Source organism: Streptomyces sp. NPDC053474 (genome assembly GCF_044544845.1).
Classification (GTDB): Bacteria; Actinomycetota; Actinomycetes; order Streptomycetales; family Streptomycetaceae; genus Streptomyces.
In genome coordinates, this window is record NZ_JBITXV010000018.1 from 1 (window position 1) to 57671 (window position 57671).

The window sequence follows — 57671 nt, forward strand, 5'->3', positions numbered from 1 at the left end:
AGGGCTTCGGCGAACACCGGGTACTGGTCCACCAGTTCGCGGCCCATGCCCAGGCGCTGCGCGCCCTGGCCGGAGAACAGGAAGCCCACCCGGCCGGGCTCATCCGCCACACCCGAGACCACACCACCGGACACCCGGCCCTCGGCCAGCGCCTCAAGCGCGGCCAGCAGTTCGTTCCGCTCGGCGCCGACCACCACCGCACGGTGCTCCAACACCGCACGCGACGACACCAGCGAGTGCCCCACATCCGCCAAGGACAGACCCGAGGACGCCGCCACGAAGTCGCGGAGCAGCGCGGCCTGCGCGCGGAGCGCCTCCGCGCTCCGGGCCGAGAGGATCCACGGGACCAGGCCGCCGTCGTGGGCGGGCTCCGAGGCGGTCCCCTGCGCCGCCTCGGGGGCCTGCTCCACGACGACGTGGGCGTTCGTGCCACTCACGCCGAACGAGGACACACCGGCGCGCCACGGCTGCTCCGTCTCCGGCCACGGCCGGGGCTCCGTCAGGAGCCGCACCGCACCGGCGGACCAGTTCACGTGCGAGGAGGGCTCGTCCACGTGCAGGGTGCGCGGCAGGACGCCGTGGCGCATCGCCATGACCATCTTGATGACACCGGCGACACCGGCGGCGGCCTGGGTGTGGCCGATGTTCGACTTGATCGAGCCGAGCCACAGGGGGCGGTCCGCGGGGCGGCCCTGGCCGTAGGTGGCGAGGAGGGCCTGGGCCTCGATCGGGTCGCCGAGCCTCGTGCCCGTGCCGTGCGCCTCGACCGCGTCCACCTGGGCCGCGGAGAGCCGCGCGCTGGCGAGCGCCTGGCGGATGACGCGCTGCTGCGAGGGGCCGTTGGGCGCGGTCAGGCCGTTGGACGCGCCGTCCTGGTTGACGGCCGAGCCGCGGATCACGGCGAGCACCTGGTGGCCGTTGCGCCGGGCGTCCGAGAGGCGCTCCAGGAGCAGCAGGCCGACGCCCTCGCCCCAGCCGGTGCCGTCCGCGCCGTCGGCGAACGCCTTGACGCGGCCGTCCGCGGCCAGGCCCCGCTGGCGGCTGAAGTCGATGAAGACGCCCGGCGTCGACATCACGGTGACGCCGCCCGCGAGGGCGAGGGGGCACTCGCCGTGCCGCAGGGCGTGCACCGCGAGGTGCAGGGCGACCAGGGACGACGAGCAGGCGGTGTCGATGGTCAGCGCGGGGCCTTCGAAGCCGAAGCTGTAGGCGACGCGGCCCGACAGGACGCTCGCCGCGTTGCCCGTGCCGAGGTAGCCCTCGTAGCCCTCCGGGGCGCCGGTCGCCATGCGGGCCAGATAGTCCTGGCCGTTGGTGCCGACGAACACGCCCGAGCGGCTGCCCCGCAGCGCGTTCGGGTCGATCCCGGCCCGCTCGAAGGCCTCCCAGGAGGTTTCGAGGAGGAGGCGCTGCTGCGGGTCCATCGCGGCGGCCTCGCGCGGCGATATGCCGAAGAAGCCGGGGTCGAAGTCCGCCGCGTCGTGGAGGAACGCGCCCTGGCGGGTGTAGCAGGTCCCCTGCCGGTCGGGGTCGTCGTCGAAGAGGGACTCCAGGTCCCAGCCGCGGTCGGTGGGGAACGCGGAGACGGCGTCGCGGCCGTCGACGAGGAGGCGCCACAGGTCCTCCGGCGACCGCACGCCGCCGGGGAACCGGCAGCTCATGCCGACGATCGCGATCGGCTCGACCTCGCGCTCCTCGGCCTCGCGCAGCTTGCCGCGCACCTCCTGGAGGTCCACGGAGGCCCGCCGGAGGTAGTCGAGGTACTTCTCCTCGTTGGACATGTGTTCGGACCCTTCAGGTGTGTTCATCAGCTCAGGACCTACCGAGTTGTTCGTCGAGCAGCGAGAGCAGCTCGTCCGCCGTGGCCGTGCGCGCGTCCGTGGCGGACTCGGCGGGTTCCGTGCGGGTGTGCGCCTCGTCCCACCTGGACAGCAGCGCACGGAGGCGGGCGCCGACGGCGGCGTTCTGCTCGTCGTCCGGCGTCAGGAGGGACAGTGCGGACTCCAGGCGGTCCAGTTCGGCGTCGATGGTCGGCGCCCCGCCGCCCGGCAGTTCGTCGAGGACGTGCGCGGCGAGCGCGGACGGCGTGGGGTGGTCGAAGATGAGCGTCGCGGGCAGGCTCAGGCCGGTGTGGGAGTTGAGGAGGTTGCGGAACTCGACCGCGGTGAGCGAGTCGAAGCCCAGCTCCTGGAAGGCCCGCCCCGGCTCCACCAGCTTGGTGCCGTCGTGGCCGAGGACGGCGGCGGCCTGCTCCCGCACCAGGTCGAGGACGGCGCGCTCGCGCTCGGGGCCGGACAGGGCGGTGAGCCGGGCCGCGGTGTCGACGGGCGTGGCCGTCTCGGCTGCGGCCTGGGCGCGCTGCCCGCCGGACAGTTCCTGAAGGAGCGGGCTCGGCCGCACCGATGTGAAGCCCGCGGCGAAGACGTCCCAGTCGATGTCCGCCACCATCGCCGTCGGGTCGCCCTGGCGGACGGCCCGGTCGAGGGCGGCGATCGCCTGCTCGGGCTCCATCGGGGGCATGCCGCGGCGGCGCAGCTGGTCGCCGAGCGGCCCTTCGGCCATGCCGCCGCCGCCCCACGGCCCCCACGCGACGGCGGTGGCGGGCAGGCCCGCCGCCGCGCGCCGGTCCGCGAGGGCCTCCAGGAAGGTGTTGGCGGCCGCGTAGTTGGCCTGTCCAGGACCTCCGAGGGCCCCGGACGTCGAGGAGAACATGACGAACGTCGACAGCTCGTGCGCCCTGGTCAGTTCGTCCAGGTTGACGGCGGCGTCGACCTTCGGCCGCAGTACGGCGTGCAGGCGGTCCTCGGTGAGTGCGGACAGGACGCCGTCGTCCAGGACGCCCGCCGCGTGCACGACCCCGGTGAGGGGGAACTCGGCGGGCACCGAGGCCAGCAGGTCCGCGAGCGCGTCCCGGTCGGCCACGTCGCACGCGGCGATCGTGACGCGGGCGCCCAGCGCGGTCAGCTCCGCGCGCAGCTCCTCGGCGCCGTCGGCCTTCGGCCCGCGCCTGCTCGTCAGGAGCAGGTGCTCGGCGCCCCGCGCGATCAGCCACTTGGCGATGTGCGCGCCGAGGGCGCCGGTGCCGCCGGTGACCAGGACGGTGCCGGTGGGCGCCCAGTCCTTGGCGCGCCCTGCGGAGGCCCGCACGATCCTCCGGGCCACCACTCCGCCGCCGCGCAGCGCGACTTGGTCCTCGCCGGTCTCGCCGGACAGGACGCCCGCGAGGCGGGCCCCGGCGCGCTCGTCGAGGGTGTCGGGCAGGTCGACCAGGCCGCCCCAGCGCTCGGGGTGTTCCAGGCCGACGACCCGGCCGAGCCCCCACACCATCGCCTGGTCGGGGTGGACGGACGTGTCGGAGCCACCGGTCGCGGCCCCGCCCCGCGTCACGCACCACAGGGGCGCGGCGAGGCCGCAGTCGCCGAGGGCCTGCACCAGGGCGAGGGTCGCTGCGAGGCCGCCGGAGGGCAGGGCGGGGTCGAGCGCGAACAGCGACAGGACGCCCGCGACGGGCTCGCCGGTCGCCGTCCGGGCCGCGAGGGAGTCCCGGTCCACGGCCTCGCCGGTCCTGACCGGCAGGACCGTCGCGCCGTACCTGCTCAGCGCGGCGGCGATGGGTTCCTCACCGGCGCCGTCGCGGCTGACCAGGAGCCAGGTGCCGGTGAGCGCCGCGGTGGGCTCGCTCACCGGCCGCCAGGCGACGCGGTAGCGCATCCGGTCGACCGCGGAGTTCTCGGCCTGCTCGCGCCGCCACGACGAGAGCCGGGGCAGCACGTCCCCGATCGGGTCGTCGGGGGAGACGGCCAGCTCGTCCGCGAGCTCACCGAGGTCTCCGTCCGCGACGGCGGCCCAGAACCGCGCGTCGGCGGAACCGGTGACGTCACCCGTCGGGGCGGCGGCCGGCGCGGGCCAGTACCGCTGGCGCCGGAAGGCGTAGGTGGGCAGGTCGACGTGCGTGCCGTCGGCGGTCAGTTCGGCCCAGTCGACGGCGATGCCGAGCACGTGCAGCCTGCCCGCCGCCGTCACGAGTTCGGCCGCCTCGGGCCGGTCGCTCCGCAGCGCGGGCACGAACACGGCGTCGGCCGCGGTCTCCTGGCCGAGGGCGGTGAGCACCCCGCCGGGGCCGATCTCCAGGAACACGTCCGCGCCCTGCGCCCGCAGCGTGCCGACGGCGTCGGCGAACCGCACGGATTCCCGTACGTGCCGCACCCAGTACTCCACGGATCCCAGTTCCGCCGCGGAGGCCTGGCCGCCCGTCAGCGTGGACACGATCGGCACCGTCGGCGCCTGGAAGTCCACGTTCTCCAGTACGCGCCGGAAGTCGTCGAGCATCGGCTCCATGAGCGGCGAGTGGAACGCGTGGCTGACCTTGAGCCGGGTCACCTTGCGCCCCGCCGCACGCCACCGCTCGCCCACCGCCTCCGCGTCGGCGGCGACGCCGGAAATCACCACCGCCGTCGGTCCGTTCACCGCGGCGATGCCCACGGTCTTGGGCAGGTCCGCGGCGACTTCGGCCTCGGTCGCCTGGACGGCGATCATCGCGCCGCCCGCGGGCAGCGCCTGCATCAGACGGCCCCGGGCGGTCACCACCGCGGCGGCGTCCGCCAGCGACCACACGCCTGCCACGTGGGCGGCGGCCAGCTCGCCGATCGAGTGTCCCGCGAGGAGGTCGGGGCGCACCCCCCAGGACTCCAGGAGGCGGAACAGCGCCACTTCGACCGCGAACAGCGCGGGCTGCGTCACCCCGGTCTCGTTCAGTGCCTCGGCGTCGTCGCCGAACAGCACGTCCAGGAGCGGCCGTTCGGCGTGGGCGTCGAGGTGGCGGCGGGCTTCGTCGAGCGCGTCGGCGAACACCGGGAAGCGGTCGTACAGTTCGCGCCCCATGCCCAGGCGCTGCGCGCCCTGTCCGGCGAACAGGAACGCCAGCCGGTGCCCCGCCGCGACGCCGGAGACCAAGCCGTTCGCGGCCCGCCCGGCGGCGAGCGCCTTGAGGGCCGTGAGCAGGCCTTCGCGGTCCTGCCCGACGACGACCGCCCGGTGGTCCAGGGCGGCCCGGGACCCGGCGAGCGTGGTGGCGACGTCGGGCAGGTCCAGCTCCGGGTGCGCCACGAGGTGGGCGCGCAGCCGGTCGGCCTGCGCCCGCAGCGCGTCGTCGCCCCGCCCCGAGAGGAGCACCGGCAGCGCGGAGGTGTCCCGCGCGGGCCCGCCCGTCGCTGTGCCGGGCGCGGCGGCCTCCGTTGTGCCGGGCGTGACGGCCTCCGTGACCGGCGCCTGCTCGATCACGGCGTGCGCGTTGGTGCCGCTGAAACCGAAGGAGGATACGCCGAACCGGCGCGGCCGCGCGGCGTCCGGCCAGGGCCGGGCCTCGGTGAGGAGCCGCACGTCACCGGTCGACCAGTCGACCTGCGGGGTCGGCTCGGCGACGTGCAGCGTCTTCGGCAGGACGCCGTGGCGCATCGCCATGACCATTTTGATGATGCCGCCGACACCGGCCGCGGCCTGGGTGTGGCCGATGTTCGACTTCAGCGAGCCCAGCCACAGCGGCCGGTCGTCGGGCCGGTCCTGGCCGTAGGTGGCGAGGATCGCCTGCGCCTCGATCGGGTCGCCCAGCATCGTGCCGGTGCCGTGGGCCTCCATGGCGTCCACGTCGGACGGGTTCAGGCCCGCGCTCGCCAGGGCCTGCCGGATCACTCGCTGCTGCGAGGGGCCGTTCGGCGCGGTCAGGCCGTTCGACGCGCCGTCCTGGTTCACCGCGGAGCCGCGTACCACCGCCAGTACGTGGTGGCCGTTGCGGCGGGCGTCGGACAGCCGCTCCAGGACGAGCATGCCGACGCCCTCGCCCCAACCGGTGCCGTCCGCGTCCGACGAGAACGGCTTGCACCGGCCGTCGGCGGACAGGCCGCGCTGGCGGCTGAAGTCCAGGAACGCGCCGGGCGTCGACATCACCGCCACGCCGCCCGCGAGCGCCATCGTGCACTCTCCCTGGCGCAGCGCCTGCGCGGCCAGGTGCAGGGCCACGAGCGACGACGAGCACGCGGTGTCCACCGTCACCGCGGGGCCCTCCAGGCCGAAGGTGTAGGACAGTCGCCCGGCCATGACGCTCGCCGCGTTGCCCGTGCCGACGTACCCCTCGACGCTCTCCCCGCTCGCCACCAGGGCCGTGACGTAGTCCTGGATGCTGGTGCCCGCGAAGACGCCGATGTCGCGTCCCCGCACTGAGTTCGGGTCGATACCGGCCCGCTCGAAGGCCTCCCACGAGGCTTCGAGGAGGAGGCGCTGCTGCGGGTCCATGGCGAGGGCCTCGCGCGGCGAGATCCCGAAGAACGCCGAGTCGAACTGGTCGACGTCGTGCAGGAAGCCGCCCTCGCGGGTGTACGTGGTGCCCAGGTGGTCGGGGTCCGGGTCGTACAGCGCGTCCAGGTCCCAGCCGCGGTTGCCGGGGAACTCGCTGATGGCGTCGGTGCCGTCCAGGACGAGCCGCCACAGGTCCTCGGGCGAGTCGACCCCGCCGGGGTAGCGGCAGCTCATGCCGACGATGGCGATCGGCTCGTCCGTCACGTCCGCGACCGCGTGGGCGGACACCGCCGCGACGGGCGCGCCCGCCAGCTCGGCACCGATGAACGCCACGAGCGCGTCGGGCGTCGGGTAGTCGAAGACGAGCGTGGCGGGCAGCCGCAGCTCGGTGGCCGCGTTGAGCCGGTCCCGGAACTCGACGGCGGTCAGCGAGTCGAAGCCAAGCTCCTTGAACGCCCGCTCGGGCGCGACGACTTGGGCGGAGCCGTGGCCGAGCACGGCGGCGACGTGGCCGAGCACCAGGTCGAGGAGCGCCTTCTCCCGCTCGGCTTCGGTCAGCCCTGCGAGGGACTTGGCGAGCGCGGAGCGGGCGGCCTCGGGTGCGGCGGTCCTGCGTGCGGTGCCGCGTACGAGGCCGCGCAGGAGGTGCGGCACGGGCTGGGTGCGCGCCTGCCGACGCAGGGCCGGGAGGTCCAGTGGCATCGGCGCCACCGTGGCCCGTCCCGTGGAACCCGCCGCGTCGAACAACGCCAGACCCTCGGTCGGGCCGATCGGGAGGGCGCCGCTGGCCGTCGCTCGTACGTCGGTGTCGTCGGGGCTCTCGCCCGTGCCGTCCTGGGCGGCCCAGGGGCCCCAGGCCAGCGAGGTCGCGGGCAGGCCCTGGGCACGCCGGTGCTGGGCGAGCGCGTCGAGGAAGGTGCTGGCCGCCGCGTGGTCGCCCTGGCCGGGGGTCCCGAAGACGCCCGAGGCCGAGGAGAAGAGGACGAACGCGGAGAGGTCCAGCTCGGCGGTCACCTCGTGCAGGTGCCAGGCCGCGTCGACCTTCGGCCGGAAGACGGTGTCGATCCGCTCCGAAGTGAGCGCGCCGACCGTGCCGTTGTCCAGCACGCCCGCCGTGTGCACCACGGCGGTCACGGGGTGCTCGGCCAGCAGGGCCGCCACCGCGTCCCGGTCGGCCAAGTCACAGGCGGTGAGTACGACTTCAGCGCCCTGTGCGGTGAGTTCGCCGCGCAGCTCCTCCGCGCCCGTGCCGTGTCCACTCGCCAGGAGCAGGCTTCGTACGCCGCGTTCGGCGACGAGGTGGCGGGCGACCAAGCCTCCCAGCGTGTCCGTCGCGCCGGTGACCAGGACCGTGCCCGCGCCGAAGCCGGGGTCGTCCACGACGGGCTGTGCGACCCGGGCCAGGCGGGGTATTCGGACCTCGCCGGAACGCACCGCGAGCTGCGGCTCCCCCGTGGCCAGCGCGGACGGCAGCACCTCCAGAGAAGCCGCCTCATCGTCCAGGTCGACCAGCACGACCCGGTCCGGATTCTCCGACTGAGCCGACCGCACCAGACCCCACACCACGGCCTGCGCCAGATCCCGCACACCCTCATCAGGCGTGGCACTCGCAGCTCCCCTGGTCACGAGGACCAGACGCGACGCGGCAAACCGCTCATCCGCAAGCCAACTCTGCACCGCGTTCAACGTCCAGTATGCGGCCTCATGCGCACCCACCACCGGGCCGGACGCGGAGTCCACCGGGCAGGACAGCACGACGAAGTCCGACAGTTCGCCTTCTGGCGGCTGAGCCAGCGCCTCCAGATCGGACCACCGAGTCGTCGGAACATCGCCGTCGGGCAGGGCAACCGACACCCAGTCGACGCCGAACAGCGCGTCGCTCGGCTCGTTGCCCATGGCCTGGTCGGGTGCGGCCGGGCGCAGGACCAGCGAGTCGACCGTGGCCACGGGAGCGCCCGCCCCATCAGCGACCGCCAGCGACACCGCGTCCGCGCCGGTGGGCGCCAAGCGCACCCGAAGGACCGTCGCCCCGGCAGCGTGCAGCCGCACACCCGACCACGAGAACGGCAGCCTGCCCGTCCCGTCGGCCTCACCCATCAGCCCCATGGCGTGCAGCGCAGCATCAAGGAGGGCCGGGTGCAGGCCGTAACCCTCCGTCTGCACGCCCTCCTCCGGTAGCGCGACCTCGGCGAACACCTCATCGCCCGCGCGCCACGCGGCCCGCAGCCCCTGGAACACCGGCCCGTAGCCGAAACCGCCGTCGGCCATGCGGTCGTAGAACCCGTCCAGGTCCACGGCCTCCGCCCCGGCGGGCGGCCACGCGGTCAGGGAGACCCCACCGGCAGGCTGACCCTCACGCAGCACACCGCTGGCATGCCGGGTCCACGCGCGTGCCTCGTCCACCTCGCCGGTGCTGGAGTAGAGGGTCAACTCGCGCCTGCCCGAGGCGTCCTGGGCACCGACCCACACCTGCACCCGCACCGAGCCGTCCCCGGGCAGTACGAGCGGCGCCTCCAGGGTCAGCTCCTCCACCAGGTCACACCCGACCTGGTCCCCCGCCCGCACCGCCAGCTCCACAAACGCCGAGCCCGGCAACACCACCGCGCCCTGAACCACGTACTCGCCCAGCCACGGGTGACTCTGCACCGACAACCGGCCCGTCAGGAGCACACCATCCGTCCCGGCAAGCGTCACGCTCGCGCCCAGCAGCGGATGCTCCGCAGCACCCAACCCCGCCGCCGACACATCACCCGCCGACGGCAGCACGTCCAGCCAGAACCGCTCCCGCTCAAACGCATACGTCGGCAGGTCCACCCGCCGACCACCACGACCGGCGAAGAACACCTCCCAATCCACCCGTACGCCCCGCGCACACAGCTGCGCCACGGCCGACACCAGCGCGGACTCCTCAGGACGATCGCCACGCAGCACCGGTACGAAGGCGGCTTCCGGCGCCGACTCCCGCCCCAGGGCCGACAGCGTCCCACCCGGGCCGACCTCCACGAACGTACCTACTCCGTCGTCCACCAGCGTGCTGACGGCGTCGGCGAACCGTACGGACTCGCGTACGTGCCGGACCCAGTACTCCGGCGAGGCCAACTCCTCGGCACTCGCCCGCGCGCCAGTCAGCGTCGACACGATCGGGATCGCGGGCGCCGCGTACGAGACGTCTTCCAGGACCGTACGGAAGTCGTCGAGCATCGGGTCCATCAGCGGCGAGTGGAACGCGTGGCTGACCTTGAGCCGGGTCACCTTGCGGCCCGCCTCGCGCCACCGCTCGCCCACGGCCTCCGCGTCGGCGGAGACACCCGAAATCACCACTGACGTGGGCCCGTTGACCGCCGCGATACCCACCGTGTCCGGCAGATCCGAAGCAACCTCTTCCTCGGAAGCCTGGATCGCGACCATCGCACCACCCGACGGCAGCGCCTGCATCAACCCCGCACGCGCCGACACCACCCTCACCGCATCCGCCAGCGACCACACACCCGACACATGCGCGGCAGCCAACTCACCAATGGAGTGACCCGCCAACGCGTCCGGACGCACGCCCCACGACTCAAGAAGACGGAACAGCGCGACTTCGACCGCGAACAACGCGGGCTGCGTCACCCCCGTCTCGTTCAACGCCTCGACATCATCCCCGAACAACACCTCACGGACCTGCGGACCGAACTCCGCAAGCACCTGTTCCAAGGCCTCAGCGAACACCGGGAACCGGGACGCCAGTTCGCGGCCCATGCCCAGACGCTGCGAGCCCTGGCCCGAGAACAAGAAGCCCACCCGGCCGGGCTCGTCGCCCACGCCCGCGACCGCAGCACCGGTCGTCTGCCCCTCGGCGACGGCCTCCAGCGCGGCCAGGAACTCCGGCCGGTCCGCAGCGACCACCACCGCACGGTGCTCCAGCAGGGCCCGCGAGAACACCAGCGCGCGGCCCACGTCCGCCGCCGACAGGTCCGACGAGCCCTCCACGAAGGACCTCAGCCGCGCGGCCTGCTCCCGCAGGGCTACCGGGCTCTTGGCCGACAGTACCCACGGCACCACCGCGCCGTCGGGAAGCGACTCCGGGGCCTCCTCCTGCTCGGCGACGGGGGCCTGCTCGATGACGGCGTGTGCGTTGGTCCCGCTGAACCCGAAGGACGACACACCAGCCCGCCACGGCCGGTCCACCACAGGCCACGCACGCTCACCCGTCAGCAACTCCACCGCACCCGTGGACCAGTCCACATGCGAGGACGGCTCATCCACGTGCAGGGTGCGCGGCAGCACACCGTGCCGCATCGCCATGACCATCTTGATGACACCCGCCACGCCAGCGGCAGCTTGCGTGTGACCGATGTTCGACTTCACCGAACCCAGCCACAGCGGCCGGTCAGCAGGCCTGTCCTGGCCATAGGTGGCAAGCAGCGCCTGAGCCTCAATCGGGTCACCCAGCTTCGTACCCGTACCATGCGCCTCCACCGCGTCCACATCGGACGGCGACAGACCCGCACTCGCCAGCGCCTGACGAATCACCCGCTGCTGCGACGGACCATTCGGAGCCGTCAGACCATTCGACGCGCCATCCTGATTCACCGCCGAGCCACGGACAATAGCCAGGACCTCATGGCCGTTGCGCTGAGCATCCGACAGACGCTCCACGACCAGCATGCCCACGCCCTCACCCCAGCCAGTGCCATCGGCACCGTCGGAGAACGCCTTGCACCGGCCATCCACCGAAAGACCCCGCTGACGGCTGAACTCAATGAACGCACCGGGTGTCGACATCACCGTCACACCACCCGCGAGCGCCAGCTCGCACTCACCCGACCGCAGCGCCTGCACCGCCAGATGCAGGGCCACCAGCGACGACGAGCACGCCGTGTCCACCGTGACGGCAGGACCCTCGAAACCGAACGTGTACGACAGGCGGCCGGAGATCACACTCGCCGAGATGCCCGTACCGGCGTACCCCTCGACGGTCTCCCGCGCGGCCATCAGCAGCGCCGCGTAGTCCTGACCGTTCGTACCGACGAACACACCCGAGCGGCTGCCCCGCAGTGCGTCCGGGTCGATCCCGGCTCGCTCGAAGGCCTCCCACGACGTCTCCAAGAGCAGTCGCTGTTGGGGGTCCATCGCCAGGGCCTCACGCGGCGAGATCCCGAAGAACGCCGGGTCGAAGTCCGCGACGCGGTCGAGGAAGGCACCCATGCGGGAGTACGACGTACCCGTGCCGTCGGGGTCGGGGTCGTAGAGCGCCTCCAGGTCCCAGCCACGGTCGGCCGGGAACTCCGACACCGCGTCGCCGCCCTCGGCGATCAGGCGCCACAAGTCCTCGGGGGACTCGACCCCGCCGGGGAACCGGCAGCTCATCGCGACGATCGCGATCGGTTCGTCGGTCGCGCCCGGTGCCTCGGGTCCGCCGGGCACGACGTCGACCACTCCGCCCAGCAGCTCGGCACCCAGGTGCGCCGCGAGGGCGGCGGGAGTCGGGTAGTCGAAGACCAGGGTGGCGGGCAGGGCCAGCTCGGTCGCCGCGCCGAGGCGGTTGCGCAGTTCGACGGAGCTGAGGGAGTCGAAGCCGAGCTCCTTGAAGGCACGTTCGGGCGCGATGGACTGGGCGGAGCTGTGGCCGAGCACCATGGCCACGTGCCCGCTGACGAGGTCCAGGAGCGCCTTCTCCCGCTCAGCGGCGCTCAGGCCCGCCAGGGACTGCGCGAGCGCGGACCGGGCTGCGGCGGGCGCGGCGGTCCTGCGTGCGGTGCCGCGTACGAGGCCGCGCAGGAGGTGCGGCACCGGCTGGGTACGGGCCTGGCGGCGCAGCACCGGCAGGTCCAGTGGCACCGGCGCGACCAGGGCCCGTCCGGTGGAGCCCGCCGCGTCGAACAGCGCCAGGCCCTCGGGCACGCCGAGCGGAAGCACTCCGCCCCTGGCCATGCGGCGCACGTCGGCGTCGTCGAGGCTGCCCGCCATGCCGTCGGCCGTCTCCCACAGGCCCCAGGCCAGGGAGGTCGCGGGCAGGCCCTGGGCGCGGCGGTGCTGGGCGAGCGCGTCCAGGAAGGCGTTGGCGGCCGCGTAGTTGCCCTGCCCGGGACCACCGAACACACCGGCTGCGGAGGAGAAGAGGACGAACGCGGAGAGGTCCAGGTCGGCGGTCAGCTCGTGCAGGTGCCAGGCCGCGTCGACCTTCGGCCGGAAGACGGTGTCGATCCGCTCGGGTGTCAGCGAAGCGATCGTGCCGTCGTCCAGCACCCCCGCCGTGTGCACCACGGCGGTCACGGGGTGCTCGGCCAGCAGGGCCGCCACCGCGTCCCGCTCAGCCATGTCGCAGGCGGCGAGTACGACTTCGGCGCCCTGCGCGGTGAGTGCGTCGCGCAGCTCCTCCGCGCCCTCGGCCGCCGCGCCACGACGGCTCACCAGGAGCAGGCTTCGTACGCCGCGTTCGGCGACCAGGTGGCGGGCGACCAAGCCTCCCAGGGTCCCCGTCGCGCCGGTGACCAGGACCGTGCCCGCGCCGAAGCCGGGGTCGTCCACGACGGGCTGTGCCGCCCTGGTCAGGCGGGGTGCACGGGCCTCGCCGGAACGCACGGCGAGCTGCGGCTCCCCCGTGGCCAGCGCGGACGGCAATGCCTCCCGGGAAGCCGCCTCATCGTCCAGGTCGACCAGCACGATCCGGTCCGGGTTCTCCGACTGAGCCGACCGCACCAGACCCCACACCGCGGCCTGCGCCAGATCCCGCACACCTTCATCGGGCGTGGCGCTCACAGCTCCCCTCGTCGCGAGAACCAGACGCGCCGCAGCGAACCGGTCGTCCGCGAGCCACGTCCGCACCGCGTTCAGCGCCCAGTACGCCGTCTCGCGCGCGCCCACCACCGGGCCGGACGCGGAGTCCACCGGGCACGACAGCACGACGAAGTCCGACAGTTCGCCGTCCCGCGACCCCGCCAGCTCCTCCAGATCGGCCCACTCAGTCGTCGGAACATCACCACCGGGCAGGGCAACCGACACCCAGTCGACGCCGAACAGCGCATCCCGGTCCTGCGGCGTCAGCGTCTCCGACACCGGGCCAAGGGCCAGCGATTCGGCTCCGGCGACCGGAGCACCCGCCCCGTCGGCGACCGTCAGCGACAGCGCGTCCGCCCCGGTGGGCGCCAAGCGCACCCGAAGGACCGTCGCCCCCGCAGCGTGCAGCCGTACACCCGACCACGACACCGGCAGCCGAGCCGCGTCGCCGTCCCTCACCTCCACCGCGTGCAGTGCGGCGTCGAGGAGTGCCGGATGCAGACCGTAGCCCTCGGCCTTCGCGCCCTCCGGCAGGACAACCTCGGCGAACACTTCGTCGCCCGCGCGCCACGCGGCCCGCAGCCCCTGGAACACCGGCCCGTAGGTCACACCGCGACCGGCCATGCGGTCGTAGAGCCCGTCCAGGTCCACGGCCTCGGCCCCGGCGGGCGGCCACGCGACCAGGGAATCCCCGGCGGAGCGCCCGGCCTCGCTCAGCACGCCCACGGCGTGCCGGGTCCACGAACGCCCCTCGTCCGCCTCACCCGCGCTGGAGTGGAGAGTGAGCTCGCGCCTGCCCGAGGCGTCCTGCGCGCCGACCCACACCTGTACCCGTACCGCGTCGCTCTCGGGCAGTACGAGCGGCGCCTCCAGGGTCAGCTCCTCCACCAGGTCACACCCGACCTGGTCCCCCGCCCGCACCGCCAGCTCCACAAACGCCGAACCCGGCAACACCACCGCGCCCTGAACCACGTACTCGCCCAGCCACGGGTGACTCTGCACCGACAACCGGCCCGTCAGGAGCACACCATCCGTCCCGGCAAGCGCGACACTCGCGCCCAACAGCGGATGCTCCGCAGCACCCAACCCCGCCGCCGACACATCACCCGCCGACGGCAGCACGTCCAGCCAGAACCGCTCCCGCTGGAAGGCGTACGTCGGCAGATCGACGCGCCGCGCACCCTGACCTGCGAAGAAGGCGTCCCAGTCGAGCCGTACGCCCCGCGTGTACAGCTGTGCCACGGCCGACACCAGCGCGAGCTCCTCGGCCCGGTCGGCCCGCAGCGCCGGTACGAACCCGGCCTCCGGCGCCGACTCCTGTCCCAGGGCCGACAGCGTCCCACCCGGGCCGACCTCCACGAACGTGCCCACACCGTCGCCCGCGAGCGTGCTGACGGCATCGGCGAACCGTACGGACTCCCGCACATGCCGAACCCAGTACTCCGGCGAGGCAAGGTCCTCGCTGCTCGCCACCCTGCCCGTGAGGGTCGACACGATCGGGATCTCCGGAGCCGCGTACGACACGCCCTCCAGCACCCGGCGGAAGTCGTCCAGCATCGGGTCCATCAACGGCGAGTGGAACGCATGGCTCACCCGCAGCTTGGTGACCTTACGGCCCGCCTCACGCCAGCGCTCGCCCACCGCCTCCGCATCGGCGGTGGCACCCGAAATCACCACTGAGGACGGGCTGTTGACCGCAGCGATACCCACCGTGTCCGGCAGCTCGGAAGCAACCTCTTGCTCGGAAGCCTGGATCGCGACCATCGCGCCACCCTCGGGCAGCGCCTGCATCAACCCCGCACGCGCCGACACCACCTTCACCGCATCCGCCAGCGACCACACACCCGACACATGCGCGGCAGCCAACTCACCAATGGAGTGACCCGCCAACGCGTCCGGACGTACACCCCACGACTCAAGAAGACGGAACAACGCGACCTCAACCGCGAACAACGCGGGCTGCGTCACCCCCGTCTCGTTCAACGCCTCCGCGTCCTCGCCGAACAGCACCTCACGTACGGACGGATCGAACGCCGCGAGCACCTGATCCAAGGACTCGGCGAACACCGGGAACCGCGCGGCCAACTCCCGCCCCATGCCCAGGCGTTGCGAGCCCTGGCCCGAGAACAGGAAGCCCAACAGGCCCGGGGCGACGGTGCCCGTGAGGGCTCCCGCTGTCGGTGTGCCCTCGGCCAGGGCGGTCAGAGCGGTCAGCCGGGTTTCCGGGTCGTCCGCGAGGACGACCGCGCGGTGGTCGAAGGACGCGCGCGTCGTGGCGAGGGAGAAACCGACGTCCACGGGGTTCAGACCGGCCGCACCCGAGCGGAGCCGCTCGGCCTGCTCCCGCAACGCCTCGGCGCTCCGGGCCGAGAGGACCCACGGCACCACGCCGTCCGCCGGAACGGGCGCAGCGTCGGGCACGGACTCCTCGGCCTCGGGGGCCTGCTCAAGGATGGTGTGCGCGTTCGTGCCGCTCACGCCGAACGACGACACGCCCGCGCGCCGCGGACGGCCGGTCTCCGGCCACGCCTTGGCCTCCGTCAGGAGCTCCACGGCGCCCGCGGACCAGTCCACGTGCGAGGAGGGCTCACTCACGTGCAGGGTGCGCGGCAGCACGCCGTGCCGCATCGCCAAGACCATCTTGATGACACCGGCGACACCGGCGGCGGCCTGGGTGTGGCCGAGGTTCGACTTGATCGAGCCGAGCCACAGCGGGTGTTCGGTCCGGTCCTGGCCGTAGGTGGCGAGGAGCGCCTGGGCCTCGATCGGGTCGCCGAGGGTGGTGCCGGTGCCGTGGGCCTCGACCGCGTCCACATCGGTGGCGGTCAGGCCTCCGCTCGCCAGGGCCTGGCGGATCACGCGCTGCTGGGATGGGCCGTTGGGCGCGGTCAGGCCGTTGGAGGCGCCGTCCTGGTTCACCGCTGAACCGCGTACGACGGCGAGGACCTGGTGGCCGTTGCGCTGTGCGTCCGACAGGCGCTCGACCAGGAGCATGCCGACGCCCTCGCCCCAGCCGGTGCCGTCGGCGCTGTCGGAGAACGCCTTGCAGCGGCCGTCGGGGGCGAGGCCGCGCTGGCGGCTGAACTCGATGAAGGCACCGGGCGTCGACATCACGGTCACGCCACCCGCGAGCGCCAGCTCGCACTCGCCCGAGCGCAGGGCCTGCACCGCGAGGTGGAGCGCGACCAGGGAGGACGAGCACGCCGTGTCCACCGTGACGGCGGGGCCCTCGAAACCGAAGGTGTACGACAGGCGGCCGGAGATCACACTCGCCGAGATGCCCGTACCGGCGTAGCCCTCGACGGTCTCCTGGGCGGCCATCAGCAGCGCCGCGTAGTCCTGACCGTTCGTACCGACGAACACGCCCGAGCGGCTGCCCCGTAACGCGGTCGGGTCGATGCCCGCCCGCTCGAAGACCTCCCAGGAGGTTTCGAGGAGGAGGCGCTGCTGCGGGTCCATGGCGAGGGCCTCGCGCGGCGAGATGCCGAAGAAGCCCGCGTCGAACCGCATCGCCTCGTGCAGGAATCCACCCTCACGCGCATAGGTGGTGCCCGAGTGGTCGGGGTCGGCGTCGTACAGCGACTGCACGTCCCAGCCCCGGTCGGCGGGGAACCCGGACACGGCGTCCGCACCGGACTCGACCAGGCGCCACAGGTCGTCAGGGGACTCGACCCCGCCGGGGAAGCGGCAGCTCATGCCGACGATCGCGATCGGCTCGCTGTCCTTCTCCTCGACCTCGCGGAGCCGTTGCTTGGTCTGCCTCAGGTCCGCTGTCAGGCGCTTCAGGTAGTCGAGGACTTTGTCGTCGGTCGACATGTGCTTGCTGCCCCTTTGGGTGAGAGTCCGTACCCGTGCTGATGAGGGTCCGTGCCGCATGGTCTTGCTGACAGTCCGAGAACCGGCTGGTCAGGCCTTTCCGAGTTCCTCGTCGATGATGTCGAAGACGTCGTCGAGGGTCGCCGAGGTCAGATCGTCCGCCTCGGCCTCGGGCTCCTTGTCGTCCCAGGTGGACAGGAGCGACCGGAGCCGGAGCCGGATGTCTCCGGCGAGTTCGTCGTCCGGGTCGAGCTTGGAGATGGTGACCGACAGTTTGTTGAGTTCGCTGAGGACTCCGGCGGCGGCCGTGCCGCCGTCGGCGAGCACCGTCGTCCGCAGGTGGGCGGCGAGCGCCGCCGGGTTCGGGTGGTCGAACACCAGGGTGGCGGGCAGCCGCGCGTCGACCTCGGCGTCGAGCCTGTTGCGCAGCTCCACTCCGGTCAGCGAGTCGAAGCCGAGCTCCTTGAACGCCCGGTCCGCCTCGACGGCGTCCGGCCCCGCGAAGCCGAGGACGGCCGCGGTGTGGGTGCGGACGAGGTGCACGAGCGCCCGGTCCTGCTCTGCCTCGGTGAGCCCGGCGAGGCGTTGGGCGAGCGGCACCGCGCCGGAGCCGGAGCCGGACCGCGCGGCCCGGCGCGCGGGGGTGGGCACCAGCGCGCGCAGCATCGGCCGCACCTGTTCCGGGTGGGCCCGCAGCGCGGCCAGGTCGATCGCGGCGGGCACCGCGGTCGCGGCGCCGCTCGCGCGTGCCGCGTCGAACAGGGCCATGCCGTCCTCGGAGGACAGCGGGACCATGCCGCCCCTCGCCATCCGCTGGACGTCGGCGTCGTCGAGGTGCCCGGTGATGCCGCTGGCCTCGGCCCACAGGCCCCAGGCCAACGAGGTCGCGGGCAGTCCGGCGGCCCGGCGGTGCTGGGCGAGCGCGTCGAGGTACGCGTTGGCGGCCGCGTAGTTGCCCTGCCCGGGCCCGCCGAACACGCCGGCGACGGCGGAGAACAGGACGAACGCCGTGAGGTCCGTTCCGAGCGTCAGCTCGTGCAGGTGGTGCGCGGCGTCGGCCTTGGGGCGCAGCACCGTGTCGATGTGCTCCGGGGTCAGGGACTCGATCACGCCGTCGTCCAGTACGCCCGCGGTGTGCACGACGGCGGTCACGGGGTGCTCGGCGAGGAGCGCGGCGACCGCGGCGCGGTCGCTCACGTCGCACGCCACGACCGTGACCCTGGCGCCGAGTTCCGCCAGTTCCCGGCAGAGTTCCGGGGCGCCCGGCGTGGCCGCGCCGCGCCTGCCGGTGAGGACCAGGTCGCGGACGCCGTGGCGGGCCACGAGGTGCCGTGCGGTGACGCCGCCGAGCACGCCGAGTCCACCGGTGATCAGCACCGTGCCGTCGGCGGCGAACGCCACCGGCTCGGGCGCGTCGGCGGGCACGGCGAGCCGGGCGAGCCTGGCCACCGTGGCGGTGCCGTTCCTGACGGCGACCTGGGGTTCCCCGGTCGCCACGGCGACGGGCAGCCTGGACAGCGACTTCTCGTGTCCGTCGACGTCGACGAGCACGAAGCGCGAGGGGTGTTCGGACTGTGCCGCCCGCACCAGGCCCCACACGGGGGCGCGCACCAGGTCCGGGACGTCCTCGTCCGGCCCGGCCGCGACCGCGCCGCTGGTCAGCAGTACGAGCCGGGACTCGGCGAACCGGTCGTCGGCGAGCCACTCCTGGAGCAGGCCGAGGGTGCGGCTCGTCGCCTCGCGCGGGGTCGTCGCGCCCTCGCCGGGAGTCACGGCCACGTACCGGGGCACGGGCACACCGGCGTCGACCGCGGCGATGAGCTCGGCCAGGTCGCCGTACTCGTCGACGGGTTCACCGGCCGCGGTGAGCGCGTGGGCGGGCCGTGCGGTGTCGCCGCCGAGCACCGCCCAGGTGCCGCTCTCGGGAGCGGCGTCCGGCATGGGCACCCACGTGACCTCGAACAGCGAGTCGCGGTGGGCGGACCGGGCGAGGTTGAGCTGGTCGGCCGAGAGGGGCCGCAGGGTCAGCTCGTCGACGGCGGCGACCGGTTCGCCGGTGCCGTCGGTGACCAGCACCGCCACGGCGTCCACGCCGACCGGCGTCAGGCGGACCCGCAGCGTCGTCGCCCCGGTCGCGAGGAGTCGTGCTCCGGCCCACGAGAACGGCAGGCCGTGCGCGCTCACCCCGAGGCCGACGGCGTGCAGCGCGCCGTCGAGGAGGGCCGGGTGCAGGCCGTAGCCGTCGGCGGCGACGCCGTCGGGCAGCGCCACCTCGGCGAACACCTCGTCGCCCTTGCGCCAGGCCGCGCGCAGGCCCTGGAAGGCGGGGCCGTGGTCGACGCCGGACGCGGCCGCGACGGTGGCGTGGTGGTCGTCGACGTCGACCGGTTCGGCCTCGCTCGGCGGCCAGGCGACGAGGTCGTCGGTGACGGGCTCCGCCCCGGCCGTGAGGGCTCCGGTGGCGTGGCGGGTCCAGTCCCCGCCCCCGTCCCCGCGGGCGTCCACGGTGAACGCCCGCCTGCCCGAGGCGTCAGGGCCTTCGAGGCTGAGCCGCACCTGGACGCCGTCCCGCTCGGGCAGCACCAGGGGCGTTTCGAGGACCAGGTCGTCCAGGGACGCGCAGCCGACGTGGTCTCCGGCGCGCAGCGCGAGGTCCACGTAGGCCGCGCCGGGCAGCAGCGCGGCACCCAGGACGCGGTAGTCGGCGAGCCACGGGTGGGTGCGCAGGGACAGCCTGCCGCTGAAGACGAGGCCTTCGGAGTCGGCGAGTTCGGTGACGGCCACGAGGACGGGGTGGTCCACGCGCCCGAGGCCCGCCGAGGTCACGTCACCGGACGTGGCGTGGGTGGCGGTGGGCCAGAAGCGCTCGCGCTGGAACGGGTACGTGGGCAGGTCGACGCGCCGCCCACCGGGCAGTTCCCAGTCGACCCGGCCGCCGCGGACGAACAGGCCGCTCGCCGAGGCCAGCAGCCGGGCAGGGCCTCCGTCGCCGCGCCGCAGCGATCCGACCACCACGCCGTCGGGTCCGGCCAGTTCGCCCAGGCCCGCCGCGAGCACCGGGTGCGGGCTGGCCTCGACGAAGGTCGTGAAGCCCTCCGCCACCAGGGCGGAGACGGAGTCCGCGAACTCCACGGTCTGCCGCAGGCTCCGGTACCAGTACGCGGCGTCCAGGTCCCGGGTGTCGAACCATCCGCCGGTGAGCGGGGAGAAGTACGGCACGTCACCGGAGCGCGGCGCCACGTCGGCGAGCCCTGCGAGGAGTTCCGCCTCGACCCGCTCGACGTGGTGGGAGTGCGGGGCGTAGTCCGCGAGGACCCGCCGCGCCCACACGCCGTTGTCGGCGCAGACCCGCACGAGTTCGTCGAGGGCGTCGACGTCGCCGGACACGACCACCGAGGCGGGTCCGTTCACGACGCCCACGGCGAGCCGCCCCTCCCAGGGTTCCAGGAGTTCCCGCACGGCGTCGACGCCGAGGGCGACCGACACCATGCCGCCGTGCCCGGCGAGGACGGTCAGCGCCTTGCTCCGCACGACGGCGAGGCGCGCCGCGTCCTCAAGGGACAGGGCGCCCGCGACGCACGCCGCCGCGATCTCGCCCTGCGAGTGCCCGAGGACGGCGCTCGGTTCGACGCCCCACGACCGCCAGATGGCCGCCAGGGACACCATGACCGCGAAGAGGGCGGGCTGGACGACGTCCAGGCGTTCCATCAGCTCGGGGTCCCGGATCGCGGCGAGCAGCGACCAGTCGACGTGCTCGTCCAGCGCCCGCGCGCATTCCTCCATCCGCGCGCGGAACACCGGCGAGGACTCAAGGAGCTCCAGTGTCATGCCGACCCACTGCGAGCCGTGGCCGGGGAACACGAACACCACGCCGGAACCGCGGTCTTCGGCCACGCCGGTCACGACGTTCGGTGCCTCGCGGCCGTCGGCCAGAGCGCTGAGGCCGGAGAGGAACTCCTCCCGGTCGTGGCCCACCAGGACGGCCCGGTGGTCGAACGTGGACCGGGCGCGCAGCGAGTGCGCGACGTCGGCGACCGAGACGGCCGTCGCCTGGTCGAGCCACTCCCGGAGCCGGTTGGCCTGCTCCCGCAGCGCCTCGCCGGACCGCGCCGAAAGCACCCACGGCACGACACCGTGCTCCACCGGCCCGGCGTCGACGGACGTCACCTCGGGGGCCTGCTCGATGACGGCGTGTGCGTTGGTCCCGCTGAACCCGAAGGACGACACCCCAGCCCGCCACGGCCGGTCCACCACAGGCCACGCACGCTCACCCGTCAGCAACTCCACCGCACCCGTGGACCAATCCACATGCGAGGACGGCTCGTCCACGTGCAGGGTGCGCGGCAGCACGCCGTGCCGCATCGCCATGACCATCTTGATGACACCCGCCACACCAGCGGCAGCTTGCGTGTGACCGATGTTCGACTTCACCGAACCCAGCCACAGCGGCCGCTCAGCAGGACGATCCTGACCGTACGTCGCAAGCAGCGCCTGAGCCTCAATCGGGTCACCCAGCTTCGTACCCGTACCATGCGCCTCCACCGCGTCCACATCGGCGGCCGTGAGGCCCGCGCTCGCCAGCGCCTGACGAATCACCCGCTGCTGCGACGGACCATTCGGAGCCGTCAGACCATTCGACGCACCATCCTGATTCACCGCCGAACCACGGACCACGGCCAGGACCTCATGGCCGTTGCGCTGAGCATCCGAAAGACGCTCCACAACCAACATGCCCACGCCCTCGCCCCAGCCAGTGCCATCGGCACCGTCGGAGAACGCCTTGCACCGGCCATCCACCGAAAGCCCCCGCTGACGGCTGAACTCGATGAACGCACCGGGCGTCGACATCACCGTCACACCACCCGCGAGCGCCAGCTCGCACTCACCCGACCGCAGCGCCTGCACCGCCAGATGCAGGGCCACCAGCGACGACGAGCACGCCGTGTCCACCGTGACGGCAGGACCCTCGAAACCGAACGTGTACGACAGGCGGCCGGACATGACGCTCGCCGCGCTGCCCGTCGCCACGTGTCCGCCCACGTCCTCGGCGGCCCCGTCGAGGACCATCCCGTAGTCCTGCACGTTCGAGCCGACGAACACGCCCACGCGCTCGCCACGGATGATGTTCGGGTCGATGCCCGCCCGCTCGATCACCTCCCAGGAGGTTTCGAGGAGGAGCCGCTGCTGCGGGTCCATGGCGAGGGCCTCGCGCGGAGAGATCCCGAAGAAGCCCGCGTCGAACTCCGCCACGCGGTCGAGGAAGGCACCCCTGCGCGAGTACGTCGTGCCCACGCCCTCGGGGTCGGGGTCGTACAGCGCCTCCAGGTCCCAGCCGCGGTCGGCCGGGAACTCCGACACGGCGTCCCCGCCCGCCAGGAGTACGTCCCACAGGTCCTCCGGGCTGCTCACGCCACCGGGGAACCGGCACGCCATCCCGACGATCGCGATCGGCTCGTCGGACACGCCCGTCACCACGGCGTCCCGCACCGGGTGCGGGACGCCGTGCGGTGCCACGACCTCCGTCAGGAGGTGCTCGGCCAGCGCCGCGGGGCTGGGGTAGTCGAAGACCACGGTCGCGGGCAGGGTCAGGCCGGACGCGGCCGTCAGGCGGTTGCGCAGCTCCACGGCGGTCAGCGAGTCGAAGCCCAGCTCGCGGAAGGCCCGGTCGGGTTCGACCGCGCCTGCCGAGGCGTGCCCCAGGACGGCGGCGGCCTGCGCCACCACGAGGGCGCGCACCGCCTCCCGCTGCTTGGCCGCGTCCAGGCCGGTGAGGCGGCGGCGCAGCTCAGCGCCCTCCTCGTCCTGGTCCTGGGACCCGGCGGGCCGGTCCTCCGCGACCGCGGCGCGCGCCTCGGCCACGTCGTCGAGCAGCGGGCTGGGCCTGCCGATCGTGAACGCGGGGGCGAACCGCTCCCAGTCGACGTTCGCCACGACCGTGCTCGCCGTGCCGCCGCCGACCGCGTCGGCGATGGCACCCACCGCGAGCTCGGGCGGCAGCGCCTGGAGTCCGCGCCGGGACAGCTGCCGCTGCGCCTCGCCGTCGGCCATGCCGCCTCCGGCCCAGGGGCCCCAGGCCACCGCGGTGCCCGGCAGGCCGTGCGCGGTGCGGTGCTCGGCGAGCGCGTCGAGGTAGGCGTTCGCGGCGCTGTAGGCCACCTGGCCTCCGCTGCCCCACGTACCGGCGATCGAGGAGTAGGACAGGAACGCGTCGAGGGGCGTGTCGGCGAGGAGTTCGTGCAGGTGCGCGGCGCCCGCCACCTTGGCGGTGAGCACGTCCGCGAAGCCCGCGAGGTCGGTCTCCGCGGCGGGGACGCTGTCGTTGAGACCGGCGGTGTGTACGACGGCGCGGACCGGGTCACCGGCGGCCGCCAGGCCGTCGAGCAGGGCGGCGAGCCCGTCCCGGTCGGCGATGTCGACGGCCGCGACGGTGACGCGCGCGCCCAGCTCGACGAGCTCGGCCCGCACCTCCTCCGCGCCTTCGGCCGCTTGGCCCCGGCGGCTCGCCAGGACGACGTGCTCGGCACCGTTCGCCGCCAGCCAGCGGGCGGCCCGGGCGCCCAGGGCACCGAGCCCGCCGGTCACCAGGACCGTGCCGCCCGGCGTCCAGCCGGAGCCCGCGGCGGCCCGTTCGGCCCGCCGGAGCCTGCGCGCGAACACTCCGGTCTCGCGCACGGCGACCTGGTCCTCCGCTCCGCCCAGCAGACCGCACAGCCGTGCGGCCGCCCGGTCGTCCACGGTCTCCGGCAGGTCGACGAGGCCGCCCCAGCGGCCGGGGTGCTCCAGCGCCACGGTCCTGCCGAGGCCCCACACCATCGACTGCCCGAGGCCCGCGACCGTGTCGTCGGCGACGGCCGACACCGCGCCCGAGGTCACGCACCACAGGGGCGCGGACACGTCCGCGTCCCCGAGCGCCTGGACCAGCGCGAGGGTGGCCGCGACACCGTTCGGTACGGCGGGGTGGTCGGGGTGCGCCGACTCGTCGAACGCCAGCAGCGACAGGACTCCCCTGACGTCTCCTCGCGGGAGGGCGGCGCGCAGCGCGTCGGCCAGCTCCGCGCGGTCCGTCGCACCGGTCTCGACCGTGACGAGCTCCAGGCCACAGGCCTCAAGGAGCTCGCCGAGCACGGCGGCACGCTCGTCACCCCGGGGCGCCACGACCAGCCACGTGCCCGACGGGGGTGTCGTCGCCGGGTGGCCGAGGGCCTTCCAGCCGACGGTGTAACGCCACTTGTCCACAGCGGACTTCTCGCGCCTCTGGCGCCGCCACGACGACAGGAGCGGCAGCACGGCGCGGAGCGAATCGCTCACCCCGTCGTCGGTGATGCCCAGGGACGACGCGAGTGCGGTCGCCTCCTCACTGTCCACCGCGGCCCAGAACCGCGCCTCGTCCTCGTCCAGGACGACCGCGCCCGCGCTGGGCCGGGCGTCCAGCCAGTAGCGCTGGTGCTGGAAGGCGTACGTCGGCAGGTCCACGCGCCGCGCGCCGCTGCCCGCGAAGAAGGCACTCCAGTCGACCGCCACGCCCCGCGCGTGCAGCGCGCCGACCGTGGTGACGAGGGCGGCCTCCTCCGGCCGGTCGCCGCGCAGCACCGGCACGAAGGCCGCGTCCGGCGCGGACTCCTGCCCGAGCGCCGACAGCGTCCCACCTGGCCCGACCTCCACGAACGTGCCTACGCCGTCGCCCGCGAGCGTGCTGACGGCGTCGGCGAACCGTACGGACTCGCGCACATGCCGGACCCAGTACTCCGGCGAGGCCAACTCCTCGGCACTCGCCCGCGCACCCGTGAGCGTCGACACGATCGGTATCTCGGGCGCCGCGTACGACACACCTTCCAGGACCGTACGGAAGTCATCGAGCATCGGGTCCATCAGCGGCGAGTGGAACGCATGGCTGACCTTGAGCCGGGTCACCTTGCGGCCCGCCTCGCGCCAGCGCTCGCCCACGGCCTCCGCCTCAGCGGAGACACCCGAAATCACCACCGAGGTGGGCCCGTTGACCGCAGCGATACCCACCGTGTCCGGCAGATCCGAAGCAACCTCTTCCTCGGAAGCCTGGATCGCCACCATCGCACCACCCGACGGCAGCGCCTGCATCAACCCCGCACGCGCCGACACCACCCTCACCGCATCCGCCAGCGACCACACACCCGAAACATGCGCGGCAGCCAACTCACCAATAGAGTGACCCGCCAACACGTCCGGACGCACGCCCCACGACTCAAGAAGACGGAACAGCGCGACCTCGACCGCGAAGAGCGCGGGCTGCGTCACCCCGGTCTGGTTCAACGCCTCGACGTCATCCCCGAACAACACCTCACGCACCGACGCGTCGAACTCACCCAGCACGGCATCCAGCGCCCCTGCGAACACCGGGAACCGCGCCGCCAACTCCCGCCCCATACCCAAGCGTTGCGACCCCTGCCCCGAGAACAAGAAGCCCACCCGGCCGGACGCATCCCCCACACCCGTGACCACAGCACCGCTGGCCTGGCCCTGCGCCACAGCCGTCAAAGCGGCAAGGAACTCGGACCGGTCGGCGCCGACCACCACCGCGCGGCGTGCCAGGGCCGACCGCGACGTCGCGAGCGAGTAGCCGACATCGACGGGCGCGTGCTCGTCCACCACGGACAACAGCCGCTCGGCCTGGCCGCGCAGCGCGGCCTCGTCGCCCGCCGACAGCACCCACGGAACAAGGCCCTCGTACGCAGGCTCCGTTGCCGGTCCCTGCTCAGCGGGCCGCACCGGGGCCTGCTCGATGACGGCGTGCGCGTTCGTACCGCTGAACCCGAACGACGACACACCTGCCCGCCACGGCCGGTCCACCACAGGCCACGCACGTTCACCGGTGAGCAACTCCACCGCCCCAGCGGACCAATCCACGTGCGAGGACGGCTCGTCCACGTGCAGGGTGCGCGGCAGCACGCCGTGCCGCATCGCCATGACCATCTTGATGACGCCCGCCACACCGGCGGCGGCCTGGGTGTGACCGATGTTCGACTTGATCGAACCGAGCAGCAGCGGCTGCCCTTCAGGCCTGTCCTGGCCATAGGTGGCAAGCAGCGCCTGCGCCTCGATCGGGTCACCCAGCTTCGTGCCCGTGCCATGGGCCTCCACCGCGTCCACGTCGGACGTGGTCAGGCCCGCGCTCGCCAAGGCCTGGCGGATCACCCGCTGCTGCGACGGACCATTCGGAGCGGTCAGGCCATTGGACGCACCGTCCTGGTTCACCGCTGAACCGCGTACGACGGCGAGGACCTGGTGGCCGTTGCGCTGAGCGTCCGACAGGCGCTCGACCAGGAGCATGCCGACGCCCTCGCCCCAACTGGTGCCGTCGGCGCTGTCGGAGAACGCCTTGCACCGGCCGTCCTGCGCGAGGCCGCGCTGGCGGCTGAACTCGATGAAGGCACCGGGTGTCGACATCACGGTCACGCCACCCGCGAGCGCCAGCTCGCACTCACCCGAGCGCAGCGCCTGCACCGCTAGGTGCAGGGCCACCAGAGACGACGAGCACGCAGTGTCCACTGTGACGGCGGGACCCTCGAAGCCGAACGTGTACGACAGGCGGCCCGAGGCCACGCTGGCCGCGTTGCCGGTCGCCATGTAGCCGCCCACGTCCTCGGCGGCGCCGCCGACCACAAGGCCGTAGTCCTGCGCGTTCGAGCCCACGAAGACGCCGACGCGCTCGCCGCGCAGCGACGCCGAGTCGACCCCGGCCCGCTCCAGGAGTTCCCAGGAGGTTTCAAGGAGGAGGCGCTGCTGCGGGTCCATGGCGAGGGCCTCACGCGGAGAGATCCCGAAGAAGCCCGCGTCGAACCCGGAGACGTCCGACAGGAAGGCGCCCGACCGCAGGTATGTGGTCCCCACCGCGTCCGGGTCCGGGTCGTAGAGCGCCTCCACGTCCCAGCCACGGTCGGTCGGGAACTCCGACACGGCGTCGCCGCCCTCGGTCACCAGACGCCACAGGTCCTCCGGGGACTCGACCCCGCCGGGGAACCGGCAGCTCATCGCGACGATCGCGATCGGGTCGTCGGTCGCGGCCACGACGGGTCCGCCGACCGTGACGTCGAGGGCCCCGCCCAGCAGCTCGGCACGCAGGTGTGCCGCGAGGGCGGCGGGCGTCGGGAAGTCGAAGACCAGCGTGGAGGGCAGCGCCAACTCGGTGGCCGCGCCCAGGTGGTTGCGCAGCTCGACGGAGCTGAGCGAGTCGAAGCCGAGCTCCTTGAACGCCCGCTCGGGCGCGATGACTTGGGCGGAGCTGTGCCCGAGCACGGCGGCGACGTGGCCGAGCACCAGGTCGAGGAGCGCCTTCTCCCGCTCGGCTTCGGTCAGCCCTGCGAGGGACTTGGCGAGCGCGGAGCGGGCGGCCTCGGGTGCGGCGGTCCTGCGTGCGGTGCCGCGTACGAGACCACGCAGGAGGTGCGGCACCGGTTGAGTGCGCGCCTGGCGGCGCAGGGCCGGGAGGTCCAGTGGCATCGGAGCCACCGTGGCCCGTCCCGTGGAACCCGCCGCGTCGAACAACGCCAGACCCTCGGTCGGGCCGATCGGGAGGGCGCCGCCGCTGGTGATGCGGCGTACGTCGTTCTCGTCGAGGCTGCCTGCCATACCGTCGGCGGTCTCCCACAGGCCCCAGGCCAGCGAGGTCGCGGGCAGGCCCTGGGCGCGGCGGTGCTCGGCGAGTGCGTCCAGGAAGGTGTTCGCCGCCGCGTAGTTGCCCTGTCCGGGGGCCCCGAAGACGCCCGAGGCCGAGGAGAAGAGGACGAACGCGGAGAGGTCCAGGTCGGCGGTCAGCTCATGCAGGTGCCAGGCCGCGTCGACCTTCGGCCGGAAGACGGTGTCGATCCGCTCGGGTGTCAGCGAGCCGATCACACCGTCGTCCAAGACGCCCGCCGTGTGCACCACGGCAGTGACCTGGTGCTCGGCCAGCAGGGCCTCGACGGCCTCACGGTCCGCTACGTCACAGGCCGCGAGCACGACCTCCGCTCCCTGCGCGGTGAGTTCGCCGCACAGCTCCTCCGCGCCCTCGGCTGCCGCACCGCGCCTGCTCGCCAGGAGCAGGCTTCGTACGCCGCGTTCGGCGACCAGGTGGCGAGCGACCAGGCCGCCCAGGGTGCCTGTCGCGCCGGTGACCAGGACCGTGCCCGCGCCGAAGCCGGGGTCGTCCACGACGGGCTGTGCGACCCGGGCCAGGCGGGGTATTCGGACCTCGCCGGAACGCACCGCGAGCTGCGGCTCCCCCGTGGCCAGCGCGGACGGCAGCACCTCCAGGGAAGCCGCCTCATCGTCCAGGTCGACCAGCACGACCCGGTCCGGATTCTCCGACTGAGCCGACCGCACCAGACCCCACACCGAGGCCTGCGCCAGATCCCGCACACCGTCATCAGGCGTGGTGCTCACAGCACCCCTGGTGACCACCACCAGACGTGCCGCAGCGAACCGAGCGTCCGCGAGCCACGTCTGCACCGCGTTCAGCGCCCAGTACGCGGCCTCATGCGCACCCACCACCGGGCCGGACGCGGAGTCCACCGGGCACGACAGCACCACGAAGTCCGACGACTCCCCGTCCCACGACCCCGCCAGCGCCCCCAGATCGGTCCACTGAGCCGTCGGAACATCACCGTCGAGCAGGGCGACCGGCACCCAGTCGACACCGAAGAGCGAGTCACCGCGATCGTCCCCGGCGAACTGGTCCAGCGACACCGGGCGCAGCACCAGCGAGTCAACCGTGGCGACCGGAGCACCCGCTCCGTCAGCGACCGTCAGCGACACCCCGTCCGCCCCAGTGGGCGCCAAGCGCACCCGAAGGACCGTCGCCCCCGCAGCGTGCAACCGCACACCCGACCACGAGAACGGCAGCCTGCCCGTCCCGTCGGCCTCACCCATCAGCCCCATGGTATGTAGCGCGGCGTCAAGGAGCGCCGGATGCAGACCAAACCCTCCCGCGTCCACGCCTTCCGGCAGGACGGCCTCGGCGAACACCTCGTCGCCCTTGCGCCACACGGCCCGCAGCCCCCGGAACACCGGCCCGTAGGCGAAGTCGGGGTCGGCCACGCGGTCGTAGAACCCGTCCAGGTCCACGGCCTCCGCACCGGCGGGCGGCCAAGCGACCAGGGAAGGCCCGGCCGAGCGGCCGCCCTCACGCAGCACACCCACGGCGTGGCGGGTCCAGGAGGACGCCTCCTCCACCTCGCCCGTGCTGGAGTAGAAGGTCACCTCCCGCCCGCCCGAGGCGTCCTGGGCCCCGACCGACACCTGTACCCGCACCGAGCCGTCCCCAGGCAGTACGAGCGGCGCCTCCAGGGTCAGCTCCTCCACCAGGTCACACCCGACCTGGTCCCCCGCCCGCACCGCCAGCTCCACAAAGGCCGAACCCGGCAACACCACCGCACCCATGACCTCGTGATCAGCCAGCCACGGGTGACTCTGCACCGACAACCGGCCCGTCAGGAGCACACCATCCGTACCGGCAAGCGCAACACTCGCACCCAACAGCGGATGCTCCGCAGCACCCAACCCCGCCGCCGACACATCACCCACCGACGGCAGCACGTCCAGCCAGAAGCGCTCCCGCTGGAACGCGTACGTCGGCAGATCCACCAGCGGCGCCCCGCCGCCCGCGAAGAAGGCGCTCCAGTCGACCGCCACGCCCCGCGCGTGCAGCGCGCCGACCGTGGTGACGAGGGCCGTCTCCTCGGGCCGGTCGGCCCGCAGCGCGGGCAGGAACACCGCGTCGGGCGCGCTGCCGCCACCGAGCGCGGACAGCGTCCCGCCAGGGCCGACCTCCACGAACGTACCTACTCCGTCACCCGCGAGCGTGCTCACGGCGTCGGCGAACCGTACGGACTCCCGCACGTGCCGCACCCAGTACTCCGCCGAAGACAGTTCCTCGGCACTCGCCCGCGCACCCGTGAGCGTCGACACGATCGGTATCTCGGGCGCCGCGTACGACACGCCCTCCAGTACCCGGCGGAAGTCGTCGAGCATCGGGTCCATCAGCGGCGAGTGGAACGCGTGGCTGACCTTGAGCCGGGTCACCTTGCGGCCCGCCTCACGCCAGCGCTCGCCCACGGCCTCCGCATCGGCGGCGACACCCGAAATGACCACCGCCGACGGGCCGTTCACGGCCGCGACACCCACGGTCTCCGGCAGGTCCGCAGCAACCTCTTGCTCGGAAGCCTGGATCGCGACCATCGCACCACCCGACGGCAGCGCCTGCATCAACCCCGCACGCGCCGACACCACCTTCACCGCATCCGCCAGCGACCACACACCCGCAACATGCGCGGCAGCAAGCTCGCCAATGGAGTGACCCGCCAGCGCGTCCGGACGTACACCCCACGACTCAAGAAGACGGAACAACGCCACCTCAACCGCGAACAACGCGGGCTGCGTCACCCCCGTCTCGTTCAACGCCTCGACGTCATCCCCGAACAACACCTCACGCACCGACGCGTCGAACTCACCCAGCACGGCATCCAGCGCCCCTGCGAACACCGGGAACCGCGCCGCCAACTCCCGCCCCATACCCAGGCGTTGCGACCCCTGACCCGCAAACAGGAAACCCACCCGACCGGACTCGTCCGCCACACCGGTGGCCGCCGTGCCGCTGGCCCGCCCCTCAGTCACCGCCTCCAAGGCAGCGAGCAGCTCCGACGAGTCGGCACCGACCACCACCGCGCGGTGCTCCAGCGCCGCTCGCGAGAACACCAGGGCGCGGCCCACGTCCGCCACTGACAGGTCCGACGACTCATCGACAAAGGACTTCAGCCGTGCGGCCTGCTCCCGTAGCGCCTCGCCGGACCTCGCCGACAGGACCCACGGCACGACAGCACCAGCAGGCAGCGGCTCCGGGACTTCCTTCCGCTCGGCGACGGGGGCCTGCTCGATGACGGCGTGCGCATTCGTACCGCTGAACCCGAACGACGACACACCAGCCCGCCACGGCCGGTCCACCACAGGCCACGCACGCTCGCCCGTCAGCAGCTCCACCGCGCCCGTGGACCAGTCCACGTGCGAGGACGGCTCATCCACGTGCAGGGTGCGCGGCAGCACGCCGTGCCGCATCGCCAGCACCATCTTGATGACACCCGCCACACCGGCCGCGGCCTGCGTGTGGCCGATGTTCGACTTGATCGAACCGAGCAGCAGGGGGCGATCGGCCGCACGGTCCTGGCCGTAGGTCGCCAGGAGTGCCTGGGCCTCGATCGGGTCACCGAGCTTCGTGCCCGTGCCATGGGCCTCCACCGCGTCCACGTCGGACGTAGTGAGGCCCGCGCTCGCCAGCGCCTGGCGGATCACCCGCTGCTGCGAGGGGCCGTTCGGCGCGGTCAGGCCATTGGACGCACCGTCCTGGTTCACCGCTGAACCGCGTACGACAGCGAGGACCTGGTGGCCGTTGCGCTGAGCATCCGACAGGCGCTCCACGACGAGCATGCCGACGCCCTCGCCCCAGCCGGTGCCGTCCGCGTCGTCGGAGAACGCCTTGCACCGGCCGTCCACCGAAAGGCCGCGCTGGCGGCTGAACTCGACGAACGCGGCGGGCGTCGACATCACGGTCACGCCACCCGCGAGCGCCAGCTCGCACTCACCCGACCGCAGCGCCTGCACCGCCAGGTGCAGGGCCACCAGCGACGACGAGCACGCCGTGTCCACCGTGACGGCAGGACCCTCGAAACCGAACGTGTACGACAGGCGGCCGGAGATGACGCTCGCCGCACTGCCGGTGCCCAGGTAGCCCTCGACGGTCTCCGGCGCGGCCATCATCAACGTCGTGTAGTCCTGGCCGTTGGTGCCGACGAAGACACCGGACCGGCTGCCCCGCAGTGCGTTCGGGTCGATCCCGGCCCGCTCGAAGGCCTCCCAGGAAGTTTCGAGGAGGAGGCGCTGCTGGGGGTCCATGGCGAGGGCCTCGCGCGGAGAGATCCCGAAGAAGTCCGCGTCGAAGTCCGCCACGCGGTCGAGGAAGGCGCCCCTGCGGGAGTACGACGTACCGACACCGGCGGTCTCCGGGTCGGGGGCGTAGAGCCCCTCCAGGTCCCAGCCTCGGTCGGTCGGGAAGTCCGTGACCGCGTCCTCGCCCGCCAGGAGTGCGTCCCACAGGCCTTCCGGGCTGGTCACGCCGCCGGGGAAACGGCAGGCCATCGCCACGATCGCGATCGGCTCGTCGGTCGCTCCGGAGACGGCCACGGGCCCGGCGGCCGCAGGGGCCGCACCGGACAGTTCGGTCCGCAGGTAGGCGGCCAGGGCGGCGGCCGTCGGGTAGTCGAAGACCACGGACGCGGGCAGGGCGAGGCCCGTCGCCTCGCTGAGCCGGGCGCGCAGCTCCACCGCCGTGAGGGAGTCGAAGCCCAGCTCCCTGAAGGCACGCGTGGGAGAGAAGGCGTCGCCGGAGACGTGCCCGAGCACGGTCGCGGCCTCGTAGCGCACCAGCTCGGTCAGCTGGCGCTCCTGCTCGGCCTCGGTCAGGCCTGCCAGGCGCCGCGCGAGCGCCGAGGTGCCTTCCTGTTCCGCGGGGGTCGCTTCGAACACGGCGCGGGCCTGCGGCAGTTCGCGCAGGAGCGGACTGGGCCGCTGTGCCGTGAAGGTGTCCGCGAACCGGGCCCAGTCGACGTCGGCGATGGTGACCTGTCCGTCGCCGTGGTCCAGGGCGGTCCCGAGACCCGCGAGGGCCGCGTCGGGGGCCATGAGGGCGAGGCCCGCGCGCCGGAGGTGCCCGGCCTGACCCGAGTCCGCGACCATGCCGCCGCCGTCCCACGGCCCCCACGCGACGGCGGTGGCGGGCAGGCCCGCCGCCCTGCGGTGGGCGGCGAGGGCGTCCAGGTAGGCGTTGGCCGCGCCGTAGGCGGCCTGGCCGCCGCTGCCCCACACCCCGGCGATGGACGAGAACAGCACGAACGCGTCCAGCGGCTCGTCGGCCAGCAGTTCGTGCAGGATCCTCGCGCTGTCGGCCTTGGCCGCCAGGACCTCGGCGAACGCGGTGAGGTCGTCCGGGTCGAGGTCGGCGAGCGCGGCCGTGCGCTCGACGCCCGCCGTGTGGACGACGGCGGTGAGCGAGGGGACGCTCTCCAGCAGCGCCGCGACGGCGTCCCGGTCCACCGCGTCACAGGCGGCGATGGTGACGCGCGCGCCAAGGCCGACGAGTTCGGCCTCCAGGTCGGCGGCGCCCTCGGCCGCCGCGCCGCGACGGCTCACCAGGACGAGGTGCTCGGCCCCGCGCTCCGCCAGCCAGCGCGCCACCCGGCCGCCCAGGGCGCCGGTGCCGCCGGTGACCAGGACGGTGCCGCGCGGCGACCAGCCGTCGCCGGGGGCGTCGCCCAGGGGTGCGGGCAGCAGCCTGCGGGCGAGGAGCCGCTCGCCGCGCACGGCGACCTGGTCCTCACCGGCCGTCCCTGCGAGGGCCGACGCGAGGAGGTCTCCGGTCGTCTCGTCGCGCGCCTCGGGCAGGTCGATCAGGCCGCCCCAGCGTCCGGGGTGCTCCAGCGCGGCCACCCGGCCCAGGCCCCACAGGGTCGACTGGGCGAACCCGGCCACCTCGTCGCTGTCGGCCGCCGCCACCGCGCCCGAGGTCACGCACCACAGCGGCGCGGACACGTCCGCGTCACCGAGCGCCCGTAACAGGCCGATGGTGGCCGCGACACCCGCGGGCACGGTCGACCCGTCCGCGGCGGCCAACCCCAGCAGCGAGACGACGCCGTCGGGAGCGGGCCCGCCGCCGAGCCGCTCCGCCCAGTCGACCGCCGCCGGGTCCACGTACAGGACGTGCGCGTCGGCGCCGCCTCGGGTCACCGCGTCACCGACCCACTCGGCGCGGCTCTCCCCGGCCGGTGCCACGACCAGCCAGGTGCCGTCGAGTCGCCGGGGTCCGGCGGCGACCGGCCGCCAGTCGACCCGGTAGCGCCAGGCGTCGGCGGTGTCGCGGTTCCGCTGCTTGCCGCGCCAGGCGGAGAGGCGGGGCAGGACCGCGCTCAGCGGGTCGTCGGACGACACGCCCAGCGTCCGGGCGAGATCAGCGGGATCGCCCTCCTCCACGGCCTCCCAGAACTTCGCCTCGGCCGGGGACATCCGCGCGACGGCCTCGTCGGCGGCCGGGGCGTCCAGCCAGTAGTGCTCGCGCTGGAAGGCGTACGTCGGCAGGTCCACCCGCCGGGCGCCGCTGCCGTCGAAGCAGGCGGCCAGGTTCACCGCGGCGCCGCGCACGTGCAGGTGGCCCACGGCGGTGGTCAGCGCGACGAGCTCGGGGCGGTCCGCGCGCAGGGCGGGCACGAAGGCGGCCTCCGGGGCGGCGGACTGCCCGAGACCGGACAGCACACCACCGGGGCCGACCTCCAGGAAGACGTCGACGCCCTGCTCACGCAGCGCTGTGACCGCGCCGTGGAACCGTACGGACTCCCGTACGTGACGCACCCAGTACTCCGGCGACGCCAACTCCTCGGCGCTGGCCCGCGCACCCGTGAGCGTCGACACGATCGGGATCTCGGGCGCCGCGTACGACACGCCCTCCAGCACGCGGCGGAAGTCGTCGAGCATCGGGTCCATCAGCGGCGAGTGGAACGCGTGGCTGACCTTGAGCCGGGTCACCTTGCGGCCCGCCTCACGCCAGCGCTCGCCCACGGCCTCCGCGTCGGCGGAGACACCCGAAATGACCACCGCCGACGGGCCGTTCACGGCCGCGACACCCACGGTCTCCGGCAGGTCCGCAGCAACCTCTTCCTCGGAAGCCTGGATCGCGATCATCGCACCACCCGACGGCAGCGCCTGCATCAACCCCGCACGCGCCGACACCACCTTCGCCGCGTCCGCCAGTGACCACACACCCGCCACGTGCGCGGCAGCGAGCTCACCGATGGAGTGGCCCGCCAACACGTCGGGACGTACGCCCCACGTCTCAAGGAGACGGAACAGCGCGACCTCGACCGCGAAGAGCGCGGGCTGCGTCACCCCGGTCTGGTTCAGCGCCTCTACGTCGTCCCCGAACAGCACCTCACGTACCGACGCGTCGAACTCGTCCAGTACGGCATCCAGCGTGTCGGCGAACACCGGGTACTGCTGGGCCAGTTCACGGCCCATTCCCAGGCGTTGTGAGCCCTGGCCCGAGAACAGGAAGCCCAGCCGGTGCGGCTCCGCCTCGCCGATCACGACGCCGGGGGTGCCGCGGCCCTCGGCGAGCGCGGTAAGCCGGTCCGTGGTGGTGGTGCGGTCCTCGGCCAGCACCACGGCGCGGTGTTCGAACGCCGTCCGTGTCGTGGCCAGCGAGAAGCCGACGCCCATCGGATCGAATCCGGCGCTTCCCGTCACGGTGGACAGCAGCCGCCGGGCCTGCGCGCGCAGGGCGTCGGGGGTGCGGCCGGACAGCGCCCACGGCACGACGGGGGCGGCGGGCAGCTCGGGGTCGGCCGCGGGCTCCGGCTCCGCGGCGGGCGCCTCCTCCAGGATGACGTGGGCGTTGGTGCCGCTGACGCCGAACGAGGACACCCCGGCGCGGCGCGGTTCGTCGGCCTCCGGCCACGGCCGCCGCTCGGTGAGGAGCGCCACGGTGCCCGCGGACCAGTCGACGTGGCTGCTCGGCTCGTCGACGTGCAGGGTGCGCGGGAGCACGCCGTGCCGCATCGCGAGGACCATCTTGATGATGCCGCCGACACCGGCGGCCGCCTGGGCGTGGCCGATGTTCGACTTCAGCGAGCCCAGCCACAGCGGCCGGTCCTCGGGCCGGTCCTGGCCGTACGTGGCGATGAGGGCCTGGGCCTCGATGGGGTCGCCGAGGGTGGTGCCGGTGCCGTGGGCCTCGACCGCGTCGACCTGCTCGGGGGTGAGGCGCGCGTTCGCCAGGGCCTGGGTGATGACGGCCTGCTGGGACGGTCCGTTGGGGGCCGTCAGGCCGTGGGAGGCGCCGTCCTGGTTCACCGCCGAGCCGCGGACCACCGCGAGGACGGGGTGGCCGTTGCGGCGGGCGTCGGAGAGGCGCTCGACGAGGAGCATGCCGACGCCCTCGCCCCAGCCGGTGCCGTCCGCGTCGTCGGAGAACGCCTTGCAGCGGCCGTCTTGCGCGAGGCCGCGCTGGCGGCTGAAGTCGACGAACGTGCGCGGCGTCGACATGAACGTGGCACCGCCCGCGAGCGCGAGGGAGCACTCCTCGCGGCGCAGGGCCACCATCGCCAGGTGCAGGGCCACGAGGGACGACGAGCACGCCGTGTCGACCGTCACCGCGGGCCCGACGAGGCCGAGGGTGTAGGCGATGCGGCCGGAGGCGATGCTGCCCGCGCTGCCGTTGGCGAGGAAGCCCTCGAACCCTTCGGGTGCCTGCGGGAGTCGCGCCGCGTAGTCGTTGTACATGACGCCCGCGAACACGCCGGTGCGGGTGTCCCTGGCCTGCTCGGGGTCGATGCCCGCGCGTTCGAAGGCCTCCCAGGAGGTTTCGAGGAGGAGGCGCTGCTGCGGGTCCATCGCCAGGGCCTCGCGGGGGCTGATCCCGAAGAACGCCGGGTCGAAGCCGGTGGCGCCCTGGAGGAAGCCGCCGTGCCGGGTGAGGGAGGTGCCCGCGTGGTCGGGGTCGGGGTCGTAGAGCGCCTCGACGTCCCAGCCGCGGTCGGTCGGGAACTCCACCACGGCGTCCCCGTCGTCGGCGAGCAGCCGCCACAGGTCCTCGGGCGACTCGACGCCGCCGGGGTAGCGGCAGCTCATCCCGATGATGGCGATCGGCTCGTTGTCGCGCTCCTCGACCTCGCGCAGGCGCCGACGCGCGCTGCGCAGGTCGGTGGTGGCCCGCTTGAGGTAGTCGCGGAGCTTGTCCTCGTTCTCCATCTGGCGTGTGCTCCTTGTAGCGGTGCGGACGGGTTCGACGCGGTCCGACCTGGTCACGAGGTCTCGAGTTCGTTGTCGAGGTAGCCGAAGAGTTCGTCGTCGGTGGCGGCGGAGACGTCGGACTCGATGTCCGTGTCGTCGTCCGCGTCACCGGCCCGCGCGTCGCTCCACTTGGCGAGCAGGGCCCGCAGCCGCAGGTCGACCTTCGTGGCGGTGCCGTCGTCGGCGAGGGCGAGCAGCGAGGTCTCCAGCTGGTCGAGCTGGTCGAGCACGCCGGTCTCCGGCTCGGGCTCGGTGCGCGGCAGCAGGGTGAGGATGTGCCGGGTGATCGCGGCGGCCGACCGGTGGTCGAACACGAGCGTCGATGGCAGGCGCAGGCCGGTGGCCGTGGTGAGCCGGTTGCGCAGCTCCACCGAGGTCAGCGAGTCGAAGCCGAGGTCCTGCAGGCCGCGGCCGGGATCGATGTGGGTGGCCGCGGAGTGGCCGAGCACCGCCGCTACTTGGGCGCAGACGAGGTCGAGCACGGTCTGCTCGCGCTCCACCGCGGACTGGCCCGCGATGACGTCGACGAACGCCGTGGTCGCGGCGGCAGGCGCCGCCGTGGCGCGGCGCACGGGGGCGCGGACCAGGCCCCGCAGCATCGGCGGCAGGGTGCCGTCGGCCGCCTGGCCGCGCAGGGTCGCGGTGTCGAGGAGGACCGGCACGAGTGCGGCGCGGTCGTCCCGCGTCCCGGCGTCGAGCAGCGCGAGCGCGTCCTCGGTGGGCAGTTCGAGGATGCCGGAGCGGCCGAGCCGGGCCCGGTCGCCCCCGTCGAGCCCCGCCGTCATGCCGCTGGCGGCGGCCCACAGGCCCCAGGCGAGGGAGACGCCGGGCAGGCCGAGCGCGTGGCGGCGGCGCACGAGGGCGTCGAGCGCCGCGTTCGCGGCCGCGTAGCTGGCCTGGCCCGCGCTGCCGAGGATCCCGGCGGCCGAGGAGAAGACGACGAACGCGGACAGGTCGGCGTCCCTGGTCAGTTCGTCCAGGTGCAGCAGCCCGTCGACCTTCGGGCCGAACACGCGGTGGATCCGCTCGGGCGTCAGGGACTCCAGGACGCCGTCGTCGACGACGCCCGCCGCGTGCACGACCGCGCCGAGCGGCCGGTCGAGGGAGGCGAGGAGCGCCGCCACGGACGCGCGGTCGGCCACGTCGCACGCCGCCACGGTCACCTCCGCGCCGAGCGCGGCAAGCTCGTCCCGCAGCTGAGGCGCGCCGTCGGTCGCGAGCCCCTTGCGTCCCGCGAGGACGAGCCTGCGCACGCCCCGGTCGGTGACCAGGTGCCGGGCCACGAGGGCGCCGAGCGTGCCCAGGCCGCCGGTGACCAGGACCGGGCGGTCCGGGTCGAGCGGAGCGGGCACGGTCAGCACGGCCTTCGCCGCGCCCGGGTCCTGGCCGAGCACGCGGAGCGCCTCGGGCGCGCGGCGCACGTCCCAGGTCTGGACGGGCAGGGGGCTCAGGACGCCCGCCTCGAAGAGGGCCAGGACCTCGGTCAAGATCTCCTGGAAGCGGTCGGGGTCCGGCTGTGTGCCGTCGTACGCGAACTCCACCGGACCCAGGGGGGCTTCGATCTGAGCCGTCGGCGGGGTGAGCACGGCGTCGGCCTCGGTGGTGTGCACCCGCGCGCCCCAGTGCCGGGCGAGCTGCGCGGCCGCCGTGCCGATGTCACCGGCCGCCGCGGGCACGAGGAGGGGCTGTCCCCGGCGCAGCCCCTCCAGGTCGTGCAGGGCGTAGTAGGCGGTGACGAAGGCCTGGGGGACGGCGGCGGCGCGCGCGAAGGTCAAGCCCGCGGGCATCGGGGCGAGCAGCCTGCGGTCGGTGACCGCGAGCGGCCCGAAGCCGTGGGGGGCGGCGCCGAGCACGCGGTCGCCCACCGCCAGGTCGGTGACGTCCGTGCCGACCTCGGTGACCACGCCCGCGACCTCGCCGAGTGCCGCGTCGGGGGCGGCGCGTACGGCACTCGGGTTCAGGCCCGCCGCGCGGACGGCGACGCGGACCTCGCCGGGCGCGAGGGGCGCGGCGGCGTCGGGGTGCGGCACCAGGGCGAGGTCGTCCAGGGAGCCGCCCGGTGTGGCGTCGAGGCGCCAGGGGCCGTCGGCGGGCGGGGTGAGCAGGGCTTCGCTGGTGGCACGGGCGAGCCTGGGCGCGTCGATCCGCCCCTCCCGTACGGCCGTCTGGGGTTCGTCGGAGGCCAGCGCGGCGGGCAGGGCGAGGGCGGACTCGTCGGTGTCGTCGAGGTCGACCAGGGCGAAGCGGCCGGGGTTCTCGGTCTGCGCCGAGCGCACCAGGCCCCACACGGCGGCCTGCGCCGGGTCGGGCGACGCGGTGGCGACGGCGCCGCGGGTCACGAACACCAGACGGGTGTGTGCGGTCCGCTCGTCGGCGAGCCAGTCCTGGGCGAGGGCCAGGGCCCAGGCCACCGTCTCCCGCACCGTCCGCGCGTCCGCGGCGGACGGTCGGGGGCAGGGCGCGAGCAGGTCGGTCACGCCGTCGAGGGCGCCGAAGTCGGCCACGGTCGGCGCGTCGACGCCGAGGTCGTCGGTGCCGAGGACGGCGAGCCCGGCAGGGCCCGCGCCGGTCGCCTCGACGGGCACCCACTCCAGGGCGAGCAGGGCGTCCGAGGCCGGGGAGGCGGCCTTGCGGAGGTCCGCGGGGCGCATCACGAGCGACTCGACGCTCGCCACCGGCCTGCCCGCCGGGTCCGCGACGGCCAGCGACATCGTGTCCTGTCCCGTGGGCGTCCAGCGCACCCGCAGCGTCGAGGCGCCGACGGCGTGCAGGCGTACGCCGGTGAAGCCGAACGGCAGCCGGGGGCCGCTGCCGGACTCGTCCAGGGCGCGCAGGACGGGCGCGTGCAGCGCGGCGTCGAGCAGGGCGGGGTGCACGCTGAAGCCCTCGCCGCCCGCCGGGTCCTCCAGGGCCACCTCGACGTACACGTCGTCGCCGAGGCGCCAGGCGGCGCGCAGGGCGCGGAACACGGGCCCGTAGCCGTAGCCGAGCTCGGTGAGGCGGTCGTAGACGTCGTCGACGTCCATGGGTGTCGCGCCCTTCGGGGGCCAGGCCGTGAGGTCGGTCGCCGGTGCGTCGCCCGTGGTGAGCGTGCCGGAGGCGTGCTCGGTCCAGGGCGCGTCCCGGTCGGCGTCCTCGGCGCGGGCGTGCACCCGGATGCTCCGGACGCCGTCGGCCGGTGCGCCGACGGCGACGCGCAGGGCGACGCCGCCGCGTTCGGGCAGGACGAGCGGGGCGTGCAGGGTCAGTTCCTCGACGGTGTCGAGGCCGCAGTGGCTCGCGGCGTGCAGGGCGAGGTCGAGGAAGCCCGTGCCGGGGAACAGGACGCGGTCGCCGACGCCGTGGTCGGCGAGCCACGGCTGGGTCCGCGTGGACAGCCTGCCGGTGAACACCACGCCGTCGGAGTCGGGCAGGGCGACCGCGGCACGCAGCAGCGGGTGGTCGCCCGTGGCGACGCCGAGGGCCGCCGTCGCTCCGTCGCCCGCGGGCGCCACGGCCGCGGTGAGCCAGTACCGGTCGTGCTGGAAGGCGTAGGTGGGCAGGTCGACGCGGGCGCCGCGGCCGCCGAGGGCGGCGGCCAGGTCGAAGCGGGCGCCGCGGACGTGGAGATGCGCGGCGGCGCGGGTCAGGGCGTCCGCTTCGGGCCGGTCGGAGCGCAGCGTCGGGACGAACACGGTGTCGGGGGCGCTGTCCTGGCCCATCGTGGCGAGCACGCCGCCGGGCCCGCACTCCACCATCGTCGTCACGCCCCGCGCGACGAGCGCCGTGACGCCGTCGGCGAACCGTACGGGCTTGCGCACGTGCCGCACCCAGTAGTCCGGGGACGCCAGCTCCTCGGCGTCGACGGGCGTACCGGTGAGCGTGGACACGATCGGGATCTGGGGCGCCGCGAACGACACGCCCTCCAGGACCCGGCGGAACGCGTCGAGCATCGGCTCCATCAGCGGCGAGTGGAAGGCGTGGCTGACCCGCAGGCCCGTCACCTTGCGTCCCTGTGCCTTGAGGCGGTCGGCGAGGGCGAGCACTTCGAGGTCGCTGCCGGACAGGACGAGGGAGTTGGGGCCGTTGATGGCGGCGATGCCGACGTGCTCGGAGCACTCCGGGGCGATCTCGTCCTCGGTGGCCTGTACGGCGACCATGACGCCGCCGGTGGGCAGCTCCTGCATGAGCGCGCCGCGCGCGGCGACGACCGCGCAGGCGTCGGCCAGCGAGAGCACGCCCGCGACGTGCGCGGCGGCCAGTTCGCCGATCGAGTGCCCGGCCAGCGCGTCGGGCCGCAGGCCCCACGACGTCCACAGCCGGTACAGCGCGACCTCGACCGCGAACAGCGCGGGCTGGGCGTACTCGGTGCGGTCCAGGACGGCCTGGTCGTCGCCGAAGACCACGTCCCGCAGCGGCAGGTCGAGCAGCGGGTCGAGGTGGGCGCACACCTCGTCGAGGGCGTCGGCGAACACGGGGTGCGCCTCGTACAGGCCGCGGCCCATGCCGACGCGCTGGGAGCCCTGGCCGGAGAAGAGCACGGCGAACGTGCCGCCGTCGGGGGCGCCGCGCACCACCGCCGGGTGGTCGGCGCCTTCGGCCAACGCGTCGAGACCGGCCTGGAGTTCGGACGCGTCGGTGCCGAGGACGACCGCGCGCCGGTCGAGCGCGGCCCGTCCGACGGCGAGCGTCGCGGCGACGTCCACCGGCGACAGGCCGGGCCGCTCGTCCAGCGCGGCCGCGAGGCGGGCCGCCTGCTCGCGCAGCGCGGCGGTGTCGCGGGCGGACAGCGGCCAGGCGAGGAGCCGGCCGTCGGGCTCGGCCGCCGGGGCCGGGGCGGCGGGCTCGGCCTGTTCGAGGATGACGTGGCCGTTGGTGCCGCTGACGCCGAACGCGGAGACGGCGGCCCGCCGCGGCCTGCCGGACTCCGGCCACGGCCGCTGCTCCGCGAGGAGTTCCACGGCGCCGGTCGTCCAGTCGACGTGCTGGGAGGGGCGGTCCAGGTGCAGGGTGCGCGGCAGCACGCCGTGCCGGAGCGCCTGCACCATCTTGATGACGCCCGCGATGCCGGAGGCGGCCTGGGTGTGGCCGATGTTCGACTTCAGGGCGCCGAGCAGCAGCGGCCGTCGCGCGGGGCGGTCCTGGCCGTAGGTGGCGAGGAGCGCCTGCGCCTCGATGGGGTCGCCGAGGCGGGTGCCGGTGCCGTGGCCCTCGACGGCGTCCACGTCGGCGGGCTTCAGGCCCGCGTTGGCGAGCGCCGCGCGGATGACGCGCTGCTGCGCGGGGCCGTTGGGCGCGGAGAGGCCGTTCGACGCGCCGTCCTGGTTGGTCGCGGAGCCCCGGACGACGGCGAGGACCTCGTGGCCGTTGGCGCGTGCGTCGGAGAGCCGCTCAAGGAGGATCAGGCCCGCGCCCTCGCCCCAGCCGACGCCGTCGGCCGCGTCGGCGAACGGCTTGCACCGGCCGTCGGGGGCGAGGCCGCCCTGGAGGCTGAACTCGGCGAAGGCCGTGGGCGTCACCATGATGGCGGCGCCGCCCGCCAGGGCCATCGAGCACTCCCCCGACCGCAGGGACTGCACCGCGAGGTGCAGGGCGACCAGCGCCGACGAGCACGCGGTGTCCACGGTGACGGCGGGCCCGCGCAGGCCGAGGGCGTAGGCGACGCGGCCCGACACGACGCTCAGCGCGTCGCCGGTCAGCCGGTAGCCGTCCATCTCGGGCGCCGCCTGCTCCAGGGTGCCCGCGTAGCTCTGCGGGGAGGCGCCGACGAACACGCCGGTGAGGCTGTCGCGCACCGAGGACGGGTCGATGCCCGCCCGCTCGAAGGCCTCCCAGGCCAGTTCGAGCACCTGCCGCTGCTGGGGGTCCATGGCCAGGGCCTCGCGCGGGGCGATGCCGAAGAAGCCCGCGTCGAAGCCGCCCGCGTCGTAGACGAAGGCGCCCTCCAGGGTGCGGCTGCGGCCGTGGGCCTCCGCGTCGGCCGGGTACAGCCGGTCGGTGTCCCAGCCCCGGTCGTCCGGGAACGGACCGATGGCGTCGCGCCCGGCCAGGACGAGGTCCCACAGGTCCTCGGGTCCGCTGACGCCGCCGGGGAAGCGGCAGCTCATCGCCACCACCGCGATCGGCTCGTCCGCGGCGCGGGCGGCGGCCTCGCCCGCCGTGGCGGTGTGCCGTTCGCCGAGCACCACGGTGTGCAGGTGCTGGGCAAGGGCCGTGGGCGTGGGGTGGTCGAACACGACGGTCGTGGGCAGCCGTACGCCGGTGGCCGTGGTGAGGCGCTTGCGCAGCTCGATGGCGGTGAGGGAGTCGAAGCCCAGCTCGCGGAAGGCCCGGTCGGGGGTGACGGTGTCGGCGCCGTCGTGGCCGAGGACGGCGGCCGCGTGGCCGCGCACCAGGTCGAGCAGGAGCCGGTCGCTCTCGGCTTCGGTGAGCCCGGCGAGCCGGTCGGCCAAGGCCCCTCCGGCGGCGGGCTCGTCCGTCGCGTCCTGCGCGGCCAGGGCGACGACGTCGGGTATCTCGCTGATGAGCGGGCGCGAGCGGGCCGCGGTGAAGCCGGGGGCGAAGCGGGCCCAGTCGACGTCCGCGACGGTGAGGGTCGTCTCGCCCGCCGCGAGGGCGGTGGCGAGCGCGCCGACGGCGAGCTCAGGGCGCATGGGGCGCATGCCCCTGCGGCGCAGCTGGTCGTCCAGGTCGCCGGTCACCATGCCGCCGCCCGCCCACATGCCCCAGGAGACCGAGGTGGCGGGCAGGCCGTCGGCGCGGCGGCGCTGCGCGAGGCCGTCGAGGAAGGCGTTGGCCGCTCCGTACGCGCCCAGTTCGCCGCTGCCCCACACGGCGGAGCCGGAGGAGAACAGGACGAACGCGTCGAGGTCGCGCCCGGCGCACAGCTCGTCCAGGTGCATCGCGCCCGCGGCCTTCGCCGCGAGGGCGTACGCGAGGTCCGAGGTCTCGGTGTCGGCCAGCGGCAGGGACGGGACGGTGCCCGCCGCGTGGAAGACCGAGCGGACCGGTGTGCCGTCGGCGTCGAGCCGGGCGAAGAGGTCGGCCAGGGCGGCGCGGTCGGCGGCGTCGCAGGCGGCGAGGGTGGTCCGGACCCCGAGCGCGGTCAGCTCGGCCGCCAGCTCGCGCGCGCCGGGTGCGTCGGGGCCGCGGCGGCTGGTCAGCACGAGGTGCTCGGCGCCGTTGCCCGCGAGCCAGCGGGCGACGTGGCCGCCGATGGCGCCGGTGCCGCCGGTGATGAGTACGGTGCCCGCGGCCCGCCAGGCGGGTGCCGCCGTCGGCGCGGGGGCCGGTGTCAGCCGTCGTACCGACACGCCGGAGGCGCGGATCGCCAGCTGGTCCTCGTCCGCCCGGCTTGCCAGGACGGCGGCGAGCCGCGTCGTGGTCCGGGCGTCGGGGGTCACGGGCAGGTCGACGAGTCCGCCCCAGCGGTCCGGGTGTTCGAGGCCGACGGCCAGGCCGAGGCCCCACACCTGGCTCTGCGCCGGGTGGGTCAGCGGGTCGGACCGGCCGACGGACACCGCGCCCGTGGTGGCCAGCCACAGCGGCGCGCCGATCCCGGCGTCGCCGAGCGCCCGTACCAGCGCCAGCGTGCCGGAGAGGCCGCTGGGGACGACGGGCGCCGCCGGGTCGGGCCGTTCGTCGAGGGCCAGCAGCGACAGCACGCCGCTGGGGACGACGTCCACGGCGCGCAGCGAATCGGGCGAGCCGTCGACCTCCAGGACGTCGGCGCCGTGGGCGCGCAGCGCCTCGACGGCCGCCGTGCGCCAGGGGTGTTCCGCCTCGGCCCGCGAGCCGACCACGAGCCAGGTGCCGGTGAGGGCGGGCGCGGTGGCGGCGGCGAGGGGGCGCCAGGTGATCCGGTGGCGCCAGGCGTCGGCGGTGGACCGTTCCTGGCTGCGCCGCCGCCAGTCGGCCAGGCTGGGCAGGACGTCGGTCAGGGGGGCGTCGGCGGGCACGTCGAGGGTCGCGGCGAGGTCGCCGCGCTCCACCGCGGACCAGAACTCGGCGAAGGCGGGGTCGTCGCCCGCCGTCGTAGGGGCGGTCTCCTCCAGCCAGAACCGCCTGCGCTGGAAGGGGTAGGTCGGCAGGTCCACGTGCTGCCCGGCGGGCACGGCGGCGTGCCAGTCGAAGGGCAGGCCCTCCACGTACGCCTCGGCCGCCGAGAGCAGGAACCGGTCCAGGTCGCCGTCGGTGCGGCGCAGCGTGCCTACCACGACCGCCTCGGTGTCGGCCGCCTCCAGGGTCTCGCGCACGCCGAAGGTGAGCACGGGGTGCGGGCTGCACTCCACGAACGCGCCGACGCCCCGGTCGAGCAGGCCGCGCGTGGCTTCCTCGAAGCGCACGGTGTTGCGCAGGTTCTGGTACCAGTAGTCGGCCCCGACCTCGGTCCCGGTCAGCCACTCCCCCGTGACCGTGGACAGCATCGGCACCCGCGCGGGCACGGGCTCCAACCCGGCCAGCACGTCGGCCAGTTCGGCCTGGATCCGCTCGACGTGCGACGAGTGCGAGGCGTAGTCGACGGGGACCCGGCGGGCCCGTACGTCGTCGGCGGCGCACACCTCCATCAGCTCGTCGAGGGCGTCCGCGTCGCCCGCCACGACCACCGAGCCGGGGCCGTTGACCGCGGCGACGGAGATGCGGCCGTCCCAGCGCGTGATCCGCTCACGGGCGGCGTCGGCCGTCACCGCGAGGGACACCATGCCGCCCCGTCCGGACAGCGCCAGGATCGCCTTGCTGCGCAGGGCCACCACCTTGGCCGCGTCGGCGAGGGACAGCGCACCCGCCACGTACGCGGCGGCGATCTCCCCCTGGCTGTGGCCGACGACCGCGTCCGGCTCCACCCCGTACGAACGCCACAGCGCGGCCAGCGACACCATCACCGCGAACAGCGCGGGCTGCACGACATCCACGCGCTCCAGCGCGGCAGCGTCGTTCAGGACGTCGGACAAGGACCAGTCCACATACGGCGCCAACGCCTGGGCGCACGCGTCGAGGGAAGCGCGGAAGACCGGCGAGGACTCCGCCAGAGCGGAACCCATCCCCAGCCACTGCGACCCCTGACCCGGGAACACGAACGCCACCTTGCCCACCGGCCGCGCCACACCGACCGCCACCCGAGCGGACTCCGCCCCCTGGGCCACCGCCGCCAACGCGTCAGCGCCACCCCCGACCACCACGGCCCGGTGCTCGAACACCGAACGGGAGAGGAGGGCGGCCGCCACGTCGGCGTGCGCGAACTGCTCAGCGGCGCCGGCGAGTTGGGCCGCGTGCGCGCGCAGGGCGTCCTCGGTGCGCGCGGAGAACACGAGGGGTACCGGCGTCAACGGCGGGCCGACCGGGGTCTCCGGGGCGGCCGGGACGTCATCGGGTGCCTGTTCCAGGACGGCGTGGGCGTTGGTGCCGCTGATGCCGAACGAGGACACGGCGGCCCGCCGGGGGCGCGCGACCTCCGGCCACGGCGTGGTCTCGGTGACCAGCGACACGGCGCCCGACGACCAGTCGACGTGCGGTGTGGGCTCGGTGATGTGCAGGCTCCTGGGCAGCACGCCGTGGCGCAGCGCGAGGACCATCTTGATCAGGCCCGCGACGCCGGAAGCCGCCTGCGTGTGGCCGATGTTGGACTTCACCGAGCCGAGCAGGAGCGGGCGGTCCGCCGGGTGCTCCTGGCCGTACGTGGCGAGCAGCGCGTCCGCCTCGATCGGGTCGCCGAGGCGGGTGCCGGTGCCGTGCGCCTCCACGGCGTCGACCTCGGCGGCCGTCACGCCCGCGTCGGCGAGGGCCTGCCGGATCACCCGGCGCTGCGCGGGGCCGCTGGGGGCGGTGAGGCCGTTGGACGCGCCGTCCTGGTTGATGGCGGTGCCCTTGATCAGCGCGAGGACGGGGTGGCCGTTGCGCCGTGCGTCGGAAAGGCGTTCCAGGAGGACCATCGTGGCGCCCTCGGCGAGGCCGAAGCCGTCCGCGCTCGCCGAGAACGCCTTGCACCGGCCGTCCGGGGCCAGCGCGCGCTGCCTGCTGAACTCCACGAACAGGCCCTGCGACGGCATGACCGTGACGCCGCCCGCGAGGGCGAGGGGGCACTCGCCGCGCCGCAGCGACTGCACGGCGACGTGCAGGGCGGTCAGCGACGACGAGCACGCCGTGTCCACGGTGACGGCCGGTCCCGCGAACCCGAAGGTGTAGGAGAGCCTGCCGGACGCGACGCTCGCGGTGTTGCCGGTGAGGAGGTAGCCCTCCAGGTCGGCGGGCGCCTCGTGCAGGCGGGGGCCGTAGTCCATCGTCATGGCGCCCACGAACACGCCCGTCCGGCTGCCCCGCACCTCGGCCGCGTCGATGCCCGCCCGCTCCAGGGCCTCCCAGGAGATCTCCAGGAGCAGCCGCTGCTGCGGGTCCATCGCGAGGGCCTCGCGCGGTGAGATGCCGAAGAACTCCGGGTCGAACTGGGGCGCGTCGTGCAGGAACCCGGCCTCGCGCTGGTAGTAGCCGCCTGCCCGTTCGGCGCCCTCGTCGTAGCGTCCGTCCAGGTCCCAGCCCCGGTCGGCGGGGAAGGCGGTGAGGCCGTCGCCGCCCTCGGACAGCAGCGTCCACAGGTCCTCGGGGCTGCGTACGCCGCCGGGGAGGCGGCAGCTCATCGCCACGACGGCGATCGGCTCGTCGTCCTCGACCGCGGCGAGGGCCACCGGCTCGTCGTCCTCGGCGGGCGCGCCGAGGACGACCCGGCCGATGTGCTCGGCGAGGCCACGGCACGTGGGGTTGTCGAAGACCGCGGAGACGGGCAGGTTCAGGCCGGTGGCGGCGTTGAGCAGGTTGCGCAGGGTGACCGCGCCCGCCGAGTCGAGGCCGAGTTCCAGCAGCGGCGCGTCCACGTCGGCGGCGGTGTCGAGGGTCCCGACGACGGCGGCCAACTGGGTGCGGACGAGGTCGAGCAGGAGTTCCGGGCGGTCGGGGGCGTCCGCGAGCCGGTCGGCGAGCGAGGGGGCGGGGGCGGCCTCGGGCGCCGCGTGCAGGGGGTAGGCGGGCAGGGGCACGGCGCGGGCGTCCCGGCCCGCGAACACCGCCTCCCAGTCGGGGAGTACGCCGTGCGCGTGCAGTTCGGCGAGCGCGGCGGCCAGGTGGTCGGCGCTGCCCTTGCCCCGGCGCAGCGTCGCGACGACGGCGGCCTCGACGGCGGCGTCCTCGGCGGTCTCCTGCACGGCCCGGGTCAGGACGGGGTGGGGGCTCGGCTCCAGGAGCAGCCGGTGTCCGGCGGCGAGCGCGGCGCGGGTGGCGCTCTGGAAGTCGGCGGTGCCGCGCATGTTGCGGCACCAGTGGTCCGCGGTGAGCGTGAGCGGGTCGACCCGGGCGCCCGTGGTGGCCGTGTAGATCGGCACGTCCGTCGGGCGGGGGGTGAGGGGGGCCAGGTCGGTGCCCAGCAGGTCGAGGACCGCGTCGACCTGGCGGCCGTGGGCCGCGAGGCGGATGTCGATGCTCCTGGCCCTGACGCCGTCGGCGGCGAGTTCGGCGAGGAGTTCGGTGGCCGCGTCCTCGGTGCCGGAGACCAGGACCGAGCCGGGGGCGTGCACGGCGGCCAGGTCGAGGCCCTCGTAGCGGGTGAGGCGCTCGCGCACCTCGTCGGCGGACGCCAACACCGAGATCATCACGCCGCGTTCGAGCAGGTGCACCTGGGCCTGGCTGAACAGGGCCACGGTCCGCGCGCCGTCCTCCAGGGACAGCGCGCCCGCGACCGTCGCGGCCGGGATCTCGCCCGCACTGGAGCCGATGACGGCGGCGGGCCGCACGCCCCAGGAACGCCACAGCGCGGACAGGGAGACCATCATCGCCCAGAGCGCGGGCTGCCCCACGTCCGGCCGGTCGAGGGAGGGTGTGTCCGTGGTGCCGCGCAGGACGTCGAGCACGGGCCAGTCCACGTAGGGCGTGAGGGCGTCCGCGCAGGCGTGCAGGTGCTCGGCGAACACCGGGGAGGCGGCGAGGAGTTCGTCGGCCATGCCCAGCCACTGCGGTCCGTGCCCGGGGAACACGAAGGCGATGCCGTCGGTGGGGTCCGCGGCCGATAACGCCGGTCCTGGCACCGCTAAGCGGCCCTCGCTGAGGGCGAGCAGCTCGTCGGCGAGCCGTGCGCGGTCGCCGCCGGTGAGCGCGGCGCGGTGGGCGAGCGCGGGCCGGGTCGTGGCGAGGGAGTAGGCGAGGTCGACGACGGGCAGGTCGGGCTCGGCGGCGAGCAGCGCATGCAGGTCGGCGGCCTGTGCCCGCAGGGCGCCCGGGCTGTGCGCCGACAGGGCGACCGGGACGGCGGGTCCGTCGGGGGCGGTGCGGCCGGGCCCGGGGCGGCCCGCGCGCAGGGCGGCTTCGACGAGGGCGGGGACCGAGTCGGGCCACGCGTGCTCGGCGTCGAGCCGGTAGGCGAAGGCCGCGGTCCGGGCGTCGTCCCCGCGGACGAGCACGACGAAGGCGCCGTCGGCCCCGACCAGGGCCGTGTCGCACGCACCGGACCGCAGGGCGGCGACCGCTTCGGCGAGGGGGTCGTGCCCGGCGCGGCACGGGTTCGCCCGACCGGAAAGGCCGAGGACCCGCGCCAGCTCACTCGCGCCGCCCTCACCCTCGGCGCCCGCACCACGCGCACCCGCGCCCTCGGTGCCCGCGCCACCCTTGCCCGCGCCCTCCGTGCCCGCGCCGTCCATGCCGGTCGCCGCCACGCCCGCTTCGGCCGTGCCCTCGCCGCGCACGCCCGCGCCCTCCGTGCCCGCGCCACGTGCGCCCGCTTCAGCCGCGCCCGCCTCCGCCACGCCCGCTTCGGCCACGCCCGCGGCCCCCGCACCCGCGCCACGCTTGCCCGCGCCCTCCGCACCGGCGCCACCCTTGCCCGCATCCTCCGTGTCTGCACCACGCGTGCCCCGGTCCTCCGTGCCCGCGCCCTCCACGCCCACGCCACGCGCGCTCGCGCGCTTCGTGCCCGCGCCCCCCTCGCCCGCGCCCTCCGCTCCCTCCGCGCCCGCGCCGTCCATGTCCGTCGCCGCCACGCCCGCTTCGGCCGCGCTCACGCCCTCCACGCCCGCGCCGCCCTTGCCCGCGCCACGCGCGCCCGCGCCGCCCACGCCCGTCTCCGCCACGCCCGCTTCGGCCACACCCGCGGCCCCCGCACCCGCGGCCCCCGCGTCGTCGGCCGCGAGGAAGACATCGATGTCCGTACGGTCGCGGGCGCCGGTACGACCGCGGGCGCTGATGCCCGCGTCCTCACAGGCCGTCCATGCCGATTCCGCTTCGGCCGCCCGGTGCGCGGGCAACGGCACACCGGTCAACTCGGCCAGTACGCCGGGATCCTGCTGCGCCCGCACCGGTGCCGCAGGTGCGGCACCGATGACGGCGACAGTGCTGGTGTCCACTCGTACCGATTCGCACATGGCGGTCTCCGCCCCCGTGAGTCGTCCATTAGTACTGAACTGGTGGTTGCTCGGCCCGGATTGGATCGAGCCTTTCTCAGCCAATCCTCCGCGACAACGAACGCAAGTCAAAACCAGCGCTTCGAAAATTGTCAACCGTCGAACATTTTCAGCCTGGGGCGCGAACGTCGCTGTTTACACCCCGCTTACAAGGCGTTTACGAGCGGCGGGCGGACGGGAATGCCCGTAGCCCCTTGGACTCGCGGAATTTACCGTGCGACCCTCCGCGACCCGCGTGCGTCCCGGCGGCAACACGGTGAGAGGGACAGCCCCCTCCCATGCCCCATGACGCAGCAAGCCTTGCCCTTTCGGGCAGAAAGCGACCGCTGTTCTGGATGGCCGGAAAGCCCACGTCAGAGCCACGTTTCGGCGGCCCCAGGCCAGGCAGCCGCCCCATTCAGGCCACCAAGGTCACATTATCGCGCCACCGCGTAAATCATTACGAGCCTGGAACGTCGACGGCGAGCGGAGCCGCGGCGCTTGCACGGCGGTGACCTTCCCAGGTACTCGTTTCCCTGTCGGCCGGGACGGAGCTCGGCGATCCGGGGAGCGCCCCGGGCCGCGGTGGTCACGCCCCCAAGAATCCGCACGTCCGAGGGCCATCACGCGGCTGTCGGGCAAGGGGCGCACGACAGGCTCGGGGGCGGGACGACGGCAGCGGGGGCCGCCGGAGCGAGCACGTCGCGCCACCGCGGGACGGTCGGCCGGGGCGGCGGGGTCGCCCCCTGGACTCACAGCGGCAGGTAAATGAGAGGGAAGTTGGCCCGAATAGCGCGCCAGGCAAAAAGGCGGCAAGCAAACTGCCCTTAACCCCGACCAGAGACAGGCCAGGGTTAAAGACGGTGATATGGGAGCCGCATTTGATGGGGGCACACTCAGCCCACCCCGGTCCCCAGGGGCACCTGAGGGAGCAGACAGGAGAAGACCAACACCTATGCGGTCGACCACCGGGCTCGGGCGTATTTTTCGCATGCCCCCGTGCGAGCACCGGCCTCAAGGGAGATATTCCGGCAAGGCGCTCCACCCAGGTAGTTCCATGGAATGTGCAGCCGGATCGTGCGAGGTCAGAGGATCACATTGTCCGAACTCTCGTGCTGGAACCAACCATATCCCCGGGGGCGCTGCCCGCACCAGCCTCTCTTTGTGTGACTGTCGCGAGCGAAAACAACACGCGCCCACCACCCTTCAGGGATGACACCGAGGGCTGTTTACGCGCTGACAAATATGCGGGAGCGAATCATCGGCGCCCACTCCACCTGGCGTTACTCTGCGTAATTTTGCGACCGCGATAGATGACTTTGGCATATGCCGGGCCTTCCACGCGGCCCCCGGGGGCCGAACGGGCACGCCGGACCCATGCCCGTTCGGCTACTCACGGGCTCCGTTTGCTGCCCGTTTCGGGCTCCGCACCCACTCTCCGTGGCCTACCTCACACCCTCCGCACCGCCCCGGCAGGCGCTCCCTCACCCACCGTCACGCGTGTGCGGCGCTTCCATGCGGGAGAGCCAGGTCGTGAGCAGCGCTTCGAGCGACGCGGCTTCATCGGGGGTCAGGAGGTTCACCAGCTGGCGTTCGTTGCGCATGTGGTCGGTGAACGCCTCGTCGATCAGTTCGCGCCCGGGCCCGGTGAGGGCGACGATACGGCCGCGCTGGTCGTCGCCGGAGCGGCGCCGGGTGACGAGTCCGGCCCGCTCAAGGCGGTCGATCCGCTTCGTCATCGCCCCGGTGGTGACCATGGTGTGCGCGGCCAGCTCGCCGGGCGCCCGCTCGTAGGGCGCTCCGGCCCGGCGCAGCGCGCACAGCACGTCGAACTCGCCCTCACCGAGGCCGTACTGCCCATAGACGAGGCACAGCTGCTCGGTGAGCCGGTCGGCCAGACGGTGCAGTCGACCGATCACCCCCTGCGGCGAGACATCCACGTCGGGCCGCTCGCGGCGCCAGTCGGCCTGAATGCGAGCCACGCGGTCCCATGCCCGCTGGTCTTCGCAGTCCCGTGGCCGCTGGCCTTCCCTGCGCACGTCGTCCATCCGCACATACTAGCTTCCCAGGAAGCTATATTGGCTTCCATGGAAGCTAATGCGCGATGGGTGGCACTGACCGCGGTCGCTCCGGTGGCCTGGGGCACGAACTACTTCGTCACGCACGAGTACCTCCCCGCGGACCGCCCGCTCTCGGGGGCCGCGCTGCGCGCGCTGCCCGCGGGTCTCCTGCTCCTCGCGGTGTGCAGGCAGCGGCCGCGCGGCGCGTGGTGGTGGCGGTCCGCGGTGCTCGGCCTGCTCAACGTGAGCGTGTTCTTCGTCCTCGTCTACCTCGCCTCGCAGCTGCTTCCGACGAGCGTCGCCGCCACGGTCATGGCGGTGTCCCCGCTGACGATGATGCTGATCGCCTGGCTCCTGGTGTCCGAACGCCCCAGCGCCACGCATCTGTCGGGCGCGGTCGTCGGCCTCGCCGGGGTCTGCCTCATGCTGCTCACGGGGGTGGAAGGGGTGAGCGTGCCGGGCGTCCTCGCCTCGGCCGCCGCCATGCTGATGTCGTCGTTCGGCTACGTCCTGGCCAAGCGCTGGAGCGGCGACGCCGACGTACTCGCCTCGACCGCCTGGCAGCTCACCGCCGGAGGCCTCTTCCTGCTCCCCGCGGCCGCTGTCACGGAGGGCCCGCCCGCCGCGCTCTCCCCTTCGGAGGTCCTCGCGTTCGCCTACGTCGGCCTGATCGCCACCGCTGTGGCCTTCGCGGCCTGGTTCACGGGGCTGCGCCATCTGCCCGCGGGGACGGTGGGTCTGATCGGACTGCTCAACCCGTTCACGGGTGTGCTGCTCGGCACGGGGGTCGCCGCGGAGGTGCTGACCGTGCAGCAACTGTGCGGACTCGCCCTGGTGCTTGTGGGGGTCGTCCTCGGCAGGCCCGCCCGCGCGGGGCGGCGCGACGGCGGCCGCACACGCCAGCGTGCCGTCACCGATGAGCGGCCAGGCTCCGGCGCGGACTGCGCACAGAAACCCTCTCGGTGCGGCCCCGGACGAACCTAGGTCACGCGCACGGAGCCCCACCCCGTCCGTCGAGGCCGGTGCCGCCGAGGCGGGTCAGCGCGGCGGACAAGGAGGCGACGTCCTCCTTCGCCCACGCGGGCGGGGCGAAGACGTCGGCGGCGACCCGCTCCGCCGTGGCGAGCATCTCCGCCAGGCGCTCGCGGCCCGTGTCGGTCAGCGCGGCGTACGCCACCCGGGCGTCGCGGGCGTTCGCCTCGCGCGTGACGAGGCCGATCCGCTCCAGCGGGGCGAGGCCCCGGGTCACTCCGGACGCGGTCAGGCCGAGCGCCTCGGCCAGGTCAACCCGGCGCATGCGGTCGCCGGGCGCCTGCCCCAGGCGCAGGAGCAGGGTGAAGTCGGCCAGGCTCACGCCGTGCAGACCGCCCAGGGCCGCGTCGAACCGCTTCACGAGGGCGGTCTGGGCCCGGACGAGGCGCAGCGACGCGTCGAGGGCATCGGTCATTGCTTCCTCCTTGACTGCTCAAGCTTAAGGCAAAGATTGAGCAGTCAAGGATCGGATTCGGGTCAGGTGCGCTGCTGGGCGGCGGCCCGGCGCTGCCGCTTGCCGAGCGGTGCCTGCGAGAGGTCCTCGGCCTGGGAGCGGAGGTTCTTGTAGCCGTAGCCGCGCTGCTCGCACCACGCCTTCGCGGCCGCCTCGGCCTGGTCGGTCGCTTCCAGGATGTCCTCCTCTTCCTCCCCCTCGGCCCGGAAGCGGAAGGTGAAGGCGGGCCGGGCGGCGATGTCGTAGCTGAGGTGCCCCTCGGGCGTGAAGGCGGTGCGCAGCACGTCGTGCTCCGCGGCCCGGGCAAGCAGCTCGGCCCGCTGGTCGGGCGTCAGTCCGTCGAAGACACCGCGCACGGTGACGCGGAAGGTACGAGTAGTCATCCGGCGACCTTAACCAGCGGGACGGAGGCGCTCCACCGCGTTTTCCCGGCGGAGCGGCCAGGTCCGCCCGGGCCGTCACGCCTCGCCGGACTCCCCCGCCGCCTCCACCCTGCGGCGCACCTGGTCCTCCTGTGCCAGGCGCCGCAGGAGTTCGAGTACGGGACCGGAGAGGGCGAGGACGACCACGGCCTGCTCGGCCAGGGCGGGCGAGTCGTCGAAGTCCGCCGCGCGCTCCAGGTCGAGGCGGGCGATCGAGCGGGCCAGCTCCCCATAGGCGGCGAGCCGGTCCAGGCGGTAGTTGGCATCGAGGCGTCTGAGCTCCCGCAGCACCGTCGTCAGCCCCTGGACGTGCGGGGAGTCGTCGGGGACCTGCCAGTCCATGGCCGCGATCAGGTCCGCGGCGTCCGCCGCCGCGGCCGCCTCGGCCGCCGCCTCCCGCTCCTCGTCCCCGGCCGGGGCCTGGGCGACGGGCACCGGCAGTGCGTAGCTGATCGCCTTGAGCGTGCCGTCGGCGCTGTCGGCCCGGTCGACCGCCGCGAGGACGTCGCCGGTGGCGGCGATGGACAGGCCGCCGAGCGTGGTGAGCGCCTTGATCAGGCGCAGCCGCTGGACGTGCTCCTCGCCGTACTCGGCCAGGGTCGCGGCCGTCGCCCGGCCCGCGGGCAGCAGCCCCTGGCGCCGGAAGTACTTGATGCTGGCGACCGGTACGCCGGTCCTCTGGCTGAGCTCGGAGATTTTCACGCGGCTTCCTCGACGACGGGGGACGCGTCCCGGCAGCCCCTCACGGCAATTGGACACCACCAACTCGATACTGTCACTATCTAGAGCTGGATACCTCAAGTATCTAGTTACGTAGCGTCAGTGCACTGGAGCGTCCATGCCTTCCCCTCAGCCCTCGTCCGCGCTCCGCAGCCCCCGGCTGTGGATCGGCACGGGCATCATCGTCGCGGTGGTCTCCACCTTGTTCGCCCTGCTCTATGTGGGCGGCAACGTGAACCCCAAGGGCAACCTGCGCGACCTGCCCGTCGCACTGGTCAACAACGACCGCGGCGCGGGCACGGGCAAGCAGCACATGAACATCGGCGACCAGGTCGTCTCCGGCATCAAGAAGGCCGCCGCGGACAACGACAGCATCGACTGGCAGGTCCTCAGCCAGGCCGAGGCCGACAAGCGCCTCGGCCAGGGCAAGCTCTACGGCGCGCTCGTCGTGCCGAAGGACTTCACCGCCACCGTCGGCGGGCTCAGCGCCGCGCAGCAGAAGAACCCCGCCGCGCCGACCCTGACGGTGCTCACCAACCAGGCGGCCGGAAGCTTCGGCTCCTCCATGGCGAGCCAGGCCACGCAGAAGGCCGCCCACGCCGCGTCCGCGCAGCTCGGCAAGGAACTCCTCGGCCGCGCGAGCGAGCAGAAGGCGCAGCTCGCCCCCGCCGCCCAGCTGATGCTCACCGACCCCGTGACCGTCCAGGTCGCCGACGGCCACCCGTTGGAGACGCACAGCGCCATGGGCCTGAGCGCGTTCTACTACGCCCTGGTCCTGCTGGTCTCCGGCATGCTCGCCGCCAACGTGATCCACTCCCAGGTCGACACGGCGCTCGGCTATCTGCACTCCGACATCGGTCCGTTCCGCCAGCGCAACCCCCTGCGCCGCACCAGCCGCGTGCGTACCCTGGCCATCAACTCGGTCCTGATGCTGGGTCTCTCCGTGGTCATGGGCTCCCTCGTGGAGCTCGCCACGGTCGGCGCCCTCGGCATGGACGCGGACCACCTCGGCCTGCTCTGGCTCTACTCCGTGGGCACCATCGCCGTCGTCGGCCTCAGCGCCCTGGCGCTGCTCGCCGTCTTCGGCACGCCCGGCATGCTGCTGTCGACCATCGTCTTCGTCGCCATGGCCGTCCCGTCCTCCGGCGCCACGGTGCCGCTGGAGGCGCTGCCCGGGTTCTTCCGCGCGCTCGCCGAGTTCGAGCCGCTGCGCCAGCTCACCGGGGGCCTGCGCGCCATCCTGTACTTCGGCGCCCAGGGCGACGCCGGACTGACCCGCGCCTGGATCTCCATGGGCGTGGCCCTGGTCGTCTCCCTGCTCTTCGGCTTCGGCATGACCCGCCTGTACGACCGCAAGGGCCTGCACCGGGTGCCCGCCGAGCCCGCCAAGGCCACCGAGGCCGCGCCGGAGCCCGCGTCGGCCTGAGACACGGCCCGCCCGCGGCCGGGCCGGAACGGTGTGCGCCGTTCCGGCCCGGCCGTCGTCATTCCCGGCGTGCCCCGATCTCCAGGCGCGGCCAGTCCGCGAGGTCCCGCAGGAGCTGGCGGTCGTGCGTGGCGACGACGACAGCCGCGCTCGTCCCCCGGACGGCGTCGGTCAGCTCGTCGACGAGCGCCGCCGACAGATGGTTCGTCGGCTCGTCGAGCAGGAGCAGACCGGGCCGCCCGGCCAGCGCGAGGGCCAGGTCGAGGCGGCGCCGCTGCCCCTGCGACATCCGCCCGACCGGGGTGCGCAGCGCCTCGGCGTCCAGCAGGCCGAGCGCGTCCAGCGGGACGGCGTCGGCGTCGCGGAGCGCCCCGCCCGCCACGAGCCGCCCCACGTGCCGGGCGTGCGCCTCACGGGCGGTGAGCGCCGGGTCCTGCCCCGCCGTCTCCTGGGTGAGCCGGACGACCCGCGCGCCCCGGGCCGTGCGGACGTAGCCGTCCGTGGGCGCGAGCGCACCGGCGAGCACCGCGAGCAGCGTGGACTTCCCCGCGCCGTTCGGCCCGGTGACGAGCAGCCGGTCGCCGCCGTCGAGGCTGAGGCCGACCGGGCCCGCGAGGCGTCCTTCGACCGCGACGCCGTGCGCCCGCAGCTGCGGCGCCCCCGGCCGGACGCCCGGGTCCGGCCAACGCAGCGCCACGGGCGGCTCCGGGACGTCGATCCGGTGCGCCTCCAGGGCGTCCTGCTGCCGCTTCAGGGCCTGTACGACGCCCGGCGCGCGGGACTGGCGCTGGTGCTTGCCGGTCCCCTTCTGCGGCCGCCAGCCGGTGGAGAGCCGGTCGCGGGCCCTGGACACCGCGTCCGTCAGGCGCCGGTGCTCGGCCTGCTGGTCCTCGTGGTCCTGCTCCCAGCGCTCGCGCTCTCGGCGCCGGGCGTCCTGCCAGGCGTCGTAGCCACCGGCGTACAGGCGCGGCCTTCCGTCCCGGGTCGGATCGAGGTCGAGGCAGCGGTCGGCGACGTCGCGCAGCAGTGCCCGGTCGTGGCTGACGACGGCGAGGCCCCCGGCGTGCTCGCGCAGCTCGCGGGTCAGGAAGTCCAGGCCGTCGGCGTCGAGGTGGTTGGTCGGCTCGTCGAGCAGCAGGACGTCGTGGTGCGCGCCGAGCAGGCAGGCCAGGCGGACCCGGTAGCGCTGTCCGACGGAGAGGGTGTCCAGGGGGCGTTCGCGGTCGGCGGGGGCGCCGAGGGCCGCCAGGGCGACGTCGACGCGGCGTTCGGCGTCCCAGGCGTCGAGCCGGGTGGCGGCGTCGAGCGCGGCGGCGTAGCGGTCGTCGGCGCCGGGGTGGCCCTCGGCCAGGGCGTGGGTCGCCGCGTCCAGGGCGGCGAGGGCCGCGAGCGAGGCGGCGAGCGCCTGGGACGTCAGGGTGCCCACGGTCGCGCCGTCGGGTACGGCGAGCTCCTGGC

Annotated in this window: 11 protein-coding genes (1 of these 11 running past the window's edge); 2 read left to right on the forward strand and 9 right to left on the reverse strand. The window is 74.1% G+C overall.

Going from position 1 to position 57671, the window contains the following annotated elements; translation table 11 throughout:
• The 5 genes from ACIG3E_RS33745 to ACIG3E_RS33765 all read right to left on the reverse strand — a co-directional run.
• Positions 1–1811: type I polyketide synthase (locus ACIG3E_RS33745; RefSeq protein ID WP_399623734.1), on the reverse strand; the 1811-nt coding region annotated here is incomplete at its 3' end.
• Between the two features lies 1 nt (position 1812).
• Positions 1813–16929 carry a type I polyketide synthase gene (locus tag ACIG3E_RS33750; RefSeq protein ID WP_399623497.1) on the reverse strand — a complete coding sequence of 5039 codons (15117 nt, stop codon included), beginning with the start codon at positions 16927–16929 and terminating at the stop codon, positions 1813–1815.
• A 30-nt stretch (positions 16930–16959) separates the two neighbouring features.
• Complete coding sequence (locus tag ACIG3E_RS33755; protein ID WP_399623499.1) at positions 16960–36663, reverse strand: type I polyketide synthase; 19704 nt, start codon at positions 36661–36663, stop codon at positions 16960–16962.
• 53 nt (positions 36664–36716) lie between these two features.
• Positions 36717–50063, reverse strand: a complete 13347-nt coding sequence (locus ACIG3E_RS33760; protein ID WP_399623501.1) for a type I polyketide synthase — start codon at positions 50061–50063, stop codon at positions 36717–36719.
• A 1520-nt stretch (positions 50064–51583) separates the two neighbouring features.
• The gene (locus ACIG3E_RS33765) at positions 51584–52147 is read right to left on the reverse strand and encodes a MarR family winged helix-turn-helix transcriptional regulator (protein WP_399623503.1); all 564 of its coding nucleotides are present in this window, start codon (positions 52145–52147) and stop codon (positions 51584–51586) included.
• Positions 52148–52186: 39 nt separating this feature from the next.
• Here ACIG3E_RS33765 and ACIG3E_RS33770 point away from each other — a divergent pair, with 39 nt between their 5' ends.
• Complete coding sequence (locus tag ACIG3E_RS33770; RefSeq protein ID WP_399623505.1) at positions 52187–53143, forward strand: EamA family transporter; 957 nt, start codon at positions 52187–52189, stop codon at positions 53141–53143.
• Between the two features lies 1 nt (position 53144).
• On the opposite strand, the gene ACIG3E_RS33775 is transcribed toward ACIG3E_RS33770, so the two are convergent.
• The 3 genes from ACIG3E_RS33775 to ACIG3E_RS33785 form a co-directional block, all read right to left on the reverse strand.
• Positions 53145–53606 carry a MarR family winged helix-turn-helix transcriptional regulator gene (locus tag ACIG3E_RS33775; protein WP_399623507.1) on the reverse strand — a complete coding sequence of 154 codons (462 nt, stop codon included), beginning with the start codon at positions 53604–53606 and terminating at the stop codon, positions 53145–53147.
• Between the two features lie 62 nt (positions 53607–53668).
• Positions 53669–54028, reverse strand: a complete 360-nt coding sequence (locus ACIG3E_RS33780) for a DUF6204 family protein (protein ID WP_399623509.1) — start codon at positions 54026–54028, stop codon at positions 53669–53671.
• 75 nt (positions 54029–54103) lie between these two features.
• Positions 54104–54769 (reverse strand): MerR family transcriptional regulator, encoded by a 666-nt coding sequence (locus ACIG3E_RS33785; RefSeq protein WP_399623511.1) that lies wholly within the window; start codon positions 54767–54769, stop codon positions 54104–54106.
• 136 nt (positions 54770–54905) lie between these two features.
• Between ACIG3E_RS33785 and ACIG3E_RS33790 the strand changes: the two genes are divergently transcribed.
• Complete coding sequence (locus ACIG3E_RS33790) at positions 54906–56213, forward strand: YhgE/Pip domain-containing protein (RefSeq protein WP_399623513.1); 1308 nt, start codon at positions 54906–54908, stop codon at positions 56211–56213.
• Positions 56214–56271: 58 nt separating this feature from the next.
• On the opposite strand, the gene ACIG3E_RS33795 is transcribed toward ACIG3E_RS33790, so the two are convergent.
• A protein-coding gene (locus tag ACIG3E_RS33795) for an ABC-F family ATP-binding cassette domain-containing protein (protein WP_399623515.1) crosses the window boundary here: on the reverse strand, positions 56272–57671 show its 3' portion. The gene runs 262 nt beyond the window's last position; 1400 of the gene's 1662 nt are visible here — the last part of the coding sequence; the start codon falls outside the window, past its right edge — the gene reads right to left on this strand; the stop codon is at positions 56272–56274.

Coding starts and splice junctions, on each gene's coding strand:
- ACIG3E_RS33790 (WP_399623513.1), top strand. CDS start 54,906: ATGCCTTCCCCTCAGCCCTCGTCCGCGCTCCGCAGCCCCCGGCTGTGG.
- ACIG3E_RS33775 (WP_399623507.1), bottom strand. CDS start 53,606: ATGACCGATGCCCTCGACGCGTCGCTGCGCCTCGTCCGGGCCCAGACC.
- ACIG3E_RS33780 (WP_399623509.1), bottom strand. CDS start 54,028: ATGACTACTCGTACCTTCCGCGTCACCGTGCGCGGTGTCTTCGACGGA.
- ACIG3E_RS33755 (WP_399623499.1), bottom strand. CDS start 36,663: ATGGAGAACGAGGACAAGCTCCGCGACTACCTCAAGCGGGCCACCACC.
- ACIG3E_RS33750 (WP_399623497.1), bottom strand. CDS start 16,929: ATGCGGCACGGACCCTCATCAGCACGGGTACGGACTCTCACCCAAAGG.
- ACIG3E_RS33765 (WP_399623503.1), bottom strand. CDS start 52,147: ATGGACGACGTGCGCAGGGAAGGCCAGCGGCCACGGGACTGCGAAGAC.
- ACIG3E_RS33770 (WP_399623505.1), top strand. CDS start 52,187: ATGGAAGCTAATGCGCGATGGGTGGCACTGACCGCGGTCGCTCCGGTG.